Annotated in this window: 44 protein-coding genes, 1 tRNA gene and 1 pseudogene (1 of these 46 running past the window's edge); 18 read left to right on the top strand and 28 right to left on the bottom strand. The window is 46.5% G+C overall.

The window, feature by feature from the left end:
• Window positions 1–388: 388 nt before the first annotated feature.
• Window positions 389–733: a transposase family protein gene (locus QUB25_RS09045; RefSeq protein WP_333182867.1), complete on the bottom strand. Its 345-nt coding sequence runs from the start codon at window positions 731–733 to the stop codon at window positions 389–391.
• A gap of 293 nt (window positions 734–1026) precedes the next feature.
• Between QUB25_RS09045 and QUB25_RS09050 the strand changes: the two are divergent.
• Both QUB25_RS09050 and QUB25_RS09055 read left to right on the top strand, forming a co-directional pair.
• Window positions 1027–1422: pseudogene (locus tag QUB25_RS09050) on the top strand (transposase family protein); the annotation flags it as partial.
• Between the two features lie 307 nt (window positions 1423–1729).
• Window positions 1730–2473, top strand: a complete 744-nt coding sequence (locus QUB25_RS09055) for a hypothetical protein (protein ID WP_333182869.1) — start codon at window positions 1730–1732, stop codon at window positions 2471–2473.
• A 180-nt stretch (window positions 2474–2653) separates the two neighbouring features.
• Here the strand turns inward: QUB25_RS09055 and glmU are convergent, their stop codons facing one another.
• Complete coding sequence (gene glmU, locus QUB25_RS09060; RefSeq protein ID WP_333040042.1) at window positions 2654–4042, bottom strand: bifunctional UDP-N-acetylglucosamine diphosphorylase/glucosamine-1-phosphate N-acetyltransferase GlmU; 1389 nt, start codon at window positions 4040–4042, stop codon at window positions 2654–2656.
• A 476-nt stretch (window positions 4043–4518) separates the two neighbouring features.
• Here glmU and QUB25_RS09065 point away from each other — a divergent pair, with 476 nt between their 5' ends.
• Together QUB25_RS09065 and QUB25_RS09070 are read left to right on the top strand one after the other, a co-directional pair.
• Window positions 4519–5535: a hypothetical protein gene (locus QUB25_RS09065; RefSeq protein WP_333182871.1), complete on the top strand. Its 1017-nt coding sequence runs from the start codon at window positions 4519–4521 to the stop codon at window positions 5533–5535.
• Between the two features lie 25 nt (window positions 5536–5560).
• Entirely contained in the window at window positions 5561–6385 is an 825-nt protein-coding gene (locus QUB25_RS09070) for a sulfurtransferase (RefSeq protein ID WP_333062993.1), read from the top strand.
• Window positions 6386–6720: 335 nt separating this feature from the next.
• Here QUB25_RS09070 and QUB25_RS09075 read toward each other — a convergent pair whose 3' ends face one another.
• From QUB25_RS09075 to rfaE2, 7 genes are all read right to left on the bottom strand, one after another.
• Window positions 6721–8193: an MBOAT family protein gene (locus QUB25_RS09075; protein ID WP_333182873.1), complete on the bottom strand. Its 1473-nt coding sequence runs from the start codon at window positions 8191–8193 to the stop codon at window positions 6721–6723.
• 556 nt (window positions 8194–8749) lie between these two features.
• A complete protein-coding gene (locus tag QUB25_RS09080; RefSeq protein ID WP_333182874.1) occupies window positions 8750–10333 on the bottom strand; it encodes an ATP-binding protein in 1584 nt (527 codons plus the stop codon).
• A complete protein-coding gene (locus QUB25_RS09085; protein WP_333182876.1) occupies window positions 10330–11349 on the bottom strand; it encodes an ATP-binding SpoIIE family protein phosphatase in 1020 nt (339 codons plus the stop codon). Before QUB25_RS09085 ends, QUB25_RS09080 begins: the two co-directional genes overlap by 4 nt.
• Window positions 11350–11559: 210 nt before the next feature.
• On the bottom strand, window positions 11560–11958 hold the full coding sequence (locus QUB25_RS09090; RefSeq protein ID WP_333040032.1) for an anti-sigma regulatory factor: 399 nt from the start codon (window positions 11956–11958) through the stop codon (window positions 11560–11562).
• 264 nt (window positions 11959–12222) lie between these two features.
• The gene (locus QUB25_RS09095; RefSeq protein WP_333040030.1) at window positions 12223–12603 is read right to left on the bottom strand and encodes an STAS domain-containing protein; all 381 of its coding nucleotides are present in this window, start codon (window positions 12601–12603) and stop codon (window positions 12223–12225) included.
• Between the two features lie 58 nt (window positions 12604–12661).
• Window positions 12662–13531 carry an STAS domain-containing protein gene (locus QUB25_RS09100; RefSeq protein WP_333040028.1) on the bottom strand — a complete coding sequence of 290 codons (870 nt, stop codon included), beginning with the start codon at window positions 13529–13531 and terminating at the stop codon, window positions 12662–12664.
• A gap of 141 nt (window positions 13532–13672) precedes the next feature.
• Window positions 13673–14167, bottom strand: a complete 495-nt coding sequence (gene rfaE2, locus QUB25_RS09105) for a D-glycero-beta-D-manno-heptose 1-phosphate adenylyltransferase (protein ID WP_445251723.1) — start codon at window positions 14165–14167, stop codon at window positions 13673–13675.
• A 794-nt stretch (window positions 14168–14961) separates the two neighbouring features.
• Between rfaE2 and hpsJ-B the strand changes: the two genes are divergently transcribed.
• Both hpsJ-B and QUB25_RS09115 read left to right on the top strand, forming a co-directional pair.
• Window positions 14962–15792, top strand: coding sequence for a hormogonium polysaccharide biosynthesis protein HpsJ (hpsJ-B, locus tag QUB25_RS09110; RefSeq protein WP_333040022.1), 831 nt, complete (start codon window positions 14962–14964; stop codon window positions 15790–15792).
• 86 nt (window positions 15793–15878) lie between these two features.
• Window positions 15879–16796: a glycosyltransferase family 2 protein gene (locus QUB25_RS09115; protein WP_333040020.1), complete on the top strand. Its 918-nt coding sequence runs from the start codon at window positions 15879–15881 to the stop codon at window positions 16794–16796.
• 489 nt (window positions 16797–17285) lie between these two features.
• Here the strand turns inward: QUB25_RS09115 and glgB are convergent, their stop codons facing one another.
• The 3 genes from glgB to QUB25_RS09130 form a co-directional block, all read right to left on the bottom strand.
• Window positions 17286–19580, bottom strand: a complete 2295-nt coding sequence (gene glgB, locus QUB25_RS09120) for a 1,4-alpha-glucan branching enzyme (RefSeq protein ID WP_333182878.1) — start codon at window positions 19578–19580, stop codon at window positions 17286–17288.
• A gap of 358 nt (window positions 19581–19938) precedes the next feature.
• Window positions 19939–20115, bottom strand: a complete 177-nt coding sequence (locus tag QUB25_RS09125; RefSeq protein ID WP_333182879.1) for a hypothetical protein — start codon at window positions 20113–20115, stop codon at window positions 19939–19941.
• Between the two features lie 114 nt (window positions 20116–20229).
• A complete protein-coding gene (locus QUB25_RS09130) occupies window positions 20230–20451 on the bottom strand; it encodes a hypothetical protein (protein WP_333182881.1) in 222 nt (73 codons plus the stop codon).
• Between the two features lie 881 nt (window positions 20452–21332).
• Between QUB25_RS09130 and QUB25_RS09135 the strand changes: the two genes are divergently transcribed.
• Together QUB25_RS09135 and QUB25_RS09140 are read left to right on the top strand one after the other, a co-directional pair.
• Window positions 21333–21908, top strand: a complete 576-nt coding sequence (locus QUB25_RS09135; protein WP_333165890.1) for a hypothetical protein — start codon at window positions 21333–21335, stop codon at window positions 21906–21908.
• A gap of 294 nt (window positions 21909–22202) precedes the next feature.
• Window positions 22203–24128 (top strand): penicillin-binding protein 2, encoded by a 1926-nt coding sequence (locus tag QUB25_RS09140; protein WP_333182883.1) that lies wholly within the window; start codon window positions 22203–22205, stop codon window positions 24126–24128.
• Window positions 24129–24311: 183 nt separating this feature from the next.
• On the opposite strand, the gene QUB25_RS09145 is transcribed toward QUB25_RS09140, so the two are convergent.
• Window positions 24312–24872, bottom strand: a complete 561-nt coding sequence (locus tag QUB25_RS09145) for a transcriptional regulator (RefSeq protein ID WP_333182885.1) — start codon at window positions 24870–24872, stop codon at window positions 24312–24314.
• A gap of 772 nt (window positions 24873–25644) precedes the next feature.
• On the opposite strand from QUB25_RS09145, the gene QUB25_RS09150 reads away from it, so the two are divergent.
• Both QUB25_RS09150 and QUB25_RS09155 read left to right on the top strand, forming a co-directional pair.
• A complete protein-coding gene (locus tag QUB25_RS09150; RefSeq protein ID WP_333182886.1) occupies window positions 25645–25914 on the top strand; it encodes a precorrin-6A/cobalt-precorrin-6A reductase in 270 nt (89 codons plus the stop codon).
• Between the two features lie 320 nt (window positions 25915–26234).
• Window positions 26235–27770 carry an NAD(P)/FAD-dependent oxidoreductase gene (locus QUB25_RS09155; protein WP_333063013.1) on the top strand — a complete coding sequence of 512 codons (1536 nt, stop codon included), beginning with the start codon at window positions 26235–26237 and terminating at the stop codon, window positions 27768–27770.
• Window positions 27771–28196: 426 nt separating this feature from the next.
• Here the strand turns inward: QUB25_RS09155 and QUB25_RS09160 are convergent, their stop codons facing one another.
• The gene (locus QUB25_RS09160; RefSeq protein WP_333182888.1) at window positions 28197–29393 is read right to left on the bottom strand and encodes a CapA family protein; all 1197 of its coding nucleotides are present in this window, start codon (window positions 29391–29393) and stop codon (window positions 28197–28199) included.
• A 63-nt stretch (window positions 29394–29456) separates the two neighbouring features.
• On the opposite strand from QUB25_RS09160, the gene QUB25_RS09165 reads away from it, so the two are divergent.
• Window positions 29457–30434 carry a hypothetical protein gene (locus QUB25_RS09165; protein WP_333182890.1) on the top strand — a complete coding sequence of 326 codons (978 nt, stop codon included), beginning with the start codon at window positions 29457–29459 and terminating at the stop codon, window positions 30432–30434.
• A 78-nt stretch (window positions 30435–30512) separates the two neighbouring features.
• Entirely contained in the window at window positions 30513–30947 is a 435-nt protein-coding gene (locus QUB25_RS09170; protein ID WP_333182891.1) for a Uma2 family endonuclease, read from the top strand.
• A gap of 238 nt (window positions 30948–31185) precedes the next feature.
• Here QUB25_RS09170 and QUB25_RS09175 read toward each other — a convergent pair whose 3' ends face one another.
• The 3 genes from QUB25_RS09175 to QUB25_RS09185 all read right to left on the bottom strand — a co-directional run bounded on the left by QUB25_RS09175 (window position 31186) and on the right by QUB25_RS09185 (window position 35311).
• A complete protein-coding gene (locus QUB25_RS09175) occupies window positions 31186–31581 on the bottom strand; it encodes an SH3 domain-containing protein (RefSeq protein ID WP_333182893.1) in 396 nt (131 codons plus the stop codon).
• A gap of 81 nt (window positions 31582–31662) precedes the next feature.
• A complete protein-coding gene (locus tag QUB25_RS09180) occupies window positions 31663–33456 on the bottom strand; it encodes an N-acetylmuramoyl-L-alanine amidase (RefSeq protein ID WP_333182895.1) in 1794 nt (597 codons plus the stop codon).
• Between the two features lie 169 nt (window positions 33457–33625).
• A complete protein-coding gene (locus tag QUB25_RS09185) occupies window positions 33626–35311 on the bottom strand; it encodes an NAD-binding protein (protein ID WP_333182897.1) in 1686 nt (561 codons plus the stop codon).
• 320 nt (window positions 35312–35631) lie between these two features.
• Here QUB25_RS09185 and QUB25_RS09190 point away from each other — a divergent pair, with 320 nt between their 5' ends.
• Window positions 35632–36288: a COP23 domain-containing protein gene (locus tag QUB25_RS09190; RefSeq protein WP_333182899.1), complete on the top strand. Its 657-nt coding sequence runs from the start codon at window positions 35632–35634 to the stop codon at window positions 36286–36288.
• An 89-nt stretch (window positions 36289–36377) separates the two neighbouring features.
• On the opposite strand, the gene QUB25_RS09195 is transcribed toward QUB25_RS09190, so the two are convergent.
• Window positions 36378–40325 carry a cobaltochelatase subunit CobN gene (locus tag QUB25_RS09195; protein WP_333182901.1) on the bottom strand — a complete coding sequence of 1316 codons (3948 nt, stop codon included), beginning with the start codon at window positions 40323–40325 and terminating at the stop codon, window positions 36378–36380.
• A 200-nt stretch (window positions 40326–40525) separates the two neighbouring features.
• Between QUB25_RS09195 and cobJ the strand changes: the two genes are divergently transcribed.
• Together cobJ and QUB25_RS09205 are read left to right on the top strand one after the other, a co-directional pair.
• On the top strand, window positions 40526–42280 hold the full coding sequence (cobJ, locus tag QUB25_RS09200; protein WP_333182903.1) for a precorrin-3B C(17)-methyltransferase: 1755 nt from the start codon (window positions 40526–40528) through the stop codon (window positions 42278–42280).
• 521 nt (window positions 42281–42801) lie between these two features.
• Complete coding sequence (locus tag QUB25_RS09205; RefSeq protein ID WP_333182905.1) at window positions 42802–43584, top strand: hypothetical protein; 783 nt, start codon at window positions 42802–42804, stop codon at window positions 43582–43584.
• A gap of 183 nt (window positions 43585–43767) precedes the next feature.
• Here the strand turns inward: QUB25_RS09205 and QUB25_RS09210 are convergent, their stop codons facing one another.
• The 10 genes from QUB25_RS09210 to QUB25_RS09255 all read right to left on the bottom strand — a co-directional run bounded on the left by QUB25_RS09210 (window position 43768) and on the right by QUB25_RS09255 (window position 53425).
• A complete protein-coding gene (locus tag QUB25_RS09210; protein ID WP_333182907.1) occupies window positions 43768–44529 on the bottom strand; it encodes a nucleotidyltransferase domain-containing protein in 762 nt (253 codons plus the stop codon).
• A gap of 45 nt (window positions 44530–44574) precedes the next feature.
• Entirely contained in the window at window positions 44575–45525 is a 951-nt protein-coding gene (locus QUB25_RS09215) for a DNA polymerase beta superfamily protein (protein ID WP_333182908.1), read from the bottom strand.
• 107 nt (window positions 45526–45632) lie between these two features.
• Complete coding sequence (locus QUB25_RS09220) at window positions 45633–46037, bottom strand: putative toxin-antitoxin system toxin component, PIN family (protein WP_333182910.1); 405 nt, start codon at window positions 46035–46037, stop codon at window positions 45633–45635.
• Window positions 46034–46399: a hypothetical protein gene (locus tag QUB25_RS09225; protein ID WP_333182911.1), complete on the bottom strand. Its 366-nt coding sequence runs from the start codon at window positions 46397–46399 to the stop codon at window positions 46034–46036. The genes QUB25_RS09220 and QUB25_RS09225 overlap by 4 nt, the downstream gene beginning before the upstream one ends.
• A 190-nt stretch (window positions 46400–46589) precedes the next feature.
• Window positions 46590–46661 (bottom strand) — tRNA-Val (locus QUB25_RS09230).
• A gap of 125 nt (window positions 46662–46786) precedes the next feature.
• Window positions 46787–46999, bottom strand: a complete 213-nt coding sequence (locus QUB25_RS09235; protein WP_333063857.1) for a DUF2839 domain-containing protein — start codon at window positions 46997–46999, stop codon at window positions 46787–46789.
• A gap of 65 nt (window positions 47000–47064) precedes the next feature.
• Entirely contained in the window at window positions 47065–48573 is a 1509-nt protein-coding gene (locus tag QUB25_RS09240) for a helicase C-terminal domain-containing protein (protein ID WP_333182913.1), read from the bottom strand.
• Window positions 48574–48595: 22 nt separating this feature from the next.
• Window positions 48596–50125, bottom strand: coding sequence for a pentapeptide repeat-containing protein (locus QUB25_RS09245; protein ID WP_333182915.1), 1530 nt, complete (start codon window positions 50123–50125; stop codon window positions 48596–48598).
• 78 nt (window positions 50126–50203) lie between these two features.
• On the bottom strand, window positions 50204–51766 hold the full coding sequence (locus QUB25_RS09250) for a pentapeptide repeat-containing protein (RefSeq protein ID WP_333063860.1): 1563 nt from the start codon (window positions 51764–51766) through the stop codon (window positions 50204–50206).
• 96 nt (window positions 51767–51862) lie between these two features.
• Window positions 51863–53425: a pentapeptide repeat-containing protein gene (locus QUB25_RS09255; RefSeq protein ID WP_333038609.1), complete on the bottom strand. Its 1563-nt coding sequence runs from the start codon at window positions 53423–53425 to the stop codon at window positions 51863–51865.
• A 38-nt stretch (window positions 53426–53463) separates the two neighbouring features.
• Here QUB25_RS09255 and QUB25_RS09260 point away from each other — a divergent pair, with 38 nt between their 5' ends.
• From QUB25_RS09260 to QUB25_RS09270, 3 genes are all read left to right on the top strand, one after another.
• Window positions 53464–54303: a prephenate/arogenate dehydrogenase gene (locus QUB25_RS09260; RefSeq protein WP_333182918.1), complete on the top strand. Its 840-nt coding sequence runs from the start codon at window positions 53464–53466 to the stop codon at window positions 54301–54303.
• 67 nt (window positions 54304–54370) lie between these two features.
• Window positions 54371–56206, top strand: coding sequence for an APC family permease (locus tag QUB25_RS09265; protein ID WP_333182919.1), 1836 nt, complete (start codon window positions 54371–54373; stop codon window positions 56204–56206).
• A 352-nt stretch (window positions 56207–56558) separates the two neighbouring features.
• Window positions 56559–57671 carry the 5' portion of an RtcB family protein gene (locus QUB25_RS09270; RefSeq protein WP_333182921.1) on the top strand. The gene runs 351 nt beyond the window's last position, so the window shows 1113 of its 1464 coding nt (coding positions 1–1113); the start codon lies at window positions 56559–56561; the stop codon falls past the right edge of the window.

Here is a 57671-nt window from a genome sequence, read left to right on the forward strand (position 1 = left end):
TCGCTTCTGTGATTTATTGCGTAAGCGTTGCTTGCCGAAGCCATCGCCTCCCTCTTGAAAAACTGTCCGGAGTATTGCTACATAAGCTTTATCCCCTTGAAAGTTTTGTGAGGTTTCTCATGACGATCGCTGCTTTCTCCAAATGTTTATGTCGGCTGTTTCTCCGCTTTCTCCTACTACTACGTCAACCATCTCTTTACCGGATGGCATGACTATTACCTGGTTCTTTTTAGTATGTCTCTTTTGCTTGCCAGAGGAATTTTATTGCTGAGCTTCATTGTCCGTAGGTCTTTGTATGGGCTGCTCGTAGCTATCTACCCCGCAACTCAACTTCTTTCAAAATTTCCCGCACCCATGCCCGAGCGGAATCATTTTTTTTTACTTGTTCTCACAATGAAGCGGGTAATAACTCTTTTAAAATCTTTACCCAGTGGTGAAAAATATAATTAGCGGTTGATTCACCCATGCCAAATTCTACCCCAAGTATTTGAAAAGTAGGTAAGTTATGCAGGTACACTAATGTCAAAAGAATTTGGTCTGATCTCGTTAGTTTAGGAGAACGACCGCTGCCAGGTTTGATGAGCCGACTTTTCTGATTTTCTTGCTGTTTTTTGTGGCGGTCGTACAGGTTTTTTGCCTTGGTAATTAGTTCTATTAGTTGGTCGGACTCTATCCCCAACATTCTTTGAGTGTCGGATGGATGATTTTCCAGGTATTCTCGGAGTTTGCTCATCTTTTTGGGGTATAAAATTCCCTTATAATTTAAGAGCGATCGGTCAACCATTTCTTTTTGGGAGATGTCTATTGCTCAAAGCTGGAACATCAATGAATCCACTGCGTTCCGGCAAGTGAGGCACGTAGAGAATACATTGATTCGTTCAGGTCGGTTTAGCTTACCCTGAAAGAAAGCACTGCCACAACCTGACTCAGTTTTAGGACTGGTTGTGGTCAATGTGACCGAAAGTCCAGTCGAGCGTCAAAAAAAAAACGACAAGTGTTTTCGGGCACAAAAAAGTATCACACCTTGAAGTCACAATTAGTGGTCAATCAAAAGACGGGAGCAATTATTTGCAGAGCTTCGTGGTAAAGGCAGAAGGCATTCCCTGTGACTATTCATTCTTCAGTAAAGTCAGGCTAGCCACTACAATTAAGCTTTGGCGTGACAAGGGTTATCAAGGAATTGGGAAACTTCTTGCCAATAGTCAGATCCCTACTAAAAAGCCCAAAAGCTCTAATTTATCTAAGGTTCGACGGCAGGAAAACCCTACTCTGGCAAGCCAACGTATTGTCATTGAACACGTCAATCGGAAACTGAAAATTGTTCGGATTCTGTCGGAACGTTACCGAAATCGCCGACGTAGATTTGGTTTATGCTTCAACCTGATTGCAGGCATCTATAACTATGAACTTAACCTTTCATAATGACTTTTGCAAGAGGTCTATGGATTTAATCATCCACAGTGGCTCTAAGTCAAGCGAGAATAACCCATTCAGCTATGAACAAGTGTCCGGAATATTGACTTTAAATCACGGAAAAGTATCTTAAACTCAGCTGCAGGTAAACTCGCGACCTTGGTTGTCTGCGAGAGCTTTTAGTGCTAATCTATTAGCACAATAAAAGGGGTCATGGTAGAGGACGACTTCAAATAATAGATAAGTTAACAATTCTGCTCATCCGGGTCAGGAAGTCGATCTGTAGCCTCATTTTTGGAATCACAAGGTGAGATAAATGAAAATAATCAAGCAAACAGCAAGTGAATTAATAATTCAGACTCAAAGCATATTTGATTTTTGGTTGCCTAGTTGTTTATTCATAGCCTTTGGACTGTTCGGGCTGGCTTTTGATTATCATAAAGCAACCCTGAGCTGCCAGCGATTGCAGGCCAAACAAGGAAATTGTCAGTTGGTGCGATCGAATTTACTGGGGTCGAACATCAAAGAAATTGAGCTTGCTTCTTTGCAGGGAGCTAAAGTTCAAAGATGCGGCTATAAAACCAGAGTGGTACTTTTGACTTCTGTTGGCTATGTTCCTTTCACTGCTAACTCCACTAATTGGGGAAGCCAAGACGCTGTTGCTTCTGACATCAATTTTTATGTTAAAAATGCCAAAGATCGATTGCTGCGCTTAAGCCAAGAAGATCGCTGGTTGGGATGGACAGGAGGCATATTTTTGCTCGCAGCAGGCGCAGTGATCGTCTTGAGAAATAATGAAACCTACAGCTTCGATGGAAATTTAAAAACCTTGACTGTTAAACAGCAGGGTTTGTTGGCGCGTAAAGTAATTGAATACTCTCTGTGCGAGATTTATGGCGTGGAAGTCGATCAAACCAAAGATCGGCAGAATGACACTTGGTACGAAGTCAGACTGTTAGTTTGTGGAGGATCTCGCATATCCCTGCCCAACACTATGAACCTCTACCAGCAAGAAAAAATTGCCAAAGCGATTAACAACTATCTGCACGCGCAAAAATAAGACAAAATAGCCGATCGCCATCAACCCGATTGCTCAAGCTTGCGGACTTACGCAGAAACCGGGTTTTTTACCAAAACCTCCCCTAGAGCGCGATCGCTTCCGTTATAAAAACCCGGTTTCTTTGGTATCGAGTGCGAAACTAGCGGGTGGAAACTTATCATCTAAAAAGTGAACAATCGTTCACTTTTTAGGTTCTTTCAACTTCCAACCTGGTTTGACAACTTGCCGGGAACGGGCAATTACTAAACAATCATTCGGCACATCTTCTGTCACCACAGAACCCGCAGCTACAGTAACATCTTCCCCCAAAGTTATCGGTGCAACCAGCACGCTGTTAGAACCCGTTTTACTCCGATCGCCTATTTGAGTTTTGTGCTTGTTTTTTCCGTCGTAATTTGCCGTAATTGTCCCAGCACCGATGTTGACTTTTTCTCCCAAAGTCGCGTCGCCTAAATAAGACAAGTGAGCGACATTAGTTCGATCGCCTATTTGAGTATTTTTCAATTCTACAAAATTGCCGACGCGGCAGTTCGCCCCAATTTCTGCGTGTCCCCGCAAGTGGGCGTAAGGGCCAATTCGCGAATTTTCAGCAACCATGCTGTCAGAAACCACCGAATAAAGCACAGTCACATTTTCCCCAATCTGACTGTTTTCGATCAAACTGCCGGGGCCGATGCGACTCCCAGAGGCGATCGAAGTGTTTCCCCGCAAGTGAGTTTGCGGTTCAATTACCACATCCGGCTGCAACTCTACGGTATCGTCAATGGTGATGCTGTTGGGATCGAGCAGCGTCACTCCCGCCGTCATCCACTTGTCCTTTATCCGCGTTTGCAAAATATCGCAAGCTGTGGCTAAATGTTTGCGATCGTTAATTCCCAATATTTCTTGATAATCTTCTACATCCACCGCCATCACCGGACTGAGGAAATTTACCGTATCAGTTAGGTAATATTCTTTTTGGTCATTATCTGCCTTCAATTCTGGCAAAATTTTCTCTAAATCAGGCCAATGAAAGCAGTAAACACCTGCATTAATGCGGTGATTTTGCTTTTGAGCTTGTGTGCAGTCGCGGTCTTCGACAATTTGCTGGACTAAGTTTTGACTGTCGGTAAATACTCGACCGTATCCTTGGGGATTCGGCAAATTAGCTGTCAATAAAGTAGCAGAGTTTTGGTGCTGTTTGTGAATTGCTATCAATTGTTTGATAGTTTCTGCCCTCAGCAAAGGTACATCCCCATTTAAGACCAGCAAGTCTCCTTGAAATCCCTCTAAGTGAGGCAGCAATTGTTGGATTGCGTGACCTGTTCCCAATTGTTCGGTTTGTTCGACAAATTCTAGGGGAGGAGATTGAAGATTTTTCCCTGATATTTCTTGACCTCGAATCAGGGATTCTTTAACGAGTTCGCCTCGATAACCGACGATGACAAGTCGCCTGGTAATTTGAATTTCTTGACAACTTTGCAGGACTCGCTCAACTAGCGATCGACCGCCCAATTCGTGTAGAACTTTGGGTAAGTCAGATTTCATGCGCGTGCCGCGTCCAGCCGCTAAAATTGCTATTGCTACCATTGTGCGATCGAGTTATTTGCTATAAAAACTTGAATATTGACAAACTGATGATATCACTCGCTGTCCGTCGATGGCACTGCGATCGCACAAATTTTTCATCTAAAAATTCTCATCTGGCATCCGCACGATCGAGGATTTTTCCAGCCGGATGCTGGTTGTAGGGGCGATGCTTGCAATATCTGGACTGGCGCGCCCGGTATCAAAAACCTGGTTGCAGCAGTATTTGGTGGGTGAGCAAAACGACTTGCATTCCTCACTACAAACCTGAGTTCGTTTGGGAGTAAGGACTGCGAGTCTTGTCTCAAGGGCTGGGAGGGGGAGCGAGAGTGATAATTTGCATCTTAGGGCTGGGATTTGCCACGATACATTATACTATTTGTTGAATTTCACTTAGGGTGTTTTCAACTTTAAAAAAACTATTTCTGACTTTTTCATTCCTTCTGCCTTCTACCTTGTGCATTATCAGGTGTCCAGCTATGACAGAGCTTAATTTTCAGGAACTTGCCAAGCAGGGAAATCTCGCCACTGCGATCGCATCTTGGCTAAACAGCAAGTTGCAATCTGAAGGCATCACAGCCTCGGCAAATCTCGACGGCGATTGTTTGGATGTAATTCTTGAGGCCGAGCAGGTACCCATAGAAGATACATTAGTTGATTTTGTTCGCACCGAGCTGACGAATTTGCAGCCGGATTCGATTCGCAAAGTGAAGGTTGAGGGCCGAGAAAGTGGTCAGATTGCTGCTGCTTGGAGCCAAGAGTTTAGTTTGGAGAACAGCAATTTTGAACAACAGAGCTTTGCAGGAGAATCTGTGCCAAGTACTGCTGTTGCTAATATGGACGATCGCACAGAAAGCCAGAGCAATATTGAGAAAGAGAAACCGCCGGAACTTGCGGCATTTGAGAATCGGCTGCGATCGACTTTCATTGTAGTCGGGTTAGTAACGGGTATGTTGGCGATCGCGGTGGTGGCGTTTGTGGGTAAAATTTTGAACCAGCCGACAGCAACGGCAGGCAATAATCCCGATGAAACAGCAAATTTATCAACTGCACCCGATACTGCACCAGATACTTTTCGAGAAGCCGTTAACAGCGCACTCACAGCAGCAGAGTTGGGGCGAGCGGCAAAAACCAAGGAAGATTGGACGACAGTTACCGATCGCTGGCAAGAAGCGGTCTCATTAATGAGAAGAGTACCAGTTTCTAGCCCCAACCATCAACTAGCTCAAGCAAAAGTAATCGAGTATCAGAAATATCTGCTTTACGCTCAAGAAGCAGCAGTAACTCCCCCTCTGCCAACTCCAACTCCCGCACCAGCCGAAAAATCACCTGCGGAAAAAGCAACTCCTAAAAAATCCAATTCGCCAAAAGAAACTTCGGAGAAAGCAACTCCTAAAAAAGCCAATTCAGAAAATAGAGCTTCAGAGAAAGCAACTTCTAAGAAAGCTCCTTCCGACACAAAAGCAGAACCAGAGAAAAAATCTCCTTCTAGATAATGTTAAAATAGAGATTTGAAGAATTATGACTGACAACACTTTAATCGTTTCTCCTGAATGGTTAGCCACTAATACCGACAATCCCCAACTTGTAATTATTGACTGTCGTTTTTCCCTTGCTGATCCTGAATTGGGACAAAAACAATATCAAGAAAGTCACATTCCCGGAGCTTTCTATTTAGATTTAAACCGCGACCTCGCCAGTTCAGTTAGTAAACACGGGGGTAGACATCCGCTGCCAAATATTGAAGAATTAGCTGATAAATTGAGCGCGATCGGCATTAATTCCCCAGAAACTTTAGTCGTCGCCTATGACGATTCGCGGCTGGCTTTTGCCGCTCGTTTGTGGTGGCTGCTGCGATATATGGGACACAGCAAAGTCGCTTTGTTAGACGGCGGTTTCAGCGGCTGGAAAGCTGCGGGCTATCCGGTAACAAATACTTTGCCAGACCCCCGCGAGGGTAAATTTATTGCTCAAGTGCAGCAGGATTTGGCGGTAGATATTGAGGCGGTAAAAGAGCGTAAAGACTTGCCGGGAAAGGTTTTGGTTGATTCGCGCGAAAGCGAGAGATATGAAGGTTTGCGGGAGCCGATCGACCCCATTGCAGGTCACATTCCGGGTGCGGTTAACTATCCTTGGCAAGGGGTGACAGATGAAACTGGAAAAGTGCGATCGGCATCCGAACAAAAACAGCGGTGGACGGAATTAGAAAAAGCCGAAGAAATTATTGTTTATTGCGGTTCCGGGGTGACGGCTTGCGTTAATTTACTGTCTTTAGAAATCGCCGGAATTCCCGATGCTAAACTTTATGTCGGTAGCTGGAGTGACTGGTGTTCTTATCAGTTGTAGATCCCAGCAGCGAGATGATTGTTGACTGTTGAGTGTGAGTTGTAGGGTAGCGGGTATTGATGTCAACTTAACGTTAAACCCTCAGTCCGGCAGCGGTTGAAGCAAGAGCCTCAAAGCGAAATTCCTCGCTTTGAGGACTAATAAGTTCTTCAGTCCTCTTTGAGAGAACTTTAGCTATGAGACAGGGAATTCATTCCCTGGCGGACTGTTGGGTGAGCGGGAGGACTGGCGAACTAAAAGCTTAAGTTGACACTAATAGGTAGCTGGGAATCACTTCGGCGCACCTCAATGTCGTCGTAGGGTGCGCTGCACCTTACGGCGAATTAAATAATACCCTAAAAATCAAAATAAATATAAGGCAAACCCCCTTCGGGAGCCAACACCCAAACCGCATACAAACAAAGCGGCACTAACACCAATTTCAGCGGCCAATTTAACTCCAATTTCAAACCCCGACTCAACGCATAATTCCCCAGCATCGCCGCAGCCAAAGCCGCCAACATCCAAGTTAAATGCACTCTTTCCAAACCCAAAGCTTCGCCATAAACTTTCTCAGCAAACTGCACGTCAGCAGCGTGTCCCCACAAATGCGAAATCGCCCATCCAGAATCCTTTAAATCTGGAAGACGGAAAAATATCCAACTACCAAAAACCATCGCCTGAGTCAACAGCCAACCGATCGCAATACCGATCGGATTTTCCCACAAAAACTCGATCCGCAACCGCTTAAACAGCACATCAGTCAGCCTGTGAACCGCCAAAGCTAAACCGTGTAAACCCCCCCACACAATAAATCCCCAAGCTGCCCCGTGCCAAATTCCCGCAATTAACATGACGATCGCCAAATTCAGACAAGTGCGCCACAAACCGACTCGCGAACCGCCCAAAGGAAAATACAAATAATTGCGTAGCCAATCGCCTAAAGTCATGTGCCAGCGTCGCCAAAAATCAGCTATGCTGGCACTAAAATAAGGAAAATCAAAATTTGGCGGCAAATACCAACCCAGCAGCAAAGCAGTACCGCGCGCCATGTCAACATAGCCACTAAAATCGAGATAAAGTTGCAGCCCGTAAGCAAAAATAGCCAGCCACAAATCCTCGCTACCCGCCCGCTGCAAGTTGGTAAAGCTTAAATCGACATAAATTCCTAAGTTATCTGCGAAAAGACCTTTTTTTACTGCACCAAAGGCGATCGTCCAAAGTCCCTCAGAAATGCGATCGGGCGTCGGAAATTGCTGGGTTTTCAGTTGATATATCAAGTTGTGATACCGAGTAATCGGGCCGGAAATCAGTTTGGGAAAAAACAACTTGTAAGCAGCAAAGTGCAGCAGCGAAGTAGCAGCAGGCGCGCCTCGGTACACATCAATCAAATAAGCAATGCACTCAAAGCAAAAGAAACTCAATCCCAGGGGTGCGATGACGTGACTTTTCACCCAGTCAGCCCCGTCGATAGCTAAAGACCAATTGAACAAAATGCCGATCGAACTCAATAAAAAAGGCACATACTTAAAGCCCAGAAGCAGCAAAACATTCAGGCAGATGCCTATCCACAGCAGCAACAAACGGCGGCGGTTCCAAGATTCATTAGCAATCCGCCAATCCAGAGGTTCCCCAATCGCCATTGCCAAGCAGTAATTAAACAAAGCACCAACTAACAGCAGAGGAATGTACCAAATTTGCAGCGAAGCGTAAAAAATCAAACTACCTGCCAACATGATGAACAGCCGCCACCACCGCAGCGGAACCAACCAGTAAGCCGCGAACAAAACTAACAAAAACAGGGCATATTGAAGGGAGATGAAAGTCATACCATTTTAGATTTGAGATTTTAGAATTGAGAATGGCTTATTTTGTATGGGTTTGAATTACGCGCCTACAGTTGCATTCTTTTTATTAATCGAGACTTTGCTAAGAACAAGATTTATCATGGATTTTAGCCGATCGCCGACACGAAAACAGGCCCTCGGTAAGTCCCTACTATATAGTCGGCAACTGAGAACTGCTACATTTTACAGCACAAAGATTAAATTCTGTTGCAAATTAAATAAATCTTGCCTGCTATAAATTACCTCTCTTATGAACAATATAAATTTTGGTTAAAAAATATAATTACGTTCGCAGCATCCGACTTCAGTTCTCAAAAGCTACAATTCCTGATATCGTTTCCCTTCGCATCGGAATAATATTTTGCACCGTGCAGGTCTAGCATCCCGCACAGCAAAAAAGTGATGTAACCCAAAATGTTTTGAATTCATCACGATAGCAGGTATTTGACAAGTAGTTCGATCGCATTTCAACCCTTCTCAAACCTCAAATTCGGTCAGAGTCAGTATCATAATGTCGATAAAAATTGCTGGCGGTTGCTCAAAGAGCCGCCGATCGCAAATTTGCAGCACCGTGGGTGTTTATATCGCAGTACAATGAATTTCTGCCAGCAAGTTTTTCAGCAAATACCGAAAAACTACCTTCATCCTCCCCAATCAAAACTTTTGCTGCTGAATCTGCCGCTGGCGAGCGCCCGGAACCCCGCAAGCTACGAGAATTTGCGCTTGCCAGCGATATTTCATCTCCCTTAGCAGCCGACATTTCCAAAGGGTTTTCTTCCTCTCCAGGATACAGAATCGGCAGTGTGACCAAAAAAGTCGAACCAACTCCGGGTGAACTTGTGATTTCAATGCTTCCCCCTAGAAATTCCGCCAGTTTTTTGCATAGAGACAATCCCAATCCGGTCCCTCTGACGCCATTCTGCAAGGGATTTTCTATTTGGACAAATTCTTCAAAAATCCGCCTTTGGTCGCGTGGAGAAATGCCAATGCCCGTATCTGCCACTGAAAAAGTAACTGTTCCCTCCTCTCCTATTTCCGCAGCAACTCGAACTTCACCTGCTTCAGTAAATTTGAGGGCATTAGAAATCAGATTTCGCAAAATCTGAGAAACTTTTCCCTCGTCGGTGGTGAGGATTGGAAGTTCGAGAGGTTCTTCAAAAATTAGAGAAACGGCAGAGTTTTGGGGAAGCAGGGGGCGCATCATTCCTCGCAGGGCGCTGAACAAATCTTCGACTTCAAAATCCGCCAAGCGAACAGTTAGTTTTCCGGCTTCGACTTTGGCTAAATCTAACGAGTCGTTGACAAGTTCTGCGAGAGACTCAGCAGATTTGTAAATGTAATTTACTTGCTTGTCCTGTTCGTCTGAAAGTTCTCCGTCGAGGCGATTTAACAATATTTCGGAAAGGCTCATAATTGCCGTTAGCGGAGTGCGAAACTCGTGGCTCATATTGGAGAGAAAGCTGGTTTTGAGTTCGCTGGCGCGCCGGAGAGATTCGGCTTTGTCGTTCAATTCAGCGTAAAGTGCCAGGACTCCGCGATTGGTATCTTCTAGTTGTTGATTTAATTGTACGAGCTCTTCTTGACGCTGGCGGAGTTCGTCTAAAGTGCGTAGTAATTCTTGATTTTGCTGCTGAATTTCGGCATAGGGATCTTCGGGAATTTGGCGCGCTAGTTTGTCAACTAATTGATTTAGTTCGATCGCACTCAGCGCAGGCATATTTTTGGAAAACTGCTTAACTAATTGTACAGCCGTTCCGCGATCGGGCGCCGAATCGATTTTCACTTCGTCCATCAACCGTTTCGCTGCTGCTAAACCAAGTCCCGCGCCGGTTTGCGATCGAAAATTGGGGCTTAACACAGCCGGTAAATCAGCAATTCCCGGCCCCGTGTCTGAAATCCGAGTCCGAAAAATTTGGGGCGATTCCCCTTCCACAATGAATTCTACTTTGCCACCGCCTGCATATTTGAAAGCATTGCGGGCAATTTCGGAAACTGCTGTGGCGATGCGGGTTTGTACTTGGGAATCGAATCCCAGCCCTTTAGCAATTTGGCGAGCTCTTTGGCGTACTTGTACGATGTCTTGTTCAAAGCGGACTTCCGTCGTCAGGATTGGGTAACTCACGCTGCTTCTCTCATCTTGGCTACTATAACTGTCATGTCATCGCGAGTGCGTTTGAAGTCCCGGTAGAGCACGGCTGCGATTAAAGCAGGATGCCTGGAGGCTAAACCCGGGTAGCGGTTTAAATTCCACTGCGCCGCCAAACCGTCGGAGTGCATGATGAGTAGGGACTGCTGCGACCAAGGATAGACAAATTCTGCTACTTTTCGCATCATATGTCCAACTGTGCCGTTGTAGGAAACCATGCTGCGGTTTTGGTTATCTGTGACAACTACACCGCTGATGTTGCCAATTCCGGCAAAACAAATTGTTTGTTGGGTAGGATCTATTTGGGCGATCGCCGCAGCCGCTCCTCTGGTATTTTTTAAAGCAGTGTGCGCCTTCTCTAAAATTGCTTTCGGCCCGAGTTTGGCGTTTTCTTGAAATACCCGCACTGCTTCGCGAGACGCTTCCTCCGCCAAATCCCCGTAGCCGAGCCCGTCAGCAACTAAAATCAGGTTTTTGTCAAGGTGATTTTCTGTCGCCCACGAATCCCCGCAAATTTGCTCTCCTACTTTCGGCAAGTGGATGGCCCCAAATTCCAAGTAATTGCTGTTTTGGACGGCTTCCCGGCTATTTTGGGTCGGTTCCAGCCGCGCTAATAAGGCTGTCCCGAGTTTTGGTACAGAATGAATATCAAAAAAAGTAGAGAGGCGTTTAATTGCCCCCAGCCCTGTTCCAGGGCTTCCCGCTGTAGAAAAACCGTCCCGCAGACACAGCGCGACATTTGCCATGCCCTGCCCCCGGTCTAGCGCTACTATTTCAATGCTATATCCTGCCGTTGTTTTTAATGTTCGCAGCAAAACTTCTCCTTCGCGGGCGTGCTTGACCACGTTTTTTGCTGCTTCGGTGGTAACAATTGCCACTTTACCGCGATCGGTATCATTAAATTCGACTTCGGCCGCCAGGGCGACTGCGATTCGCCGCGCTTCTCCGACTTGACTTTCTTCTGTTACGGGCAAGGCTACGGCATCTATCATTTTTTATCAGTTCTCATAATGAAATCCTCCATACGCCAACCCTCTCCGGGTATGGTGTGGGATTCCAAGAATCACTTCTTGGCTTTGCTGGTTACTCTTTATACCAATTTAAAAAATAATACAACTATACGCAAGCTCCAAACCCTGATCGTCCTCACTCATTCCCAATGCTTTAATCTAAAATCTCAACTCTCAAATCGTATTACTTCTTCAGCGCCAGCGGACGATCGCAATTTTAGTCCCCTTACCCACTTTGGAAACAATCTCAAATTCGTGCATCAACCGCTTGGAACCACTCAGCCCCAAACCCAAACCGTGATTAGAAGTATAACCGTCGGTCAGTGCTAATTCGATGTCTGGAATTCCCGGGCCCTTGTCTTCAAATATCAGCCTCAGCCCTTTGCGGGTTCCTAATTGCAGCGTTTCGAGAGTTACAGTTCCCCCTTTGCCGTAGTCTACAGTATTGCGGGCGAGTTCGCTGGCTGCGGTAACGATTTTCGTTTGGTCTAATAAACCGAATCCCATTGCTACAGCCCAAGCTCGCACTTGCTGCCGGACGTGGACTATATCGGATGACGATCGGATTTCTAGTGTCTCACGTTTTGACATGGCGGCTACTGTACCAAAATAGAACTTCTCCACAAAATATAGGACTTACGCTCGTCAACTTAGTTTCTCCTAATAGGACTTACGCACTTACTACGATTTTCTCTCAATAGAGAACATAGTGAAGCCATCTCAAACCCTTGATTTAACCCCCTTGAGTGCGTAAGCCCTGTCCTCAGAAATCTTTAGTTTGTCAACAAGGTATCTACAAACAAACTAGGTTGCTTGACTGCCTGTGCCTCATTCAGGGGACAATTAATCGACTGCTTACGCTTCTTGCTCGTCAGGAGAGAAACCCAAGGATTTTCTTAACAAAATCATGCCTTTTTCAACGCTTAAAGCTGTGCGAACGCCTGTCAGGGAAAGCCCTAATTCAACGAGGGTAATAGCAACCGCTGGCTGCATCCCGACCACAACTGTTTCCGCATCTAAAATTCGCGACATACTAGCGATATTGTTGATAATGCGACCGATAAAGGAATCTACTATTTCTAGGGAAGAAATTTCAATTAACACACCTTTAACGCCTGTTTTGACGATGCGGTTTGTCAGGTCATCTTGCAGGGTCATTGCTAAGCGATCGTGCATATCTACTTGAATTGTTACTAGCAGAAATTCTCCCATTTGAAGTATCGGTATTCGTTCCACCAATTCACCTACTCGTTAATTTTTACTTGAGTTTTTTTCGGTCAAATATGTAATATCTTTATCTTTCCTCTTTAAGATTTTTTATGGTTAAACCTTGGCGCTGTAACGCAACTTTAAAAGCATCCGCTAAAGTAGCTTTTGTGAGAATATCCTGCAAGTCAACTCCCAAATGAACTATGGTTTGAGCTATTTGCGGGCGAATGCCGCTGATGATGCACTCAGTACCCATTAAACGGGCGGCGGCGACAGTTTTTAATAAATGTTGAGCAACTAAAGTGTCAACAGTCGGCACACCTGTAATGTCTAAAATTGCAAATTCTGAGCCTGTTTCCATGATTTCCTGCAAGAGAGTTTCCATGACTATTTGAGTGCGGGCACTGTCGAGAGTCCCGATCATGGGTAAAGCGAGAATGCCTTGCCAAAGTTTGACTACGGGTGTTGACAATTCGAGCATTTCTTGCTGCTGGCGTTCAATGACTTCTTCGCGAGCTTTGAGAAAAATTTCTGTCACCCAAAGGCCAAGCTGGTCTAATAAACTGGTGGAAAGCCAAAGTTGTTCGACAAGTGCGTCGCGGTTTTCTGTCAGTTCGTGACAAAGCCGATCAAACAATGGCTTTTTGAAGCATAAAATGAAACTCGCTATCTCTGAGGGAGTAAAGCCTCTCTGAACGCGCGATCGCGAAACTTCTGCTAGCAGCACCCGCATATTTTCCCATTCGGGTGTCTGGATGTCGCTAAAGTTACCGTTCCCGACTGCAATATGGAGCAATTGCAGGAACTCTTGACACTCGGAGCGCAATTCTTTGGCTCTCATCAAGTCGTCCCGCCGCAGCCCGGTATTTTGCAGTTCTTTGAGCCAGTCTGCTAGTAACTCTGCTTTGTGTCTTTGTAGGATTTCCGCGATCGTGTTATTGCTTGTGAGTTCCATTAAAATTATCTCCTGCTTAGCAATTGGGATGAAGTTGTACGAGCGATTCCCTACGGGATAGCTTCGCCGCGCGTACCAAGCGTGTTTTTTGATGGGGCAACTTCTGAGTTTAGCTCACTGTTTGCTGTTTGCGATCAAGGGTTAAGTACCTAATTGTAAAATGCGTTTGACGATCGCACTGGTAGAACTCGGAACTTCTATTTCGATCAAGGAAATCTTGCCACCTCCGGCGATAACGGCCGGTGCTTCCGGCAGAGTTTCGACTTGATAGTCGCCTCCTTTAACGTATATATCAGGCTTCAGGATATTTATCAGTTTAGTTGCTGTAATCTCGGAAAAAATTACTACGGCGTCTACTGGTTTGAGAGCGGCTAACACTTCGGCTCGCTGATTTTCCGGTACGATCGGGCGGGGTGGCAATCCCGGCTGCTGCGGTTTGATAGCTTGCACGCTGGCGTCGCTATTCAATCCCACCACGAGCGATCGCCCCAATTTTTTTGCCGCCTGCAAATAGCGGACGTGACCGCAGTGCAGGATATCGAAGCAGCCGTTAGTAAACACGATCGGACGCCACTTGTCCGGATCGGATGCGATCGATCTTTCAAGTTCTCTCAAAGTGTAAACATCAGAAATCATTGCAGTCATTACCACCCAATTTAAACAGCGATCAAAATTATCCTACCAAAAAATGTGATGTTTGCACTTTCGATATTAAAAAATCAATCATTCAATATCCTACTCATTAATATTTATTTATGACTAAATATTAATGACTAAATGGTAACTTTTAACCCAGAATGGATCAGGAAAAACTACCGAGGGCGAAGCAGATATGCAAAACATAATTCCTCCGTCACAAACAGGTACTCGTCTATCGGTGACTGCCGTATCTTGCTGTTGGTAAGTGGAGGTTAAAAAGGTTGGTAAACAATTATTTATTCCCGCCCTCTCTTATATCAATTACTATAAGACAAGGGATTTAGTTCCACCGCCTCGGGCAGGCGATCGGGTAGTGAGAACCCTAGGGGGTGAAACCCAGCGAAACGCGCTCCTCCTGTGTCTATTATTTCTGACACCGCCGCGCGAGCGAAAGCTAGTTAAAAGCTGGAACCTAAGCGTGCAGAGCTCATCTTTACGCTGGATTCGCCAGACTATAGAAGAAGCCAGCAGTTGCTTGCAGCAGTTTCTGGGCGCTATCTTGACCAAGCCTTACAGCCATCCCAGAAGCGCGCAGCCTCCTGTGTCCAACTCTATATAGCTGTGCAGAAACTCGACCTTTTGGGTCGCAACCGCAGCTTGTGAAAACCCAGAGGAAAGTCGAGGTCGGTACCCGAAGCAGCTATTTTGGTGGAAAATAGCTTAACTCCTTGAACAAAATCCACTCAACTACCCCATTGAATCTAACGGTGTAGAATTATCTAACACAAATTATGAAAGCAAGTAATAGCCGTCAATTTTCTTCAGTAGCTGCTCGAACTCTAAAAGTAGTTGGGATTATCTTGATTCTCTCTGCTTTGCTTGACTGCATTGTTCTGTCGCTGCCGGGAGAAACTTCAGACCTTCTCAATCGAGGCTGGCAGTTGACTGCTGCAACTCAGATAGTTGACAAGGGCATTATTCCTTTGATCGGTATCGCCCTCCTGATGACTGGTTTTTGGGTTGACAGCAGCAGTGGAGTCTCTATTGAGCGACGCAACGTTTGGCTGGACTTGCGATTCTGGGCGCTGTTGATTTCCAGCTTGTTAGGTCTAGTTTACCTATCTCTGGTTCCCGTTCACCTCAACAATACTCGTTTGGAACTCAAGGATGCTCTGGCTCAAGTCGATCAAGAAGCGGGACAAGCGGAAGGTCAACTTGAGGCACAACTTAAAAGCCCTCAATTTAAAGCGCAGGTAGAACAGCTCAAAAGCCAGCGTCGCAGCCAGATAGGGGCGCTGCTGGAAGACGACGGGAAGCTGCAACAAGCACTCAAGAGTCCAGAGGTTCCCAAGGAATTGAAAGCTGTGCTTCAGGAGTCGAAAAATGACCCGAAAGCCCTCGACAAGTTCCTGGAACAGCAAGCTCAATCACTTCCCACTCAAGCTCGTAATGAGATTCGCACCCGCAAGCAACAAAAAGAAAAAGAGTTAAGAACTCGATCGAGAAATTCGAGTTTGCAGACGGGAATCACCAGTTTGCTTTTAGCGATCGGCTACATTACTGTTGGTTGGACGGGATTGAGAAGCATGGGAATTCTGCGGTTCGGCCGCCGGAAAAATTGACCAGCGCTGGCAGGGATAGCGCTGGTCGAGACATCCCTGAGAAATAGTTTGTTTACCCAATAGTTTGCCCTTACTGAAAGCTGGGAATGTTCTCAATTTATATTCTGACTTACAACGAAGAGATTGATATCGCCGCTTGCATTGAATCGGCACTGCTTTGTGACGATATCATTGTAGTTGATTCTTTCAGCACCGATCGCACCCTTGAGATTGTTCAGAACTATGCCGTGCAAACAGTGCAGCACCGCTTTGAAACTCACGGACGCCAGCGGACTTGGATGCTCCAAGAAGTCCCGTGCAAGTACGAATGGGTTTATATCCTCGAAGCTGACGAGCGGATGACGCCTGCACTGTTTGCTGAATGCTTAAAGGCGATCGAAAGTCAAGAATATATCGGCTATTACGTAGCTGAAAAAGTAATATTTATGGAGCGCTGGATTCGCCGCAGCACTCAATATCCCCGCTATCAAATGCGTCTCTTTCGCAAAGACCGAGTGTGGTTTACTGACTACGGTCACACTGAACGGGAAGTCTGCAACGGGCCTACTCACTTTTTGAAGGAAACTTACCCTCACTATACTTGCAGCAAAGGTCTTTCCCGCTGGATTGAAAAGCACAACCGCTACTCGACTGACGAGGCGGCTGAAACTCTCCGTCAATTAGAAGCGGGTCAAGTAAATTGGTGGGATTTATTGTTTGGCGCGTCGGAGGTGGAAAGGCGCCGCGCTTTGAAAGATTTTTCTTTGCGCTTGCCTTTGCGGCCTGTGGTGCGCTTTTTCTATATGTATATTTTACTGGGCGGATTTCTTGACGGCCAAGCGGGATTGGCTTGGTGCACGCTGCAAGCTTTTTATGAATATCTAATTTTGCTGAAAGTTTGGGAAATGAAGCATCTACCACTGCCAACTTTAGAGGTAGCAGCCGAACAATCTATTTCGGAAGTAGTAACAGTTGAACCGTCTAAAGTTTCTTATAATCTTGGGGCTTCCGATACTCGAAATTAAAAATTGGGCATTAAAAATTGGGAATCAAAAATTGGCATTGGTAATTAATACCACTTAAAAAAGAACATGATTTACGCACTTCCCTGGATGACAACCCCCTCAGAACATAGATATAATCAAGAACATAGCCCTGATACACATCAGAAAAAATGGTAGTTTATTGCGCCTAATTATCATTGATTCGGCTTGGCACAATTGGAGGATGATTCTTGTGGGGAGTATGGGTTAAGCGTCCCGCCTGCTGTGAAAATACACGCCTTCGGGAGCATGGGCAAACCTACAAAAAAAATCAAAATCGTCCCCCTATTATGCAACGCTCCGCCATCAGTAGGTCTTTTGACGGGTTGATAACCCCGTCCAGATATTCACCACAACAACAAAACAAAAAAACCCGATTTCTTGGAGAAACCGGGTTTCTGAATACCCTCAAATTTTTAGGTTTAATCAAGTTTTGATTCTTCTTAACTCAAAACTCTCACGACTCACAATTTAAAACTCTTGAGATTTTGCTGTTGTTTTTGCCCGATCGAGCTTTAAAATCAACACACCCAAAGGTGGCAAACACAAGTCGATCGAATAAGCACTGTTGTGGAACCACCACTCCTCAGTCCATTTGCCCCCCAAATTCCCCATATTGCTGCCGCCGTATTCCCGCGCGTCGCTGTTAAACAACTCCGTATAGAAACCTGGTTCCGGCACTCCTACGCGATAGTGAGAGTGCGGCTGGGGCGTAAAATTGCACACCGTCACCACAAACTCGTCCCCATCCTTCTCTCGGCGCACAAATGCCACGACACTGTGTCGATTGTCGCTGCAATCAATCCACTCAAACCCATCCTCAGCAAAATCTTGACTGTAAAGTGCCCTTTCGCTGCGGTACAAATTGTTCAAATCTTTAAAAAACAGCTTCAACTTTTGGTGCGGCTCGAATTGCAGCAACTGCCACTGCAAATCTCCCCAAACGTTCCACTCGTGCCACTGGCCGAACTCCATGCCCATAAAGATCGTTTTCTTTCCGGGATGAGTAAACATAAAAGTAAACAAACACCGCACGTTTGCAAACTTTTGCCATTCGTCCCCTGGCATTTTCCCGATGATGTGAGCCTTGCCGTGCACTACTTCATCGTGGGACAAAGCCAGCATGAAATTCTCGCTGTGGTTGTACCACATACTGAAAGTTATGTTGTTTTGGTGGAACTGGCGGAACCACGGGTCCATGTGGTAATAGTCGAGCATATCGTGCATCCAACCCATGTTCCACTTCAGGTTGAAGCCCAAACCCCCCACATACGTCGGCCAAGATACCATCGGCCAAGAGGTAGATTCTTCGGCGATCGACAGCACCCCTGGGAAATAGCTAAAAATGACGTGATTCGCCTGTCGCAGAAAATCGGCCGCCTCGATATTTTCCCGACCCCCGTACTGGTTGGTCAGCCATTCTCCAGGTTCGCGGCAGTAATCCAAATAAAGCATCGAGGCTACGGCATCTACGCGAATCCCGTCGATGTGGTACTTGTCAAACCAGAACAGAGCGTTTGATACTAGGAAATTCCGCACTTCGTTGCGGCCGTAGTTAAAGACTAGGGTTCCCCACTCTTTGTGTTCGCCCTTGCGGGAGTCGGCGTGTTCGTACAAGTGAGTTCCATCAAAGAAAGCCAAGCCGTGGCCGTCTTTGGGGAAATGTCCCGGTACCCAGTCCACGAGTACGCCAATGCCGTTGGCGTGGCACTGGTCAACAAAATACATGAAATCTTCAGGTTTGCCGTAGCGGGAAGTTGGGGCGAAATACCCGGTGACTTGATAGCCCCAAGAACCGTCGAAAGGATGTTCCGCGATGGGCAGCATTTCGATGTGAGTGAATCCCAAATCTTTGACGTAGGGTATCAGCCGATCGGCTAATTCCCGGTAAGTCAGAAAGCGCGCCCCGGGATTGAGTTCCGAAACCTGCACGGGGGGTTCTATTTCCCCATTTGGTAGCACGGCGGGTTCGTCAGTAGCGGCGTGCAGCCAAGAACCGATGTGGCATTCGTAAACCGAAACCGGCTGCGTCAGTTGGTCCGTGTGCCGCCGCTTTTCCATCCAAGCGCTGTCGTTCCAAGTGTAGGTGTCTAAGTCCGTGACAATTGATGCTGTTTTCGGCCGCACTTCTTGCTGGAAACCATAAGGATCGGACTTTTCGTAGGGATGTCCGTCTTGGTTTTTCACTTCGTATTTGTAGGAAGTTCCCACGGATAGTCCCGGAATAAATAATTCCCAGATGCCGTTTTGCGATTTCCGCATTTGATGTTTGCGGCCGTCCCAATAGTTGAAATCTCCTAAAACTGATACATTTCGGGCATTCGGGGCCCAAACGGCAAAATATACTCCTGTGATCCCCCCTACCTCGGTGAGGTGCGCCCCGAGTTTTTCATAAATGCGGTGGTGATTGCCTTCTGAGAATAGGTGCTGGTCGAATTCTGTGAGTTTGGGCGATCGAAAGGCGTACGGATCGTAGATGAAGCGCTCGTGTTCCCCTTCTTTGACCCGCAATTGATAGTTTGCTAGTTCTGGGGTGTCGATCGTACATTCAAAAAAGTGAGGGTGATGCTCTGATTTCATCGGGTATTCGGCCCTGGCCTCCGGCAAAACTACGGATACCGCATCCGCATTCGGCAGATAAGCTCGGACGACCCATACTTTTTTGCCATTTTCTTCGATCGCGTGAGGGCCTAGCACTTCAAATGGATCGTGGTGCTGATTCCAAACAATGCGGTCAATCTGTTCAAAGGGGACGGTCGCGGGCATAAAACTACTTACCTCAATCTTTTAACTAAATGGCTTTCAAAACCTAGAGCGGCGCTGCACTTTACATTTCGATACATTTTTGATCGCTGATCCTACCACTGATTAGCATAATTTTGCCTGCAGCAGATCCAGCCGTTCCCTTGCACACACAGCAGGCGGTTGCCTTGCCGGTGGCCTAGCTGGGGTTTTACTGCTAACATCTAAGTATAGAAATATTAAAACAAATTGAAAAATTTATATTTTTTCCAAAATATCCTTGACTTTTTATTAAAATGTGATATACCACTTTTTTAAATTATTGTCGATTTGCCGCTGCCGCAGGGTCCAGCAGAGTAAGTCTTGGGGAGGAGTTAATAGTTTACCTGGAATTTTCAGGCAGGGACAATCGCCCGAACGGTAGAATTTCACCTCCCGGAGGCTGGGTTTCCCCACAAAGTCGGTGAATTTGGGCAATACGCTCAAACAGCGAAGGATTCTCAACTCGGTATTGAGGAATCCAAGCTAAAGGACTCAGCATGGCGACAGCAGCAAGCAATATCTGCCCTGTTCAAGGCATCGCCTACCAAACTAGCACCATCCTACCAGCGACGGTGCAATAGGTTTAAAGCAGCACTCAGGCGCCACTGGAGCGAGTTCTGCCGAGGCAGGGTTAATACCGAACTGGCGCGGCGCCAATAGAATCACTTAACTGGCTCAAAACAGACGGGTCGATTTGCTTGCCCGCACCGGCGCGCAACTCGTAGTCAACAAATCGAGTAGCAATGCCGATGCTTTCATCGAGCCAGTCTTCGAGCATCCAAGCCTCAGCTTGCTTTTTTCTCGTCTGTGGGAACAGCGGCGGGGAAGGAAAGCGAGACTCGATCGAGTGCAAAATTTTCGTCGAGTCTGCGAGATCCTCCAGTTAATTTTCAGTTGAGGCAGCAGCACTGGCAATGTCCTCAAACATCCTGTCACAGGCTTGAGTTTCAAAACGTGCAGGCTGGGAGTCAAATTTTATAGTTGAAAGGGAATGCTCTTGTAACGCAGCGAATCAGCGGACTTTGCTGCGGTAACGGGACGTACTGAACTTTAGTAGTACAAGCATCAGACAATCACTACCACCCAACTTGAGACCTAGACCGATGAGATGAAAAAATGCGAGGAGCGAACCATTTTTCACCCCGAGACTAGGCTCGTTGGGCACCGACTCCGGCAGAGCCCTAATTAGGGCTTTTTAGGAGTAGGAGCAGGGCTAGTAGTTGGAGTGGCCTTTGGAGATGCAGAAGAAGCAGGGGGAGTAGTAGTAGTGCCAGTGCTGCCAGGACCGCCCGGAGAGGGGCTAGGGGAGCTGGGGCTGGTGGAATCTGGACCTCCGCAGGCGCCGAGGGCTACTGCCAAGCCCACTACCAAAGTCAAACGAATTAATCCCTTGTTCATAAAAACTCCTTAACATTGAAAACCCATCGCAAGGAAGGGAATAGTGTACTTGAGAAACAATGCTGGCACGAATAGCTCAACGATTCGCTCGTTGATTACAATACTGCATTTATTCATAAATTTCACATAGATTCTCGCTAACCAGCAAAGATTTCTTTTTTTTGGCAAATCCTGAAGTCAAAGAGACCAGTGGTAGGATGGGTTGGTTGGCTTGTGAGGTATCTTTGGTAAGGATAACCGATCGAACGCAGATGGCCACCACTGGCGATCTGGGAGACAAAAACTCTTAACCTCAATCAAGCTGAAGCTACCCCACTTTACGTATTGGTGAACTCTATGACCGCTGCTATCAGATCCCCCGATTCTCCCCGCTCCCGATCGACCCGCAAGCCCGCTGCTGGCGCAGCCAAAAGCAAAGTTACTTCTATTGCCCGAGCTAGGCGGGCGAAGACAGGACCGGTATTGCCCAACTACTCGCCAGCCGACGAACAGGCTCAGGCTCGATCGTCCTCATCGGTGATCAAAGTCCTGCCCAATCGCCAGCAGCAGCCAGTGTGGTTGCGATCGCTCCTGCAGGCACAGCGCGCCTCCTCAGTGGTAGCAGTTATGCTTTTGGGCGGTGCTCTGAGTCTCTACGGCTTGACTGTTTACGGCGAGCAGCGCTGGAGTCAGGAGTATCAAAAACTGGAAACTCTGCGCCTCCGGGAACAGCAATTGAGTGCTTCTAGCGAAGTCTTGAAACACCAACTGGCTAAAGAAGCCCAAAATCCCGAAACCGGTTTGGCTCCGCAGAATCCTGGGGACACGATTTTCTTGCAGCCGGCCCCTGAAACTCGATCGCCCGTTGCGGCACCAAATTCTGAACCCGCTCTCAAGAAGGGAGCCGGTGTGGAAACACCGCTGGGCTATTAAACCTGTGTCAAAGCGGAGAGCGCCCGAGGGCCTGAGTGTCCGAGGGCCTGAGAATTGGAGGCTCTAATTTCCTTTTTGACTTTTTTGCAAGTCGCGATCGATTTTCTGCTTCCAACCGGAAGTTACAGATTAAAAATAATTAAGACCACTTCAAAAAACAGAATCCAACTCTAGGTGTGATGCCAACCCTGATAGGGACTGCTCATTCCCAAGTTGTAAATTTTATCTTTTAAGATTTAAGTTATAAATTATAAATTCTAAAACGCTCTAACTTGCTATTGAATTTTTAATGCCATGAGCTACGACCCCCGTTTTGACCGCTACAGATCGCCGAATTTCAAACGCACAAAACAGGCGGGCGATTCCTTACGGGATAGCTTCGCCGCGCGTACTGGGCGGGAAAAACCAGCCAAACCTAGATCTTCGGGCAGTTTCGGCCGATCGCCACAACAGACGGCTGCATCTTGGGGGCGACCGGTGGAGCGTTTAAAGCGCAGCAAGTTCCGTGTGTGGGCCGTGTGGGCGGTGTTGATGCTGGGGGGGCTGGGGCTGGCTGTGAATTTGTTTTATTTGCAGGTGACGCGAGCTCCGGCGCTGCGTAAACAGGCGGAGCAGCAGCAAACTCTCAAAACGAAGCCGTTTGTACCGAGACGCCCGATAATTGATCGCGCAGGAAATGTTTTGGCGATCGACAGACAGGTGTACACGCTCTACGCTCACCCGAAGTTGTTTAACCACTCGAAGGCGGAAATTGCTGCTAAATTGGCTCCGATGCTGGCGATCGATCTGAGTCCGGGAACTACGTCGGAAACTGAATTGATACGCAGGTTTAATCTTGCTGAAAGCGGTATTACAATTGCGGAGTCTCTGCCTCAAGAGGTTGCCGATCGCGTCGCTCAGATCCAAATTAAAGAGAGTCTGGTCGATGGCTTGGAGTTGCTGCGGCAGCAGCAGCGTTTTTACCCGCAGCAGGAGTTGGCGGCGGATATCCTCGGTTATGTGGACGGGGAACGGAAGGGACAAGCGGGGGTGGAATACAGCCAGCAGAATTTGTTGGAACGATCGATGCCGTCGATTCAGTTTAGCAGGTCGAGCAATGGGAATTGGGTTCCCGATCGGCTGACGGCCGGATTTGTGCAGCTTGATGACTTGAAATTGCAATTGACGATCGACACTCGCTTGCAGCGGGCTGCCCGAGTTGCTCTCAAGGAAAAAATGAAGCAACACGATGCGAAGCGGGGCACAGTGATTGTGATGGATGCCCGTAACGGAGAATTGCTGTCAGTTGTAGCGGAACCTTCTTATGACCCGAATCAATATTTTAATTTCGATTTGTCGCGCTATAAAAATTGGGCTGTAACTGATGTTTATGAGCCTGGTTCGACTTTTAAAGCGATTAATGTGGCGATCGCTCTGGAAGCGGGTGCGGTGAAACCTAATACTGTCTTTAAGGACGAAGGTCGAATTTACATGGATGGCTGGACTATCCAAAATTCCGATTACAAATTCGTAGGCGCGCGCGGCCCTTCCACTGTTACTGAGATTTTGAAACATTCTAGCAATGTGGGAATGGTGCACGTTATGAGAAGTATGAAAGCTTCTCTTTACTATCAAGCTTTAGAAAAACTCGGCCTCGGACAAACTGCGGGAACTGATTTGCCTTTTGAAGTAACCAGTCAGCTTAAAAATCGAGAGCAATTTATTAACTCTCCGGTGGAAGTTGCTACTACCGCCTTTGGGCAAGGTTTTTCGATTACCCCGATGCAGTTGGTGCAGCTTAACGGCGCTTTGGCTAACGGTGGCAAGTTGGTGACTCCTCACGTTGTGCGGGGACTTTTTGATAGGGACGGTGAAGCTTATTGGAAGCTTCCGAGGCCGGTTCCTAAGCAGGTTTTTTCGCCGGAAACTACTAAGCAGGTGTTAGAAATGATGGAAACTGTGGTTGATGGTGGTACGGGGAAAGCTGCACAAATTCCTGGGTATCGGATTGCTGGAAAAACGGGTACGGCTCAAAAAGCTAATGCTGGTGGGGGTTATTCTGACAAGGCGATTATTACTAGCTTTGTGGGGATAATGCCTGTGGAGGCTCCTCGGTATGTGGTTTTGGCGGTGATTGATGAGCCGAAGGATGGTTCGGGGGGTACGGTGGCGGCGCCGATTGTGGAGTCGGTGATGGAGGCGCTGATTTCTATTGAGAAGATTGCGCCGAGTAAGAAGTAGTTGATTATATCTGAGATGTTGCGTCAGGGATTGACCTCGAAAATAAGCATCGACAACAAGGCTATTGAGGGCACGGCAATGCCGTTTCCCTACCCCAAAATAATTGAGCGCGCGATCGGATCTAACGATCAACAACAAGGCTATTGAGGCCGCGGTAATGCCGTTTCCCTACTCCCAAATAAGTTAGTAACAATATCTTTTGTCTTGAGCTGTGGGCTGTCTTTTGGAGGTGCGTTTATGTCCTAAAAGAGTGGAGATAATGATGCAGCGTTGGCTGTTTCTTAAGTTGGGATGATATAGTGTTAGGGTTCCTTTGGCTCTTATACTCGTTAGCGTGCAGTCGTGGTCGCTTCGAGATACGGGGCAACCTCTGTGGTTGAACATGACGCGCCGGATTGGGCCGTTTGCTTTTTGCTCGTTGCTTTCATTTACTTGGAGCACTGTTGTTTCATCTGTATCTATTTGAATTTGCGGTTCTAGGTTTTCCCATTGACTGGCTGCTACTTGGCCGGGGGAGATGTCGGCTGGGTGAACGGCTATTTGTACATTTTCTCCTACTTGTTTGAAGCTGGCTTGCCATGAAATTTTGTCGCGTTTTGCGTTGCTGTGGGCAAGTTCCATTGCCCAATAAGCTCGATCGAGCGATACCTTTAAACGGTGATTGTTGATAAACATTAGCCAAGAGGGGGCGACGATCGCACAAAATATTCCTATGATTAAAATAATTATCAATAGCTCAATCATTGTAAAACCTGCGGCAGGTGTAGTGGCTCTGCCTTTGAGCGTTTTATTTATTGACACGTAGATGCACTCCCTAATATTTAGCGGGCAAAAAAAACAGCTAGGAGGAGCTATTTTTTTTTATTGGCTATATTTTAACTTTGGGTTTGGGGAGTGTGTAGATCGGTATTTACTGAAAATTTATGCGACTTTAAAAAAACTGTGAGTAAGGAAACGGCAGTCAGGAAAGGGTAGTGCGGTTTCCTTACAGCAATCTTGTCGATCGCCCGATCGCGCCAGAGCGCGAAGGTATGTAGGGAGCATCTCACTTTTGCAGCCAAGCTAGAAATTGGAGTTTTGAGGCAGGAGGCAGGAGGCAGAAGGAAAGGCTCTCCTGAGTTTATGGCGTAAAATCTAGCAATCAATACAGTTAGAGTGATGAATTTTCATTTAGACTCTCGATGAGACTTGCCTGGAGTCAAGGTGGAAACTTGTCCTCAACTTGAAGGAGAAATTTACTTTCGACGCTCGTGTTGTAGAGTCAAGAATAGTTTGTCCTCACTGTGAAAATTATAGAGAAGAACTCCATCAGAATCTTGCGGAGTTCTGGGCGCTCGCGCGATCGGATATAACGATTGCCCGGTTAATTTTAAGGAAACTGCACTGCGGTTTCCTAATTTCGGGTAAAGGGTAAAATCAAGCGGATCGGATGTAACGATCGCCGGATTTGTAGGGAAACGCCAGTGCCGTGCCCTGATTTCGGGTAATATCGTTTTCCCTGACGCATCCTACATCAGTGACTATTTGGTTTTTGATGCGGGCGATCGATCATCCTGCACTAAATACTCCTGTACCTAACGGTAAATTGTTATTAGCAAGGGAGCCTTTTTCATTGGAAGACGAGCGGCAATTGATATTAGAATATCAAAGGGATACAATTGTTAGCAAAAACAGCGGCGGCGGCGCTACTTATGCTAAAATTGCTGCGGCTAGGAAACTGAAAATTCCGGTTGTGATGGTGCAGCGACCGCAGATTCCCGATGTTGAGCAGGTTGCTGATGTTTAAGGGGCGATCGCTTGGTTAATTAAGCAGTTATTAGTTATTAGTTATTAGTTACATCCTTGGGGCGATCGGAAAGTGCCAGCTCGCCTCAACTGAGGTTGTAGCAGCCAGACTGCAAGGATTCCTCTCCCCCAAGCGTCTATAACCAACTAAGCTACTATCAGCAGTTGGGGTTAAGGTCGCGGATCTGACGGGGTGACAACGCCTCTGTATTTTTGAGAGCGATCAATTTAAACCATTCTTAGTGCAAGGATTTCCGGTTTTTTGTCACTCCGTCAGGACAATTACTCTAATAACCCTACCTAATCAGGAGAGTCAAATATATGCAATACAAAAACGGTATGCCAATTGCCATTATTGGCGCGGGAATATCAGGCATTACGACAGCCAATATTCTCAAGAAAAATGGCTTCCAAGCAGTTGTTTTTGAGAAATCCGAAAAGATGGGCGGAGTATGGGCAGTTGCATACCCAAACGTACACCTGCAAAATATCAGGGAACAGTATCATTTATCAGATTTTCCCTGGCCATTCACACCTGATTTACATCCCACCGGAGAACAAATCCTGAATTATTTGGGGCAAGCGGTCAACCATCTACAGCTTGATGTGCGGTTAAATCACCAAGTTATCGAACTAAAAGAAACAGAAGATGGCTGGCTATTAAGATATAAAAACCAGGACGGCGTTCACGAAAAATTATTTGGATACGTCGTTATCTCAGTTGGGCAATATACAGAAGGAAAGTATAAACCTGAATTTCCAGGTATCGAAGATTTCGGCGGGAAAATCATCACTGAACGGGATGTTCACACGCTTGATATATTTGATAATCAACGAGTTGTAATCGTTGGCTTCGGAAAGAGCGCCTTGGACATGGCCACTTTCGCAGCAAAACAAGGCGCGCAAGTAAATCATGTATTTCGTACACCGCGCTGGCTTATCCCCGAATGGATTTTGGGCGTACATTTTACCTACGCATTATTCAGCCGCTTTGGGACAGTGATGATGACAAGTTGGGCGCATCCAACCGCCATTGAACGTTTCCTGCACAATCGCCTTGGCTTCATTGTTTCAGCTTTTTGGGATTTGATTGCATCCATCTTCCGCTTTCAAGTTCAGCGAAATGTTTCTGGAAAAAGCGAAGCCGCCCAGGGTCGAATCAAAGCTGTACAACCAGACCACAAACTATTGCCTGATTTGCGTTCAGCCACAGCGGTTGCGCCTGAAAATTACTATCCGTTTATTGCAGAAGGAAAAATCTCGCCCCACCGTGCAGAATTATCTGGTTTTTCGCCAGAAGCAGTAAAGTTGAAAAATGGTTGCGAGATTCCATGCGATGTAGTCGTTCTATCTTTGGGTTCGCAAACGCCGATTTTTCCATTTTTGCCTGATAAATATCGAAAAATGTTGGAAACCGAATCCGATGGCGTGCAGTTATATCGCCACTTGCTTCATCCTCGCATTCCTGGCATTGCCTTTGCCGGGTTCAATCATGGATATATGCACGTGCCAGCAGTCGAAATTGCCACACAATGGCTATGTGCTTACTTGCGTGGTGAACTTGAGTTACCTTCCTGCGAAAATATGGAAAAAAGTATTGAATATATCCGCGAGTGGAAACGCGCAAATATTCAATTTGAACCTTCGCGATCCTGTGCGATTAATACTCGCTTTCAACAATATATTGACATCATGCTTAAAGATATGGGTGTTTCTCCTTATCGAAAATTGCCTAACCTTTTCGCTGAGATATTCGGTAGATATCAACCATCTGATTATCTTGGCGTATCGGAAGAATATAATCACAAAAAGAAAAGTCGCTCTACTCCACTACACCCTCTTCCGTTGGATACATGATTGCTTCCAAAGCTTATCAGGAGTCAATTGATATCAATTCCGGTGCAACGGAAATTATTGTTGACTGTTAACTGTCAGTCGAAAAACTAAATGATAGCTGAGTATTGACTGTTGATTCGATTTTACAATTCGATGCTAACGGAGTTGATATGACGCGCTATTCTGCTGCCCATTTCGCCCTGATTGGAAAGGATATCCAAGCTTGGGTAAATTTATTTGCTGAAGATGCGGCATGATTGTTCGATCGCCTAAATCTAAGTTTTATACCCAACACTTGAGTTAATTCTGAGCATAATTGCTGATTGACAAATGCTTCCCTAGCTTAATCTGTTACCTTAGCAATGGGAAGGGCCTGCGAATACCAATCGGTCGGCTAGGCCTCCAATTCCCATAACTAATGCCCAATTCCCAATTTTCCATGCCAAATTATTTGGATTTTTTCGGACTATTCAAAGAGTTAAGATGATTGTTCATATCCTGCAAATATTTTGATAAAATAGGATACTGTGAAGTTGCTAGTAGTGCATCTTTTTTCTGGCTGACCGTTGTTTCTAAGGGCAAAACGCGATAGTTCGTTTTATTGTTCAAAGTATAGCGGTGTACCCAAGTAGGATGTGTTTTTACATCGGTAATTTCTGTGGTGTTTTCGGGAAATTTTTTGCAAATATTTACTTGCAAAATTACGCCTAAGTCTGTATATTTTTTATTCTGACCCGAAATGAAGTTTCCCATTGAATAAATTGCTACAGCTTTGCGAGTTTGGCCATTTTCTCCGGGGAATTTAAAAATTTTGTAAGGTTGGACGACGTGGGGATGGCTGCCGAGAATGATGTCTGCACCAGCTTTTAATAGGTTTTCCACTAATTGTTTTTGTTGGGTGTTTGGCTGTCGCTGATATTCATCGCCAAAATGCAGGGAAATTGCGATAATATCTGCTCCTTGTTTTCGGGCTTTGGCAATGTCTTTGATTATCTTTTTTTGGTCGATTAGGGAAACTAAGTAATCTTTGCCTTTGGGTATGGGAATGCCGTTTGTGCCGTAGGTGTAGGCTAGCATGGCTAGTGAAATGTTGTTTTTGGTGCTGATTAAAGTGCGTGAAGCTTCGGCGGCTGATGTGGCTGTTCCTGTTGAGGCAATTTTGCGATCGCTCAGATTCGCGATCGTCCTAATTACCCCTTTTTCTCCACGGTCTAAAGCATGATTGTTCGCCGTTGTCAATATATTAAATCCGGCTTTTTTAGCAGCATCCGCTAATTGAGCAGGTGCGTTAAATAGCGGATATCCCGTATATCCGCCCGCATCTTCGCCCGCTAAAGGTGTTTCGAGATTTCCGATGACCCAATCGCCTGTTGATAGGATACTTTTAACGGGTGCGAAGAAATTGTCAAAATTGTATGTTTTCTTTTTTGCGTCGTAGCCCGATCGCGTTTGGGTACTGTGCATCATGATGTCGCCGACAGCAATTAGTGTTGCTTCTTTGATTTCAGACTTGGGTTTGACGGGAACAGGGGTTGCTATTGGCGATCGACTTTCTGTAGGCTGTGTGTTGGTTTGTGGCGTTTGGATATTGCAGCCTGCGATCGAAAGCATGGCAATTATCGAGAGCAACCGACGAAAATTCATGATTTTTGAGAGTGATTTGTCGGCTAATATGGTATCATAAATAATTTACTTACGGCTCAACAAATGAAAAAAAACTATCTAATTCTTGCCTTAATTGTTTTTGTAGCAATTATGGGTTTTGGGGTTTTAACTTACGCTCAAACTTCGGGCGATAGACCTTTTGAATTTGCATTAATTGGCGATTTGCCCTACAGTGCCGAACAAGAAGCAAAATTTCCGAGTTTGATTGCAGATATCAATCGATCGCCCGCAGCGTTTGTCGTCCACGACGGCGACATTAAAAACGGTTCTAGTGTCTGCGATGATGCAACTTTTGTCAGTCGCAAGCAGTTATTTGATAATTTTGAAATTCCATTTATTCTAGTTTATGGTGACAATGAATGGACGGATTGCCACCGTTCAAATAACGGCAGTTACGATCCAGTAGAAAGACTCGCTAAACTGCGGGAAATTTTTAACCAAGGGAATCAAAGTTTGGGAAAGCGCACCTTAACTCTCACCCGTCAAAGCGAAAACCCGCAGTTTGCTAAATTCCGCGAAAATGTTCGCTGGATTTATCATGGAGTTGTGTTTTTCGCGATTAATATGCCGGGAAGCAACAACAATTTTGGCCGCACTCCCGAAGCAGATGCTGAATATGCCGATCGCAATTGGGCTAACTTAGCCTGGATCGAAGAATGTTTTGCTTTAGCCAAACGCAGCAACAGCAAAGGAATTGTGTTAGTTGCACAGGCAAATCCGGGATTTGAATTCGATCCTACGGACAAAAGAAGAAGTGGCTACAACGATTTTATCGCTACTCTGGAAACAGAAACAGGCAATTTCCCAGGGCAGGTTGTATTCGTCCACGGCGATACTCACTATTTCCGCATCGATAAACCTTTACCCCATTTTACCGATGAGACTCAATTACCGAGAATGAAAAATTTTACTAGAGTTGAAACTTTTGGTTCTCCAAACGTGCATTGGTTGCGGGCTTTTTATGATCCTACAAATCCTAACTTGTTTGAGTTTAAACAGCAGATTGTTCCAGAAAATTAGGCTATATAACACCCTTTTTAGGCAATATAAATAATTTTTGGATTACACAGAAGATAGGTAGAATTGAGGAATTTATTTATGACAGTCGCAACTAGACGCTTCACCCTGGAAGAATTTCTAAAACTGCCAGAAAGTAAACCTGCTAGCGAATACATTGAGCGGGAAATCATCCAAAAACCACTGCCCAAAATAAAGCACAGCCGATTGCGATCCAAAGCCTGTAACGAAATTAATCAGGTGACGGAAAATCCAAAGATAGCTTATGCGTTTCCAGAGTTGCGGTGTACGTTTGGCGGTCGATCGATTGTTCCAGATATTGCGGTGCTATTATGGGAACAGATTCAATTTGATGACAGCGGTGAACCATTGGATGATGTGCTAATTGCACCGTATTGGGCGATCGAAATCTTGTCGCCACAGCAAAGCTCAAATCGCGTAACTAGAAAAATTATTCACTGTCTTCAACATAATTGTCAGTTGGGGTGGCTAATCGATCCAGATGATCGATTTTAGCGTTTTTGCCCAACCAACAACCGCAATTCTGCGAAGGTAGCGATGTCCTTCCTGTACCCGAAATGATTCCCCTGAATATCACCGCCGAACAGGTGTTTAGCTGGTTGAGAATGCAACAATGAATCAGGGCGATCGTCTTTTTTGTACTACTTTTAAAACTTTCCCTGTTTGGTTGCTAGTGAAAACTTTAACTTTCATCTCAACTAAAGACTGAAATCCTTACTACAAACCCAATCTCCTATTGCCGCCACCTGTCAAATTGGTCTTCGGAACAGCCATTAATAAATTGATTGTTCACCCAACCGTCAAGGATTGTAAAAGTTTCATTAGGAGGATTACCCGAAAATCTGGCCGCAATTTTCACCCAATTACCTTGTCTGCTGACAGCCCTAACTCCGTCTCCTCTTTTGAGTTTAGCTACAACCGCGTACTTATTGCCTGGGCCTTTGCGAATGTTAACAGCGCCACCTTCACCTGTAATAAACGAGCAATGAGTTTGCTTTTTTAAAGCTTCTGCTTTCGCGGGAGCAAGACTTTGCTGCTTGCCAAAAACAGGAAAGCTGTAAAGTGAGAAGCTAAAACTTGCAACTACGGCTGCAATAAAAAAGGCTTTTGATTGAGTAAAAATTAGCATTATTTCATTTCCTTGGATTGGCTGAACTGAAGTCCTGACTAGGATTTTTTGGAGAAAGACTTCAGTCCTGACGACTAACTGTTATTTGACAGAGGCAAACCATTCGGTAACACCTTGGGCTATCGCCTCAGCTAATTTCTTTTGTTCTGTCGGATTTACAATCCATTCAAACTCTTCGGGATTGATCAGAAATCCCAATTCCATTAAAACAGATGGAGCTACGGCAGGACGAGTCATGGCTAAGTTGTTCCAGAATACACCATAGCTCGGACGGTTCAACTTGGCAACTAAATAATTGTGCAAAAATATTGCCAAACTGTGCGCTTGCGGGTGAAACCAGAAAGCGCCGACGCCTTTAGTCTTAATGGCATCCCCGTTATCCGGCAAAGCATTGTAGTGAATTGAAAGTGCGATCGCAGGTTCTTCTTTTTGAATCATTTCCACCCTCGGTGGCAAATCCAAATCCACATCTTCTACCCGCGTCATTACCACATTCGCGCCCCGATTTACCAATCCCTCTTGCACCAATTTCGACACCGTTAAAGCTACTGTCTTTTCTCTAATTCCCACTGGACTCACAGCACCTCCATCCTCCGGCCCGCCGTGTCCTGCATCGATGAGAATCTTAATTCCCGACAGCGGCTTTGCTTGCGAATTGGGCACCGCGCTTGTATTCGCAGGCGGGTGTTTTAAAGACAACACTAAAGTTGTGCCCTCGTATCTCAACTTGTAACCCCACTGTTGGGCGGATTTGAGATTAAAAGTGTATTGTACTTGCAGCGGCGATATTTGTTGCCATTCCAAACGCGAAATTACGGGGTCATCTTGGATGCGAATAATGTCAGTTTGAGCGGTAGTATTGTACAGGGTTAAAGTGAAAGTGCGTTCTCCTTCTTGCACGGTGACTGGGACGGGTATTTCTAAGGGAAATAAGACCTCTGTCCAGCCGGAAACTTGACGCGAACTGGCGCTGCGAATAATCGATCGCGCAGGCACTGCATCCTTGACAATTTGCACTTCTGATGCTTTAATCCAAGCACCGTAATCGAGTCTGAGCCATTCTCCCTCGCGCCCGATAACTGTTGCTCGCGTTCCCTTCGGCAGCGGTGTCATCCGAGAAAAATCTGTACTCGCCCCGGTTCTGGCAACACCGGGATCTGCTGTTACTTCGGCTATTTCTAAGTCAGCCGGAGAAAGAATAGAAATCTTGCCAGTACCCTGCTGGCTGATAGTTTGATTATTCATTGTTAGCTCAAACGAGGGTACGCCTAAATCAATTGTTTCTCCCTTAGATGAGAGGGCGTTCTCAGGGGTTTTACCGCAGCCTTGATACTGTTCGCTGCCGCCTTTTTTGATCGGGGAGTTTTCACCTAACAGTACAGATTTGTTGTCGGGTAATTCGACTTGCGATCGCGCTTTTAAAGGAATAGTAACGCCCGCCAATTTTACCGAAACTTGAGCATTCGCAGGTGCGATCGCCCCAAAGCAAATATAATCTCCCGGCAAACTCGCCACATCGACTTTCGGCGTCAGGGAATCTTTAGCAAAAGCCAATCCTACAGGGACTTCCGGCTGATTCGACTCGCGCGTCACCTTAATTTTGACTTCCTGATTTTCGTAACGCAAGGTAAAGAGATTTTCGCCGAGTTGCAGCGGAAAAGTCGGGGCGAAATGCCCGGAGGCGGTGCGCGAAATTTGGTTGCCATTTACTAACACTTGTCCCGGTGCGGGCGCTGTGCCGATTAAAAAGATGCGATCGGCTGTAGTTTTGTGGTTGGCTGGAGGATAAGAGACGAACAAAGGTTGAGCCGCCACAGCTACAGAGGCGATCGCCACGATCATCCCAAACACAACTAATGCTAAAAATTTTCTCATTCTAAACCGCAACTAATTGAGACTCTGTTGGTTATTTATACTAGAACTTGCCCTAAGAAACCGGATTTCTGAGGATTAGCCGTAAGTCCTATTTACTATACAGGGCTCATTTTATCAGGTTTGTAGTTGCAATTGAGCGATCGGCAAAATAAATTACCGCATCAAACCATTAAGTTTTAATTAATTCCGAGGTCGTTCTCCACAGTTGATCCAACCGATTCGCCGGCATCGTCAAATACAAAACATCCCCCGTAGTCAAACAACAATTCAGTAAATCCCAGCCGTGGAGAGTTTGACACTTAGTTTCTACATAAAGAGGCACAAAATCAGCAGACTTAGCAGCATCTTGAATGCGCTGGCTGCAGAAAGGATGTTTTGGCGTAATCAATGTGGCCAAGCAAACCCATAGACTGTCAGCAGTCATTCCGTTGCCCAAAATTCTGCCTCCAATCGCCGCCGCTGCGAAAGCAGGAGCAGCCAATTCCGTCGGGTTCAAAACTCCTTCAAACTCAAAAACTTGCTGCACCATCAAAGCAAAATGTGGGTCTTGATTGCGGACAATAACCGATAGTTTGGGTGCCAATCCTTTAGCGCTCAAGGCAATTTCGACATTAGACATATCGCTGCTAGTTACCGCCAAAAGTGCTGCCGCTTGCTTAACATTAGCAGCTTCCAGAGTTGCAGGCAAACTAGCACTTCCCTGAATGACCGGAATTTTCATTGAGCGAGCCGTGCTCAGAAATCGGCTGTTCGGATCTTGCTCGATCGCCACAATATCGTAACCGTTAGTGTGCAGTTCTTTTGCAATTTGGATGCCAATTCCTCCGAGTCCGCAAATAATGTAATGATGGCGCTGCGGAACTCGCGCCACATCCCAATATTCGGTAAAGCGAGTTCCCAATACATAATCGTTGAGCAGTGCGTAGCAGATGCCGATGATGCCGGCTCCAACTAGCATCATCACAACTGTAAATAGTTTAATGCTTTCGGGAGCTTGTTCGGCCACTTTTTCATGGCCTCCGGCTCCGGTAATCATCCCTACTGAAAAATAGAGAGAATCGACAATTGAGATATTATCGTCAACACAAATATAGGTAGCAGTAGCAACGGCAATCATTGACAGCAGCGTCAGTACAACAATTACTGCTGCTTGGCTGTGCTGCTGAAATCTGTGCAGTCTAGTTAATGTCTTGAGCAGTTTTTGAGTTAAAGTTTTTTGGGGGCTGCGGATAGTCGGCTGAGTGGCAACAATTAGCCGATCGCCCTGCTGACACTGCCGATCGGCAAGCACCGCCGATACTAAATCAGTTTTGTTAGCAGCGGGCAGATAATAAATCAACATTCGCGATCGATCGTCCCACAAATCGCTCAGTTTTCGATTTTTCCAAGGATGTGTTTCATCGATATATTCTTCGTGAATCGGCCAAGTGCGATCGAACAAACGCAACTGTCCGATCGCCTGATTTCCGAGAGCCGCAAAGGCAAAAACCGGAGCAGCCAACGATGAAACGCTCATGGAAGTGTGATCGGGCAAAGTGTGGTCAATCCTATCGCCCAAGCTAGTATTGAACAATCTGTTGATGATGCGGATCTGAGGATTGAGAATCCTCGCCTGCATCAAAACTGCCAAATTCACAGCATCATCGTCTGCTGCAATTACTAAAGTGTGAGCGTTTTGAATGCCAGCCGCCAACAAGGTAGAAGCTGCTTGCAAATTGCCGACAACCACATCAGAAGTTTCGCCGCGAATTGGGCGATCGCTAATACCGATCGCGATCGCTCCTTGCTGTCTCAACAAACAAAAAATCTTGTGTCCCGTGTGGCCCAATCCGCAAACAATGATTCGAGGTTTCATAAAAATTTATTTGCCAGCCAATTTCGGAGCTGTCCTTGTAGTTTTACTTACCATTGTTGACTGCCCAGGCTTTGGAGAATGTAGCTAAAAACACTATCTAGGATGTTTGTGCCGCAGCGCTATCGAAGTATTGAAACAAGGACACCGCAGAGCCGTGTCTCTACAGCCGCGTTCCCAAGTTTTCAAACAACGACACCGCAGTGGCTTGTACCTAAAGATATGAGGTGCAATAACGTAATTTAATATTTGAAAAATATCCGGGTGCGACAGCCCACCAGCAGAAATTGAATAGGTAGGGACACAGCCCTGTCCCTACAACTATGACTTCCTACATAAATTTAGCTGCCTTAGTAACAGGAGTTATTATGAAATTGACTGCACCCTTATTAGCATCCGCTTTAGTGTTCGCCGGTACTGTCGCCTTGGCAAGCCAAGTGCAAGCAGCTACCAGCAACTCTTGGAATAGCACTAGAACAACATTTCAGTGCGTTACTTCCGGCCGAAATTTTGTCACAATTGCGCGGCGGGGAAATGTCACGACAGATCCGATGATTCTGTGGAAATCTACCGAGTTCGGCCGCGAATATACACCTTGGCAGCGCTGCCAAATTGTTTCCAATAGATTGACCAAAGCTGTTGCCCAGAATGGTGGAAGATTGAGCAACTTGCAGTTAACAACAGGAATTGTTAATAACTTGCCCGTAGTTTGTTACGTGAACGGACGGGGGCGGTGCAACTCTCAAAATCTGCTGTTCACCCTAGACAAGCGAAATGCTAAAAATCCCGGTGATGCTTTAACGAGATTGATTAATTTTGCCCAAGACGGCAGCGGACCAGTTACAACGTTCAGAACCGGAGCTCCATCGGCGGCACCGCAGTTTGTTCCCTTTGGAGATATGGTCGATCGAGCTTTTAATTCTCCAAACAATAAACCGTCAGTTCCTGTAGCAAAACCGCAGGGCGATCGGGGTATTTAATAGCCGCGCCTCTAACTTGCACCTGAAAAAATTGGAAACTGTTGTGGGGTGGGCTTCTAGCCCGCCCCTAAATATTTAGACTAAAACAACTACACTGCCACCCCTTCAATCTTCTCATCAGTTAACTGGTACAACTCGCGCAACTGCTGCAACTTATCCGCATCCGGCTGCCAAAAACCCCGCCCGTTAGCCTCCAACATTCGCCCTACAATATTGCGAAAAGCTTCAGGATTTGCCTCCCGCAACTTCCGCGCCATCTCCTGATCCAAAGCATAAGTATCAGCAGCCTGATCGTAAACCCAACCATCAGTAAAATCAGCCGTTCCGCCCCAACCAATTAACGCCGTCATCCGCTGCGAAATTTCATAAGCGCCGCCCGAACCTTGATTGACCATCGCGTTAGCCCACTTAGGATTGAGCAACTTAGTTCGATATTCCAAGCGCAGCAAATCTTCTAAATTGCGCGGCGTGGTATCCTGAGAAAAACTTTCTACAAAACTCGTGTTAACCTTTTTGCCGCGCTGCTTTTCTGCGGCTTTCTTCAAACCGCCAGTATTCGCATAATACTCTTGAATATCAGTCAAACCGTATTCAACAGAATCAATTTCTTGAATTATGCGATCGCACCCTTGCAACAACTGAGTCAAAACCTCCGGTCTCGCTTCCCCCTTATCCTTCCTCCCGTAACTAAAAACATTGCGACTTTCCCAAGTTTTCCCCAACTCATCCCCCGATTCCCAACTACCATCAACAACCCTATCGTTAACCAAAGAACCAAAATCCCCAGCCGGATTAGAAAACAACCTTGCCGAATAATTCTGCACACCTTGTTCCTGCAAAATTAAAGCGTGTTTGCGAATAAAATTCTCCGATTCCGGTTCATCAGCATCCGCCGCCCGCACGAACAAATCATCCAACAACTCAATAATATTCACAAAGCTATCACGGAAAATTCCCGAAAGATTTCCCAACACATCAATCCGGGGATGACCGACATCAGCTAACGGTTTTAACTCATAGCGAACAATGCGACCAGTACCTTCTTTAAGAGGTTCAGCCCCCACCAATTCCAGCAGAATTCCAATAGATTCGCCCCGCGTTTTAATCGCATCCAAACCCCACAACATCACCGCCACAGTCTCAGGATAATTCCCATGTTCCTCAACGTGCTTCTCAATAATTTTCCGAGCAATTTCGCGCCCCCTTTCATAAGCAGCCGGAGAAGGCATCCGATAAGGGTCTAAAGCGTGAATATTCCTGCCAGTTGGCAACACCCCAGCTCCATCCCGCAACAAATCGCCACCCGGTGCAGGCAGAATATATTCCCCATTCAAACCCCGCAAAAGATTAGTCAACTCATCCGTCGTTTGCAACAACAAATCCCGCACCAACAAACCCTCCTCAAAAACCCCATTCAACCCCTCTTTCTCTTCCTCTCTGCGCCCTCTGCGCCTCTGCGGTTCATTTTCTTCAAAAACCAGTTTTTGCACCTGTTCCTGTGATAACCTCTCCCCAAAATAAGCTTCAAGATAAGAGGTCATTTCCTCAGAATTAGGCGGTTCCCCGAGAACGTGTAAACCCGAAGAAAACAAGCGAGCTTCCACCACCTGCAAATACTCGTAAAGCTTCACCAAATAGCGGTTAAAAGCATCAGGACTGAACATTCCCACAGTCTCAAAACTAAAAGCAATACCCAACTTGCGAGCCTCATCAAACGGACAATCAGCCTCCAAACCGCTATCTAAAATCTTCTTACAAATAGCCTCCTTCAGCACATAATTCTTGGCCGTATCTTCCCGATATTCCGCAATCACATCCCGCAAAGCCATCAATTCCTTGTACAAGCCCGCGCGACCGTAGGGCGGCACGTTGTGAGAAATCAAAACACCGTAACCGCGCCGTTTTGCTAACATCGATTCCGATGGATTGTTGGCAGCATAGATATAAAGATTCGGCAAACTTCCCAACAAAATATCCGACCAAGAATAGCCAGTATTTCCCAGAGGAGATCCCGGCAACCATTCAACAGTGCCGTGCATTCCGAAGTGAACCACAGCATCAGCTTGCAAATCATTTTGTAGCCACTTGTAAAAAGCAGCGTATTGAGGGTGAGGCGTCAAATCGCGATCGAACATTAAGCGCATCGGATCGCCCGAAATTCCCAGAGGCGGCTGCAAACCTATCCAAACATTCCCCAGTTGAATGCCGCCGATTTGGAACTCATCGCCGTCTGTCTTAATTCCCGTACCCGTTAAAAATCCCCACTGTTTTTCAATACGACTTGCTGACAAATACCCCAGCCACTTCTCCAGAGTTTTGACATTAACAGTATTGCCAAACCCTCCCCTCCCATCTGCGTTCATCCGCGTTAATCCGCCCCCATCTGCGGTTGCATCATCCGCCTCTTTCACCCTGCGAATTAACTCCTCACCGTCAGCCGGAATTTCTCCAACTGTATAACCTGCTGCTTGAAGTTTGTGCAGGAAATTTAGCAGCGATTTCGGTACATTTAATAAAGCAGCCGTACCCGCCGCCCCGTAACCGGGAGGAAACCCGTAGAGAATAATCGCAATTTTCCTTTCCGATGGCGGAGTGTGGCGCAGTTTCACCCAATTATTAATTCTACTTGTCAGGCGTTTGGCGCGATCGGGCACCAGATAAATATCCTCACCCACCAAACCGCCTAGGGGAACAGGATCGATCGCGCCATCCAACTCAGGCAAAGCATACAATACCACACTTTGCAAACCTCCAATCCCCTGACGAGTCCAAGAATGGATATCCTGAATCAGCAGAGGTGCGGACACAAAATAAGGTACATTTTTAGCAGTTAAAATCCGCTTAGCAACTTCCACTTGCCTTCCACCCTCCATCGAACCAGCAGGCCCGCCAACCAAAGGAAAGCCAATAGTAGAAACAATCGCATCAACTTCCACAGCATCTTTAGAAAGCGAAAGAGTTTCAATATTGCCTTGTTTTCGCCGCGCAGTTTCATCAGCAGTCGTCATCCAATCCCGCACCGCTACATGGCCCTCAACGCCATTGATAAAAATCGGCAAAGGCACAATTCCCGCATCTTCAAAATAGCGGATTAATTGAGGAATATAAGGCTGCTTGGTGATAACGTGCTTGCGGTAAAGCAAGATGCCCACAACAGGGGATTTTACTTGATATGAATTTGGGAACCCATTGGTGTCAATTTTTGTGGAACGGGCATCTTGCCCGTTATAAACCTGGTCATAATTTTCCGACAAATTAGTCTCAAATTTTGTGGAACGGGCATCTTGCCCGTTATAACCCTTTCTATCAAGATGTCTAGCCTGTTTTGTGGAACGGGCATCTTGCCCGCCCCTAGCACTTTGATGACTCAGATACCAATCCAAATATTGCCGAGGCGATTCAAAATAACCATTATAATCAGGATGCAATAAACCCATATTGGGAGTTTCCACAGGCGGCGGAATTTCTGCAACCTTCAGCCCCAAATACTTTTCGGCAATAATCCAAAACATCGAGACAACATTATCCGCCCCGCCCGCATTCCAGTAACCATAAATAATCAGCCAGTTACGCAAATCCTGCACTTTTTGCACCGGCACATACTTTAATAACTTCGGCCCAACCTTCAAAAAGCTGATGTAACCAGCCAGCTTATCTTCTTCTCGCCCATTGCTGAACTTATCCAGAATAAACTTAACCGGCTTCGGCATTCCCTTCGGTTTGTCGCCAATTTTAAAAGCGCCGATTTGAGTAAGACTCATCAATTCCAAAGCCGACTCAAAAACCAGGCGAATCGGGATATGTTGCACCATTTCTCGCAGCCACATTACCGCATCGTAATCAAACAGCAAACTCCCGAAAAACACATCAGCATTCGAGAGGGCGGCTGCCACAGCGTCAGGTTCGTCTGCGAGGGCGCGATCGCTAAAAACCCGTACTTCCAATCCCTGGCAGCCAGAAACAGCCGACTCGACAGCTTTGCGGTACAAATCAGCATTAAAAGATTCAAACCCTGCAATTAAGACAATGCGTTTCACAGCCCAACCTCGAAATATTTGCTTCTTTTAATGATAGACTAATTGCAGAAAAGCACAGGCAAGATGCCTGTGCCACTTCCAGACAGAACAACACAAAAGATAAACTTCTTCCTTCTCTTTCTTCGCGCCTTTGCGGTTCGTCAAATCTAAGAAAATATTAAAATAATCAGACCAATCCAAACACAAGCATAATTAAAACAGTGAATCGAATTCCTCCCGCAATAGTTATCTTAGGTCAAAACAGCCAGCCGATCGCCAAAAAAATCTCCGCACATTTCCCAGGTTCCCAGATTTACGGTTTAATAGATCGCACGGACGACACAGACATCAACTTTAGCAACTTCGGCGAAACATTGCGGGAATTATTTGCAACAGAAACCCCAATCATCAGCATCTGCGCCGCCGGAATTATCATCCGCACCCTCGCCCCGCTGCTGTCAGACAAACGCGCCGAACCGCCAGTTTTAGCCGTCGCAGAAGACGGAAGCGCCGTCGTACCGCTGCTGGGCGGTTTGCACGGCGTTAATGATTTGGCCAGAGAGATTGCAGCAGCCCTCGGCGTACAACCTGCAATTACCACCACCGGAGATATCCGGTTTCGCACCGCGCTGCTGAGTCCTCCCCAAGGCTATTATTTAGCGAATCCAGAGGACGCGAAGACTTTTATTTCAAATTTGCTCGCCGGGGCAAAAGTACGCATAGAAGGGGCTGCAAGCTGGCTTTCCGAGAGCAATTTGCCGATCGTCCCCGACGCAAAATTGACAATCCGCGTCACCGAAAAAGCAATTGCGCCAACGCCCGATTGTTTAGTGTACCATCCGCAAATTACAGCAGTTGCACTGACAAAGCTATCGAATATTGAGCCGGAAATAGCGGTTTCATTAGTGCAGCAAGTTTTGGAAAATGCAGGTTTAGCAGCAGCTTCTGTTGCTGGATTCTTTGCATTAAAAGATGAGATGGGAAATCCGGCAATTGAAGCAGTTTCACAATATTTTAAAGTCCCCCTCCGCTTTTTCAATCTCTCCGAACTTGTCGAATTAGACTCAATTGAATTCATCGAAAATAAGGCCGCACAAATTGCCCTGACAGCAGCCGGTGCAAACAGTCACTTAATCGAGTACGATCGCCCAAACGCATTGAATTGCGCGATCGCCCTAGCCGCCCAACCCTTTGATGCTAGGGCGATCGGAGTTAGCCGCGGCAAACTGGCGATCGTCGGTACGGGCCCCGGAGGCGCGCCCTGGATGTCCCCGGAAGTTAAGGAAATTTTGCGCGAAGCCACGGATTGGGTGGGTTACAAGTTCTATCTCGACTTAGCCGGAACCCTGCGGGAAGGACAAAAGCGGCACGATTCCGACAACCGCGAAGAGATCGATCGCGCCCGTTTTGCCCTAGATTTAGCAGCATCAGGAAAATCTGTCGCCGTCGTTTCGTCGGGAGATCCGGGTATTTTTGCGATGGCTGCAGCGGTGTTTGAGGCGATCGACTTTGATGCCAAACCCGAATGGCAAGGCATCGATATTCGGGTAGCACCGGGCATTTCAGCCATGCAGGCCGCCGCTGCTGCGATCGGAGCACCCCTCGGACACGATTTTTGCGTGATTTCGCTTTCGGATATTCTCAAGCCTTGGGAGGTCATAGAACAGCGAATTGCCGCGGCTGCTGGTGCCGATTTAGTTATGGCATTTTACAATCCCATCTCGAAACAGCGGATTTGGCAACTCGCAAGGGCGATCGAGATTTTGTTGCAAAGTCGCGATGCTAAAACCCCCGTCATATTGGGGCGAAACCTCGGCCGGCCCGGTCAATCTGTGCGGGTTTGCACCCTCGGCGAATTCCAGCCGGAAGATGCCGACATGAGAACTTTAGTGATTGTCGGTTCGAGTCAGACTCGGATTATTCCCCGCAAATATGGAGATGTTTGGGTTTACACGCCGCGCAGGTATGAAAAATAAGTAAAGCAGCAAAAACTTAGGAAATCAGCAATTGACTGAAAGCTAATTGACTTTGACAAGGAGATTTTTTGATCTCGCTGGGGGAAGTCTAGGTTAACAAATGGCGGCGAATCACTCGATCGCGATCCACCTGTTATTTCATCTTATGGTTGTCACACTCGATTGAGATGCGATCACCTTTGATTACAGAAATCCTCGGTAATGAGGGATCTCGGCTTCAGGAAGCCGAGTTTTTCTGGCAGACATTGAGCGAATTTAGAACTAGACTCAACCCTAGTAAGGGTTTCAGCTTGATTTTTGGAGATATCTAATTTACATCTCAGGAAATAAAAATTTTTTATATAGCAGAATAAAATTAAGGGCGATCGAGGTCTGTTACATTATTTAATTTTACGATAATCTTATCGCTAAAAAAAATTGGCTTCACGAAAATGAGTCTTTTAGGTCTGTACAGATACAGAATTAAGATGCTGTATGATAAAATAGCTTTAACAAAAGGTTAAGGAAGCGGTTAAAAAAACATGAAATTCCAAATTCCTCTAGCTCCTGGGGCTGTAACCCAATTTTTGCTTCGAGTGGTGGGCTGTCTCGTTGTACTATCTTTCTTGACTCGGATGAGTCTGTACTTCTTGCCGGATTACCCGTCTAGAGACTTCTTGGCAATGGCATTCAACGTTGATGGCGAGGTGAACGTTCCAGCTATATACTCATCTTTGGCATTGCTGTTTAGTTCTGTGTTGCTGGGTGCGATCGCCCATGTGAAAAATTTGGATAGCGATCGCTACAAGAATCACTGGAAAATTTTATCATTCATATTTTTAGCTCTATCTGTAGACGAACTGGGTCAATTGCACGAACATTTGATTGGCCTGCGAGGCGTGCTAAATGCAACAGGGTTTCTTTACTTTACTTGGATTGTGCCGTTTGCTGTTCTAGTAGCGATATTTCTCTTATCCTACAGTAAGTTTGTGTTCCACCTTCCTGTTTCCACAAAAAAATTATTTTTTGCAGCCTGCGCTCTTTATATTGGAGGAGCAATGGGGATGGAAATGCCAGGGGGATACATAGCTTCTACAATGGGACAGGAGAATGTAGCTTACGTGATAGTAACGACCCTTGAAGAGTTTTTAGAAATGCTGGGCATCGTTGTATTTATCCACGCATTGATTTCATATATCAAGACATATGTAGGCGGGGTAAGTTGGAATATTTACATACCCGGAAAAAACCCACAAGTTACCGAGGATCAAAATATCGACCTACCTGCTCTTCCAGAACCAGCCAACACAAATCTATTAAAGTGAATCACTTAAAACCGGGTTGATGGACGACGCAAATACTGCATTATGGGTTTTGATTAAGAGAAAAAACCCGGTTTCTTTTTTACTGATGCGTCCTTGACTGGATGTTCTGTGATCTTCGGCGCACAAAACGACTAATATATAGGCTGCTTGCTGCACCAAAAGACTAATTCGACGTGGAACAGCTTAGTTCACAGATGACATCCTTACCTTTACCAGAAAATCGCTAAGAGCAACCTTTGCATTAGGATTTGAGGGCAAATGACTTCTAAAACTTGCATCTTCTAATATATTGATTAGCCGATCGCGCTCTTGCTGATAAAATTCAATATCTGTATCTTCCAGCACAGACTTTTCCTCCCCAGCCAGCTTGCGAGCAATTAAATCAGGAATATACGACAACTGGAAATTCTCGTTAAGTTTCACCAAATTCGCTTCCACTTCCCCCGTTTGCATCAAGTGAATCCCCGCCAGCAACACCCGGTAAACGTACAGCAGCGGCTTAACCCGACGCGGGCGTTCTTTCTCAAACAATTTCCATTGAGTTTTAGCAAAACCTAGATAGTGGTGGCTGTGGTGCTTGGTAATGCAGTTCGAGGCGAGATCCTTTAATTCCTCGTGTTCCTTTGTACTGTAAACTATCAGCGGCGAATACAGTTGTTCTAGCACGTAGCCGTTGCGCTTCAACAGCATCTCAAAAAATTTCTTGATATCGTGAGTTACTAAATCGAGTTGCATTCCATCCCGAACTTCCGAAACTTCGATTGTTTCTTCTGCAGAAATCAGTCCAATTACTTTAGGTAGCGGTAAGATGTGTACTCCCCGCAAGTCGAAGTCAGAATCTGCGGAAGGAAAGCCGTATAAGTGCGAACCGCTGACAGTCGCAAACAGCAGCGGATAAGGTTGAACGGAGATAATTTGGGCGAGACTCGATATGTATTCTGTCATTTATTCCAGTCCATGCAGGCGGGCTTTGTTTCACAAGAAGCGATTTCAAGATCCGATTTCGATCGCACCTCTACGAGATTTAATCAAAAACAGATTCGCTTTCTCGTAATTAGGACGTTCTGGCAACTTAGTTGCAGCAAAAGCGCGATCGAACTCACCGTGCAAACTCAACCGCCACCGATTCACCTCATCCCAGGATATTTCTTGGTTGCGGATAGATAAAAGTTGCGATCGATAATCCTGCACGCGAACAGGCACAAACCCCTCCTTGAGCACCGTAATTCCTGACAGCAGCAAGCGAATTAAGTGCATCGCGTGCTTCCAACGAATTTCCCCGGTATTGCGGAGGTCTTGCTCCATTTTTTTAAATTGAGACAAAACGTAGCTATTGTAAGTTTGATAAACCAATTGAGAAAGAAAGATTTCCCGAATTTCGAGCAATTCTTGTGCGACAGGAGAAAACGTTTCTACTAAAGGCGTGTACAAACATTCTAGCACATTTGGGTTAGCTTTTAGTGCCAAAACTAGAAACTTTTGCAGTTCCCAATAGCATTCCTGATTTTCCTTGTTTTCCAATTGTTCTGGAATGCCGTAAAGCGACCAATGAAGTATTGCAGGCGGCAGGTAAATCCCGCGTCTGTCTGTATCGGAGTGCTCGTTATCAAGACCGTAAGCTCTCGAACCAAGAATGCAGCGGTAAATTACAGAATCATAGAGGTTGTATTCTGCAAGAAAATCTCCTCCTGACTGCAATCCTTCGCTCTGAAACTGCTTACGGATACTGAGTTCGTGCCGCCGCAGACTAACTTCTGTTCCGTCTGGGAGTTTGACTAAATATGCGTGGGAATTGTCGGTAGGCGATTGAACGATGACACCTACTAATCCCGGTTTCCAAGATTGGTCGCTGGTGGGGTTTTTGACCTCGATTCGGGTGACAATTTGGGTTCCTGTGGGTAGGATTAAGTTGAAATTTTGAGGAACATTGGCATTTGCCATGAGGAAACCTCCTGCGGGGCACGAGCTACGATGTTAGTGTAGCATAGGTGTAGTATAAAAAATGGGGGTTTTGGACGATCGGCTGTTTTTGCCTTGTTGAACAGTGTCTAATGCACGATCGATTCTGCAAAAAGAGAAACAGAAATAATTAACGTATTTCCTAAACTCTGAACTTCCGTAAAATCGCGATCGCCTGTAATTAAAAAATCAGCATTAGCAGAGAGCGCACAAGCAATAAACTTAGCATCTTTTTGGTCTCTAGGAAAATCAATTTCTATAGACACGTCAATGAGTTTGGTGGAACCTTGAATCAAATTCAACCATCTTTCTTTCTGAACATCTGTTAATTTTAGTTTTCGTCTGCTTAATACGTTCTGATACTCTGCTAAAATTTCTTCTGAAACTACCCATTCATAATCAGGTTGATTGATAACCCAGGTAATAATAGTTGCTGGTTTTCTTCCAGCGATCGCTGCAGACACTAAAATATTAGTATCTATAACAACTCTCATTCTCCTCTCCGATAAGCTGCAATTTCTTCGGCAATTTCTTCATCAGTTAAAGGATGATCGGCGTGTAAAGCCTGCGTTTCTTCACATAAGTTGCTAAAATTTTCAGCTAAAGCTTGTCGGTGCGGATCGGGCTGATAACTATTCTTAAGTTCCCCGCTCATTTTAATTTTTTCTGCGAGTAACTCTTGTGCAGGTTTTCCTGAAAGAATCGTTACTACTTGCCGAGGTTGATTAAGATGCTGTTTTTCTGACAAAGCTTTTAAAGCATCAGTAATTACCTGATCGGGGCTTGTATATTTCCCTGTCTCTAACTGTTGTTGCAGTAAATTTTCTTGTTCTGAGTTCAGAATTATTTGGATCATAAAGTTACCTCTCTAAATAATCTCAAGCCGTTTGAGATATGTAGGGGTGAAGCATTTGGGCGACAATTGCTGTTAAAAACCTGTAATTTTATCCCCAAATGCTTCACCCTCCAACCTGGAGCGCGCGATCGCACTCCGACAGGATATTTTATTTTTTGGAGATGTCTAATGAGTCCCCATAAATTTTGAATGGGCAATACTGGATTTGAACCAGTGACCCCTTCCGTGTGAAGGAAGTGCGCTACCACTGTGCTAATTGCCCGCAGATAATTAATATATCACACTAAGTTCCAATTCGCAACTAAATTTTTCCTAAAAATTCAGCCGCTGGTTTCCCAGTTAAACTCGACACAATGCCAAGAATACAGGCATTTGTCGAGTCTGGCATCAGTTAACCTGCCACCAACCCGCCGACGGGCCGACAAATCGCACTACAATCCACCAAGCAACCAAAAGACTAATCCCCATCCAGCTTCCGCGACTTGTCCACTTGACAAAATCTTCGCTTTGGGTTTTCGTGATTGGCAGCCAGGGAACGATGCGTTCTTCTTTACCGTATTCGTCGCCGATCGACTCTTTGCGACGCTTAGCTTCACCCATAATCTTTGTCTACTAAATTAGATTTCAACTGGATACCTAACCAAATTATAAGTCAACAGGTCATCTCAAGCCTGCGTCAGCCAAGTCGTATCCAAATAATCAATCCTCGCAAAAGGACTCAAAGCCGCTAAAACCTGCTGTCCATAACTGCGGTGAATCACCCTGCTGTCGAAAATCGCCACCACCCCTTGACGTTCTCGCACCGGCGCGATCGCCCGCTGCAACTCATTCAGCGCCGCCGGCAGCAAATACAACCGAAACCAATCCTTGCGCCGTTCCTTATAATAAGCCACACGCGCCGTCACCAAAGGATTCTCCAAAGAAGGTAGCGGCAAAGTTGCGATCGCCAGCAAGTGAGGCGCCCTCAATTCCCCCTGATGTTCCCGCCAAAACTCCCACCCTGTCACCAAAATCGCATTCTCGCCCACATCAGTCTTTTCTACCTGCACCCGAGAACCGAACTCAGAAGCCAAAATCGCCGCCAGCCGAGCCCTCAGCGGTACATCACCAACAATCAGCACCGTTAACCCCGCCACCGACGCGCTCATCAACAGCAAAGTCCGAATTTCTTCTATTAAAACTCCCTGAAATTCCGGCGTATTTGGCAGTGGCAGCCAGTTGGGAATGTACAGTTGAATTAATTCATTTTGTCGATCGGGCGAAAACTTAACGCTCGTCAATTCTGGAAGCCCCAGCATTTCCCGGAAGATCGGAGCCTTGGGTTCCACATCCACCGCCCCGCCAATCAACACCACCGGCTGATCGTCCCAAATTTTGCTCAAAACCTCAGCCACCTGAACCGGCGCGCAGTACAGAGAAAATGACCCAGCCTCCCGATGAATTTCCGCCCACCGCAGTTTTCCGTTTGTTTCCCACCGCTGCCAAAAATTGCTCCAAGCAGCCGGAATTAGGGGGTTTGGCTCGATTTTTTCAAACAGCCCCTGCAAAATATTTTGCTCTGCAGTTTCCAGCAAATAGCACTCCTCAGGTTTCGCCGGATGCTTAAAGAAAGCCCGCGTTAGCATTACCCGCCCTTGGAGGATTGCATCGGCTTCCAAAGGCTGAGATTGCATTAAATCGTTCCAGTCACCCGGTTGCAAACCTGCCGTCAATTGCTGGCGCGTCCAAACTTCCAAGTCATCCACACCGTCAATAATTGTCGGAATATTCCTGTGAAGTTCCGAATTCCCCGCCAAGCGAGCCGCCAGCCAAGACTGCGGATCTGCTAGCATCAATCCTCGCCCAGTGGCATTATCCGAATAAGTCTCGATCGACCCCTCTGTTTGCAGCCACTCTTGCAAACGCGGAATTTCCACTGCTCTCAAATGCTCGATCAGCGGTGTCGGCGCCACTAAAATCACAGGCTCCGGCCACATCAAAATCGGCATCAAATAACTGACTCGATACCGCTGTCGGTAAGCTCCAGCCGGAAGCCCTGTTTGGATCAGAGCGCTGCGCCCCAAGCGCAAAGCCCGCGCCACGAGCCGCGCCATCGTTAAATGGTGCGGCCAGTGCGGCTCGGAGTGCGATCGCAGGAAGCGGAGCAATGAGTTGTGGACTTCTACCTCAATCAATCGGTTTTAAAATTGACATTTCTCACTCAACATAATCAAAACTGGCCAGAAAATCAACTACTTTTTGACCGAGAGGCAAACTGAATTTACTGTGCTGATGATTTGTACCTCCCTTCCCAAAATTCCCGTGAGAATTCACCATCAAACTCTCCTGTCCCGAACTAATTAAAATAGTTTGGGTAGGGGACTCAAAAAACTTTGTTGGCTCACTCACCCGTGATATATTAGAGAGTAAATTCATCAACTCATTTAATTTATTTGTAGCTGTACTCAATGCCTTACGCAACTGCACTATTCGTCTCTCATCCAAATTTTGACTTTCCATATTTTTGCCAATAACCATAATATTTCTCTGAGTTTGTACAGCATCCTTAAAAGGAAGAATCGCTAAAAATGCTGCTGGAAATAAATGCTCATCGCTCTCAAATCTAAAAGTTAGAGTAGTGCGGCGGTAGCCGACTTCAATATTGGGAGGAAAATTCATTGCCCGGTAATGCCGAGCTATTTCGCTGTAAGCTGTTGCTAAAGTGCTGTTTGCTGAGTAGTCTAAAAGTGCGTCAACCACAATTTGCACTAACCCAGGCGTGTGATTTAAAAATTTTCTCGATTCTGACGGCGAATTAAATTGTTCAATCTGAGTGCGATCGCCTGCGGGGCTGAGGTCAACCCACTCGCAAGTAATATCCTCTGCAATGATGCCACATCGAGGAACCAAATACAGTTTTGCTCCTGTTAAAGTTGCTCCCCTCAAATCAGCGCCCACCCAATCTGCATTAATCAAATTGGTTTCTGTCAAATCAGCGTGAACGAAACTAGCACTTCCTAAATTAGTATTTCTTAAATCTGCTCCGTTAAGGTTAGCTCCGCTCAATTTAGCACAGCTCAGATCGGCGCCGTTGAGGTTAGCTCCCGTCAAATCCGCCCATTTGAGGTTAGCTCCGCTCAAATTGGCACTGCTGAGATTCACCTGTTGCAGCGAAGCTTGTCTCATATCGGCATTGCTCAAATTGACGCCGCTAAGTTCTGCTTTCGTCAAATCTGCGCCGTGTAAGTTAGCTTCTTGAAAGTTAGCTGAAGCAGCCGAAGCCCCTCTGAGATTTGCACCGGAAAGATTAGTACCCGACAGGTTAGCTTCCGTCAGTTTTACCTCTCTTAAATCTGCTTCAGTCAGGTTAGCGCCGCTGAAGTTAGTTTTGCTGAGTTCGCAGCGGACTAATTCGCTTCTAATCAGGGATGCTCGGATTAATTGAGCTGCACTTAAATCGGCTCTCACTAAGTTTGCTACGTTGAGAGTAGCCCCGTTTAAGATTGCCCGCGACAGGTTGGTACTGCTGAGTCTAGCCACATTCAAGTTAGCTTCGCTCAAGTTAGCTTCGCTCAAGTTAGCGCCGCTCATGTTGGTGACAAATAAGCTAGCCCCCCTTAAATTTGATTGGCTGAGGTTGATGCGGCTGAGATTAGCTTCATTCAGGTTGATTCCTGTGAAATCTCTGTCGCCTTCAGTGTATCTTTTGACGATTGCAAATCGTTTGAGTAGTTCTTCAGCTTCCATTTGTTTACCTGAATAAAATGGCTATCGGCTAACTTTATATGGCATAAATAGAAATAATATCAAATTAATTTATAGTATTTACTCACCGAGCTGATAAAAACTTTTGACAAACTCAATGACCGTATTTAGTGGCGGGGTGGTAAATCTTTGGGCTTTAATTGCAGGACTGATAGAGGTTTTGTTGACTCCCGGCAAATTTGTCAAGTTTCTGCCAAAATCTGGGTGATAGTGAATCATCAAAGTTTCGGCGCTGGAGTTAGCCAGTACAGTTTGGGTAGGCGATTGGAAAAAACTTGACATCGGTTCGCGATCGAGGCGAATCGGCTGAATTTTCATTTCCCCTATTTTTCTCATTGTTTTGGTCAGGGCTACGTTTAATTGCACTACCATATTTGAGACTCTGACGCCCAAGTTATTACCACTTTGGGGTTGAATCATCTTGATCAGAGTAATCAAATTTTTCTGAGTAAATGCTGCATCACTAAAGGGAATAATCGCAACGAAAGCTGTGGGAAATAGTTGCTCGTCCTGTTCTATTTTAAATGATATGATTGTGCGTCTGGAATTAACTTCGATACTGGGAGGATGGCTTAAAGCAGGGTATTGACGGGCAATTTGGCGGTAGGTAGCTGCAAGGACAAAGTTAGCATCCGGGTCGAGGGGTCGATCGACAATAATTTGAACTGTCGGCGGTGTAGCATTGAAAAACCTTTGAGATTCTTCTGGGGTAAAGCGCTGAATGTGGCTGCGATCGCCGTTAGGACTGAGGTCAACCCAATCGCAGGTAATGTCATCTGCTTTCACATCAAACCTAGAAACCGCGTAAATTTTTGCCCCCGTCAGGGCCGCCCCCGTCAAATCTGCGCCCACCCAATCAGCGTGAATCAAATTCGCTTGAGTCAAATCCGCGTGTACCAAAGTAGCGTTTAACAGATTGACATTGCTCAAATTTGCCCCGTACAAGTTGGCCCCGCTCAATCTCGCTTCATCAAGGTCAGCGCCAGTCAGGTTCGCCCCGCTGAGGTCAGCCCACCGGAGATTAGCGCCTCGCAAGTCAGCGCCACTGAGGTTTGCCTGAGATAGATTAGCTTGTCTGAGTTCGGCATTGCAGAGGTTGACTCCTCGCAAGTCTGCCCTGCTGAGGTCGGCTCTGTGCAAATTAGCACGTTCCAAATTTGCCGCTGTTAGAAAAGCGCCTCTCAGGTGAGCCCCGCTGAGGTCGGCTTGCTCTAGATTTGCTTCTCTGAGGGTTGCTTCTCTCAAATCTGCTTCGCTGAGGTTTGCACCGCTCAAGTTTGCATTGCTGAGGTCGGCTCGGATCAGTTCGGATCTGATCATTGTAGCTTCGACGAGTTGGGCTTCGCGGAGGTCGGCTCGAATCAAGTTAGCCACGTTGAGGATAGCGCCGCTGAGGTTGGCTTTGTTGAGATTGGCACCGCTGAGTCTGGCAACATTGAGTTTGGCTTTTCTCATGTTGGCGTTTGAGAGATTGGTGCCGCTCATGTTGGTGAGGCTCAATATTGCCTCACTGAAATTAGCCCCACTGAGATCGATCCTGCTGAGATTTGCCTCGCAAAGGAGGATAGCAGTAAAGTCTCTTTCTCCTGCTGCATATTTGGTGATGAGTTCTTCGGCATCCATGCTTTTCAATTTCCCTGATGTGTTAGCTAGAACAAAGCTTTGTTGTGCCAACCTTTAAACTAGAATAAGCATTTTTTGTAACTTGATGCAATATGCTTAGACATCGATATTGTGGAAGCCTTTTATAAAATCCAAAATGCTAGTGATATTAGCTTGAGCCAATTTTGTGCTTTCGGCTAACTTACCCGATGTTGAGTTACTTGGCTCGTATTTTTTAATCAGGCGCTTGCCGAAGGCGGGGTGGTGATATACGCTGAGTCTTTGATCTCGGGAATTAATTAAGATCATCTGTGTTGGAATTTGAAAGAAATTGATGCTTTCGCCGATTTTGGGAAAAGAGCTGGAAATTTTGATTTGATCTACTTTGCTAATAGCTTGGTTGAGAGCTTTGCTGCATAACTGCACGTGTTTAGATTCTTTGACGTTAAGTTTGCCTGCATCGTGGGATTGAATCATTTTCATCAAAGCTATTAGGTTTTTTTGAGTTGTGGCAGCGTCGTTAAAAGGAATGATGGCAACGTAAGCGGTGGCAAATAATTTATCGTCGCTGTCCATTTTAAATGCGAGTACGGTGCGCCTGGAGCTGACTTCGATCGTGGGAGGCTGACTTAAACTCGGGTATTGTTGGGCAATTTGGTAATAAGTTGCAGCTAGCGCAAAATGAGCGCCTTGATCTAAGGGCGAGTCAATCACAATCCGAACTGTGGGCAAGGTTTCGTGAAAAAATTCGTGGGTTCCTCCCGAGTTCAACCAGTAAATTTGGCTGTGGTCGCCGTTGGGGCTGAGATCGACCCACTTGCAGGTCATGCCTTCGGTTTTGATGCCGAGCCGCGAAACTGCGTGAAGTTTGGCTCCAGTTAAGGTGGCTCCGGTTAAGTCGGCTCCAATCCAGTCGGCGCGGATCAGATAGGCATTTGTCAGGTCGGCGTGAACTAAGCTGGCATTCAGCAAGTTGGCGTGGCAGAGGTCGGCTCGGCTGAGGTCGGCACCGCTCAATTTGGCTTCGCTCAGGTCGGCCCAGCGGAGATTGCAGCCGCTGAGAATGGCCCAACGCAAATTGACGCCGCTGAGGTCGGCGCCGCTGAGTACGGCTTGAGTAAGGTTGGCTTGTCTCAGTTCTGTGCCTCGCAAGTCGGCGCCACTGAGGTCGGCGCGGCTGAGGTCGGCTCCTTGCAGGTTGGCTTGTTCGAGGTTGGCTTCTGTCAAGCACGCGCCGCTGAGGTGAGCGCCTCGAAGGTTGGCTTGAGCGAGGTTGGCTCCTCGAAGGGTGGCTTCGGTAAGGGTGGCGCCGCTGAGGTTTGCGCCGCTGAGGTTTGCGCCGCTGAGTTCGGCTCGAATCAGCTCGGCTCTGATCAGTTTTGCTCCTATGAGTATGGCTTTTTTGAGGTCAACTCGCACTAGGTAAGCGACGTTGAGGTCGGCGTCGGTGAGGTCGGCGCCGCCTAGATGGGCGCCACTGAGTCTGGCAATGTTGAGTTTGGCACCGATGAGGTTGGTTTTGCTGAGGTTGGCTCCGCTCAGGTTTGCTACACTCAGATTCGCACCCTTGAGGTTGGCTCCGCTCAAGTTGACGCCGCTGAGGTTGGCCTCAGTCAGGTTGATTCCGGCAAAGTTTCTTTCTCCGGCGGCATATTTTTTCAGGAGTTCCTCGACTGTCATGGGGGCGGCACCGTATCAAATATCCCCATTTTATTGCTATGAATATCGGTATTGTAGGACTGGGTTTAATTGGCGGATCGATCGGGCTGGATTTGCGATCGCGCGGGTTTGATGTTTTTGGGGTTTCGAGTCGGCAGCAGACTTGCTCTCGGGCGCAAGCTCGCGGTGTTGTCAATGAAGCCAGCATACACCTGTCTCTAATGGCAGCAGCCGATGTAGTTTTTATTTGCACGCCGCTGGGGTCGATCGAGCCGATCGTCCGAGAGTTGGTGCCCTATCTTTCCCGGGATACTATTATAACGGATGTCGGTTCCGTAAAAACACCCATAGTGCAGGCTGTGTCTTCTCTGTGGCCGAACTTTGTGGGGGGACACCCGATGGCGGGGACTGCTGAAAGCGGGATTGAGGCGGCGGTGCCGGATTTGTTTGTCGGGCGGCCTTACGTGGTGACGCCGACTCCCCAGACGCCGGCGCTTGCGGTGGATAAGGTTGAGGAAATTGCGCGGTTACTGGGTGCTAAAGTTTACCGATGTGAGCCGGAAGAACACGATCGAGCTGTGGCTTGGATTTCTCATTTGCCGCTCATGGCGAGCGCGACACTGGTTGCGGCCTGCGATCGAGAGGGCGATCGGGATATTGTTAGCTTAGCCCAACATTTGGCGAGTTCGGGTTTTCGGGATACGAGCCGGGTCGGGGGCGGCAATCCCGAGCTGGGAGTGATGGTGGCAAAGTACAATCGAGAGGAATTGTTGCGATCGCTCTCTATTTACCGCGACAGTCTCGACGAGTTCATCAGCGATATCGCAGCCGAAAATTGGCAAGCTCTCGAACACAAGCTGAAGCTGACTCAAAAAGCGAGAGAGAATTACCACTTGTGACCCAAAAAATACTTCAAACTGGCCCCGTCTCGATTATGATTTGTGGATGCCTGTATATTGAGTTTTAATGTACACTTATTCTCGACTCAAGCGATTTTTACTGGGTGAATCTCTCCCCACTAGCGCATCGGTTCATGAACGCCTGAGCAACGCTGCAGGACTAGCTGTTCTGGCTTCAGATGCACTTTCGTCTGTTGCCTACGCTACTCAAGAAACTCTGCTGGTGCTATTACTAGCGGGGAGTAGTAGTTTGAGTTTATCCCTGCCTATTTCGGGAATTATTGTTTTACTGTTGGCGATCGTGGCGCTGTCTTACCGACAGACAATTAAAGCGTACCCCAACGGCGGCGGTGCTTACATTGTGGCGCGAGAAAATTTAGGTATTTATCCCGGTTTGGTCGCAGCAGCTTCACTGATGATTGACTACATTTTAACTGTAACAGTCAGTATTTCGGCTGGGGTGGCGGCCTTAACTTCAGCATTTCCCGGATTGGAACCGTATAGAGTGGAACTGTGTTTATTTTTTATTGTCTTAGTCATGTTTGCCAATCTCAGGGGCGTGCGAGAATCTGGCAATATATTTATGGTTCCTACCTATGCGTTTATCGTGGTAATTTTTATCTTGATTGGCACGGGTTTATATCAACAGGCAACAGGTCAGGTTTTCCAGACCTTAGAAAATATTCCGGCTAAGGAGCCTTTGGGATTATTTCTGCTGGCGCGCGCGTTTGCAGCGGGCTGTACTGCCCTGACAGGAGTTGAAGCCATATCAGACGGGGTGTTAGCTTTTAAGCCTCCTGAATGGAAAAATGCGAGCCTGACTTTGACCTATATGGGGGTAATTCTGGGAGTGATGTTTGTGGGAATTAGTTACTTGGGTAATATTTATCACGTGATTCCTAGCGAACATGAAACCCTCCTTTCTATCTTAGGGAAAGATATTTTTGGAGTCGGCATATTTTACTATTATTTGCAGGCCGCAACTCTGTTAATTTTGCTGTTGGCGGCGAATACGAGTTATGCGGATTTTCCGCGACTTTGTTATTTTTTGGCGCGGGACGGGTTCTTGCCGAGGCAATTGTCGCTGTTGGGCGATCGCCTAGTTTATTCTAATGGCATTAATCTGCTAAGCTTCTGCGCTGCTCTTTTAATTATCATCTTTCAAGGCAATACGAGCGCGGTGCTCCCCCTGTATGCGGTTGGAGTTTTCACTTCTTTTACTCTCTCCCAATCGGGAATGGTAATTCACTGGTTTAAGGAACGAGGTAAAGGTTGGCAAGTTAGTGCTGTGATGAACGGTATTGGTGCACTGGCAACAACGGGAGTTTTGGGTGTAATTCTCGCTACAAAATTCTTTTTGGGAGCTTGGGTTGTCGTAGTAACTATTCCGATCGTAGTCAGTCTATTTTTAGCTATTCACCGACACTATCGGTATGTAGCGGCTCGCTTGAGCATTCAGGGAATAGAACCGAGGTCTTATCTCCGCAGACCTAGAGTTAAGACGGTAACACATCCGGCAGTGGTGTTAGTCGGGCAGTTGCACCGAGGAACTTTCGAGGCCCTCGATTACGCTCGTTTAATTGCTGATGAAGTTGTGGCAGTTCACGTGGATATTGGTTTGACCGATCGAGAAAAATTACAATTAGCTTGGAAAGATTTGCAGTCCGACATTCCTTTGGAAATTCTGGAATCTCCTTACCGTTCTGTTGGTGAGGCTTTGACGCACTTTTTGACTTTGTTTGAAGAGCAGCGACCGGGAGTATATCTAACGCTGATCATTCCGGCTTTTGTGACGCGAAATTGGTGGGAGGGACTGCTGCACAATCAAACTGCTTTCTTTTTGAAAGCGGCTTTGCGCGCTAAAAAAAGTCGGGTTGTAACAACGGTTAGGTATTTTCTTTAAGTAGGGATGGGCAACCACGGGGGATTGCCCCTACTTCCTCGCAATGAAGACTGAAATGCGGTCGGACGCGCTGGCCCAAGAAACCCGGTTTGTTCGCAAAATCTTTGGTTTGGATGCCATTTTTCTAGGCAGAAACCGGGTTCCTGACACCGCTTGGTAAATCATATATATTTATTAAAAATTAATCAAAGGGTTGACATATCAAAAATGATATGTCATAAATTTAGTCATTAGAAAAGTTGCCTTTCAACTTATCTTTAAAAAGATTGCGGCTGCTGAACCCAAGTCTTTTGTTCCCTAAAAAATCTCTTCAACTTTTGGGGGTTGCTATGCAACCCGCATCAGACTATTTATGCAGCAGCCAAAAAACTTGAACAGGCTTTTGCGAGCTTTGTCTCGGCAAGGTCTTGATGTTAGTTACGACAATAAAGTCTACTCGATTTGTCTCAATAGTTCTCTGAAAGAACACTGGCAAGATGCCACTGCTACAACAGCAGAAGTTTTGCTCCCAGAGGATTTTCCTGTGGAAGCAAAAGCGCTCAAACAGTTAGCAAATTTGGCGAATGTTCGACACCCTCAAGGCGGCTGCGTTTGTCGCGCCTGCGCTACTCCTGACTTCCATCCGGGGGATGCGGGGGTGGCGATCGGCTCGATCGTCCAAACAGCAGGAATGGTGATTCCGGCGGCTACCGGTTCCGATATTAACTGCGGGATGCGGTTACACGTTGCGGATTTGTCGATCGAACAATTCCTCAGTCAGCGCGATCGATTTGTAGAATTGCTCAAAGGGGATTATTTCTTCGGTACTCGCGATGTCAGCATGACTGCAAAAACTGCTCGCGCCATGTTCCAACACGGGATTCCCGGATGGCTGGATGCTATGCCCGACGATCCCACCGGCAGCGCGGCTAATTCGGATTTCCAGCAGTTGGCCGCAGAGTGCGATCGCACTTTCCTCGGCGGTTCCATGAATGGCGATGTCAAATGGGCTCCGGAAGAATTAGTCCCAAATGACGGCTTAGTCAGGGATGGCGGCTTAGGTACTATCGGCGGCGGCAATCACTTTGTCGAAATTCAAGTGGTTGAGGAAGTTATCGATCGAGCTACGGCTTATACTTGGGGAGTTCGATCGGGACAAATCGCTTTCATGATTCATTCGGGTTCGCGGAATGTCGGCAAATACATCGGCGGAATGTGGCGCGATCGAGCTTGCGACGCCTGGCCGAAAACTCTGAAACATCCTGAATCCCGGCTTTTCCCGCTGTCTGTGGCAGCAAATCCCGAACTTGTGAACAGCTACCTGCAAGCGGAAGCAACCGCCGCTAACTACGGTTTTATCAACCGTTTGCTGCTAGCAGAACTTCTGCGCTGGCGTTTGCGGCAAGTTTTCGGGGATGTGGAAGCTCCTTTAGTATACGATGTGCCTCACAATATCACTTTAGCTGAAGGTGGTGGCTGGGTAACG

The sequence above is a fragment of the Microcoleus sp. B3-D7 genome (assembly GCF_036705305.1).
Taxonomy (GTDB): Bacteria; Cyanobacteriota; Cyanobacteriia; order Cyanobacteriales; family Microcoleaceae; genus Microcoleus.

Bases quoted from the DNA above. Each gene is read 5' to 3' on its own strand.
- QUB25_RS09235 (WP_333063857.1), bottom strand. From the start codon at position 46,999: ATGGGTGAAGCTAAGCGTCGCAAAGAGTCGATCGGCGACGAATACGGT.
- QUB25_RS09100 (WP_333040028.1), bottom strand. From the start codon at position 13,531: ATGGAACTCACAAGCAATAACACGATCGCGGAAATCCTACAAAGACAC.
- QUB25_RS09245 (WP_333182915.1), bottom strand. From the start codon at position 50,125: ATGGAAGCTGAAGAACTACTCAAACGATTTGCAATCGTCAAAAGATAC.
- QUB25_RS09265 (WP_333182919.1), top strand. From the start codon at position 54,371: ATGTACACTTATTCTCGACTCAAGCGATTTTTACTGGGTGAATCTCTC.
- rfaE2 (WP_445251723.1), bottom strand. From the start codon at position 14,167: ATGATTTCTGATGTTTACACTTTGAGAGAACTTGAAAGATCGATCGCA.
- QUB25_RS09175 (WP_333182893.1), bottom strand. From the start codon at position 31,581: ATGCTAATTTTTACTCAATCAAAAGCCTTTTTTATTGCAGCCGTAGTT.
- QUB25_RS09225 (WP_333182911.1), bottom strand. From the start codon at position 46,399: ATGATCCAAATAATTCTGAACTCAGAACAAGAAAATTTACTGCAACAA.
- hpsJ-B (WP_333040022.1), top strand. From the start codon at position 14,962: ATGAAAGCAAGTAATAGCCGTCAATTTTCTTCAGTAGCTGCTCGAACT.
- glmU (WP_333040042.1), bottom strand. From the start codon at position 4,042: ATGGTAGCAATAGCAATTTTAGCGGCTGGACGCGGCACGCGCATGAAA.
- QUB25_RS09220 (WP_333182910.1), bottom strand. From the start codon at position 46,037: ATGAGAGTTGTTATAGATACTAATATTTTAGTGTCTGCAGCGATCGCT.
- QUB25_RS09190 (WP_333182899.1), top strand. From the start codon at position 35,632: ATGACTTCCTACATAAATTTAGCTGCCTTAGTAACAGGAGTTATTATG.
- QUB25_RS09055 (WP_333182869.1), top strand. From the start codon at position 1,730: ATGAAAATAATCAAGCAAACAGCAAGTGAATTAATAATTCAGACTCAA.
- QUB25_RS09070 (WP_333062993.1), top strand. From the start codon at position 5,561: ATGACTGACAACACTTTAATCGTTTCTCCTGAATGGTTAGCCACTAAT.
- QUB25_RS09260 (WP_333182918.1), top strand. From the start codon at position 53,464: ATGAATATCGGTATTGTAGGACTGGGTTTAATTGGCGGATCGATCGGG.
- QUB25_RS09165 (WP_333182890.1), top strand. From the start codon at position 29,457: ATGAAAAAAAACTATCTAATTCTTGCCTTAATTGTTTTTGTAGCAATT.
- QUB25_RS09085 (WP_333182876.1), bottom strand. From the start codon at position 11,349: ATGATAGATGCCGTAGCCTTGCCCGTAACAGAAGAAAGTCAAGTCGGA.
- QUB25_RS09180 (WP_333182895.1), bottom strand. From the start codon at position 33,456: ATGAGAAAATTTTTAGCATTAGTTGTGTTTGGGATGATCGTGGCGATC.
- QUB25_RS09075 (WP_333182873.1), bottom strand. From the start codon at position 8,193: ATGACTTTCATCTCCCTTCAATATGCCCTGTTTTTGTTAGTTTTGTTC.
- QUB25_RS09215 (WP_333182908.1), bottom strand. From the start codon at position 45,525: ATGGCAAATGCCAATGTTCCTCAAAATTTCAACTTAATCCTACCCACA.
- QUB25_RS09205 (WP_333182905.1), top strand. From the start codon at position 42,802: ATGAAATTCCAAATTCCTCTAGCTCCTGGGGCTGTAACCCAATTTTTG.
- QUB25_RS09145 (WP_333182885.1), bottom strand. From the start codon at position 24,872: ATGATTGAGCTATTGATAATTATTTTAATCATAGGAATATTTTGTGCG.
- QUB25_RS09135 (WP_333165890.1), top strand. From the start codon at position 21,333: ATGACCGCTGCTATCAGATCCCCCGATTCTCCCCGCTCCCGATCGACC.
- QUB25_RS09155 (WP_333063013.1), top strand. From the start codon at position 26,235: ATGCAATACAAAAACGGTATGCCAATTGCCATTATTGGCGCGGGAATA.
- QUB25_RS09185 (WP_333182897.1), bottom strand. From the start codon at position 35,311: ATGAAACCTCGAATCATTGTTTGCGGATTGGGCCACACGGGACACAAG.
- QUB25_RS09255 (WP_333038609.1), bottom strand. From the start codon at position 53,425: ATGACAGTCGAGGAACTCCTGAAAAAATATGCCGCCGGAGAAAGAAAC.
- glgB (WP_333182878.1), bottom strand. From the start codon at position 19,580: ATGCCCGCGACCGTCCCCTTTGAACAGATTGACCGCATTGTTTGGAAT.
- QUB25_RS09065 (WP_333182871.1), top strand. From the start codon at position 4,519: ATGACAGAGCTTAATTTTCAGGAACTTGCCAAGCAGGGAAATCTCGCC.
- QUB25_RS09250 (WP_333063860.1), bottom strand. From the start codon at position 51,766: ATGGATGCCGAAGAACTCATCACCAAATATGCAGCAGGAGAAAGAGAC.
- QUB25_RS09115 (WP_333040020.1), top strand. From the start codon at position 15,879: ATGTTCTCAATTTATATTCTGACTTACAACGAAGAGATTGATATCGCC.
- QUB25_RS09045 (WP_333182867.1), bottom strand. From the start codon at position 733: ATGAGCAAACTCCGAGAATACCTGGAAAATCATCCATCCGACACTCAA.
- QUB25_RS09210 (WP_333182907.1), bottom strand. From the start codon at position 44,529: ATGACAGAATACATATCGAGTCTCGCCCAAATTATCTCCGTTCAACCT.
- QUB25_RS09140 (WP_333182883.1), top strand. From the start codon at position 22,203: ATGAGCTACGACCCCCGTTTTGACCGCTACAGATCGCCGAATTTCAAA.
- QUB25_RS09160 (WP_333182888.1), bottom strand. From the start codon at position 29,393: ATGAATTTTCGTCGGTTGCTCTCGATAATTGCCATGCTTTCGATCGCA.
- QUB25_RS09170 (WP_333182891.1), top strand. From the start codon at position 30,513: ATGACAGTCGCAACTAGACGCTTCACCCTGGAAGAATTTCTAAAACTG.
- QUB25_RS09090 (WP_333040032.1), bottom strand. From the start codon at position 11,958: ATGTCAAAACGTGAGACACTAGAAATCCGATCGTCATCCGATATAGTC.